We start from the raw sequence: 54,229 nt of genomic DNA, 5'->3' as shown, positions 1-54,229 counted from the left end.
TCACCAGCAGTTCCCACCACTCGATCATATTGAGCAGTTTCTTCGCTTCGTCGGGAAAATCCGCCAGGTTCTGGGTGGCCAGCCATAGCCAGATGCCGAGCTTGCGCCACATCTTCGAGCCCTTCGTGAGGAATCGCGCCAGCAGCGGATTGACGGTGATGATATGCGCCTCATCGGTGATGTTGACGATGGGGCGCGCCAGATGCTGGTCGCGCTCGCCGAGGTTGTTGATATGGTTAATCAGCGAGATATAGCTGATGGCAAGCTGCGCTTCATAGCCTTCGCGGGCGAAGGTGGCGAGGTCCACCAGAGTGATATCCGCCTCCGGCCACATCTGTCCCTCGCGGTTAAACAGCTCGCCTTCAAACCCGGCGCAGAACAGATTGATGGATTCCGCCATTTCATACGCCCGCTGGCGGCGGGCTTCCGGCAGGCTGCTGTCGCGGGAAAGGGCGAACAGTGCATCGCGGATATCCTGGGTCAGCGTCTGGTGTTTTTCCTCGTAGCAGGTATGCGCGGCTGCGATAATCGCCTGACGGATCATCGCCCGATCCGGCCGGGTGAGTCGCGCATCCTCTTTCGCTTCGCCGCCGGTGATCATCAGCCGGGCGGTGATCTCCATTTCGCCGAGCACGTCGCGCTGGTCATCGCCATCGTTCTCTTCATCTTCCGGCGGTTCGGCATCAGTGACGGCCTGTTCCACCAGTCGCCATGCATCTGCAAACAGGGGCAGCGTCACGCCAGAACCGGGACGCAGGCTGATTTTATTCACCGTCAGGCCGTGTGCGGCGGCGTAGTCGGCCATCAGGCCGAACGAGTTCCCGGCCTCAATGATAAACAGGCGCGGACGGTGCAGCGCCATCAGTTGCGCGATTTTCGCGTTGAGTGTGGCAGATTTTCCCGCTCCGGTCGGGCCGAGCAGCAGCAAGTGGCCGTTCTGCGCGCGGTCCAGCTTATTCAGCGGATCGAAGCACAGCGGCGTGCCGCCGCGATTGAAGTAACAAATCCCCGGATGCCCGGTGCCGGTTTCCCGTCCGTAGACCGGCAGCAGCCCGGCGATATGCTGGACGAAGTTGAGTCGGGTATAGAGCCCACGCGGATCGCGGAGGGGATCAAAGCACATCGGCAGCCAGCGTAGCCAGTGGCTGAGTGGGGCCACTTCGTGCTGCTCCTGCACTGGCACCAGTCCGGCATTCAGCAATAGGCTGTGCAACTGGCGCTGCTGGCGAAACAGGGTATCGGTATCGGAGGCGTGCAGATAAAACGCCAGCGTGCTGCGGTACAGTTTATGTCCGTCCTTCAGGTAGCTGCGTACCTCGTGGCAGTCGCGGCGGGTATATTCTGAATCGGTGTTGTCGCCAATCGCCCGCCCGGAAAGATGGCTGATATGCTGCTCCAGCTTATCCTGCGGATATACCACCACCGTCAGGTTCATGATGGTGCCTGCAGGCAGCAGGTCGAACAGGGCGTTAATGCCGTCGCCGCGCGGGGTTTCCCCGGTCAGCAGGCCGGGCGGTGGCGCTTTGCGCAGGCGGTCAACGACCACCACTTTATGCGGGCGGTTATCCAGCGACCAGACGCCGTTTTCCGCATCCGAGCGCGGTTCACTCGCCAGTAGACGTTCGGCGAAATCGGTAATGACGGGCAGGGATTCTGCTTCCGGTAAATCCAGTTGTCGCCAGAAGGCTTTTTTATCTTCAACGGGCGGCGCAGGGTTAAACCAGCGCACCAGCCAGCGGTGAATGTCCTGCTCATTCTGACGGACTGCGCTGATGCCCGCTGCTTTTAGCCCGGCGGTGAGACGCTCGCAGATATTATTCAGCGTCTCTTTCGGCGACGGTTCGTCCGGCAACGGCGCGGGAAGCCATCGGTACACCACCATCCGCGTGCGCCGCCACGTCGCCCGCCGCCGGGTACGGGTGACGGTGTTATCGAGAAACAGCCCCTCATCGCGGGTAAGATTCACCATATGGTTTGCCATCTGTGTGAGCCACTCGCGGGTAAAGACGGAATCGCGAATTTCCGGTGCGGCGTAAGCTGAAAGTGATGCCAGCCACGCCTCGCTGTCGTCTTCATCCTGACAGAAAAACTGTACCACCCACGGCGCACGTTCGTGCTCATCAAAGGCATCCTGCAATGCGTCAGTGACGGTATCGCGGACCTGTTCCAGAAATGCCATCGAGCGGCCTTCGGTGCCAACAGGCGTTAGTTCGAATACTGCTCCCACCGAACGGCCATCTTCCAGCAGCAGCGTCTGCGACTCCGGCAAAAACTCCACCCACGGCAGCCAGTCGACAAACGACGGGCCCTTGTGGTAGCTGGCGTCCAGCGCCTGTTCGGTCAGGCCGCGCCGTTCCATCATGGCGGCGTCAGGCGTTCGCCTGGCAGCGCATACTGCGGGCGGGTGTAGAAGGGAAAGACGGTGCTGTAGCCGGGCACTGGGGTGTTGCCGTTAAGGTGCGGGAAAACGTACAACACCATATCCGGGTTGGGCAGGCGCGGAAACTGGCTACGAATGGTGTTCGCCTCAGGTTGCGCCACCGGACCATCCGGCGGGCGGCGCAACTGCGCGCGCGCATCCAGCAGAGTCGCGCTGCCGCCGCTTTGCTGCTGCCACAGGGTGAGCATGCTGGCATCAGGATCGACCGGCATCAGTTCCTCCTGCGAGGTGCTGCATCCGGCCAGTAAAAACAGAAGTATGAACAGGGTGCGTATCACTCCAGACCTCCCGGCGTGCTCGCCTGCTGGTATTTCACTTTGCGACCCTCCAGCTCGTAGTCGATGGCCAGCGGTTCGGTGAGATGCACCGCTACCTTGTGGCCCGGTGGCACATATACCGCATCAAACATCTGGCCGTAGTGCTGTTTCATCCAGTCGGCGGTATCTTTTAATCCGCCGCCGATGGCCTGGCCGAGCACGTACTGACCGTTGTTGCCCGTCACTGCGCTGGTGATGCTGCCGTCCTCCACCACGGTGGTGCTTTCACCATTGGCGAAGGCCTGCGCCGCCGCGCCGGATCCCGCCAGCAGGAACTGCGAGGTCAGGTACTCCTTCGCATTGCTTTTGCGCTCGCCGGGAATACAGGGCAGCCCCTGGTTATCCGAGAGCCAGCCGATCTCCTGCTGCTTGTTGCCGGATTTGCCGCCCTGCGGGACGGTGCGGATGGTGCCGTCGTGAAACACAAAGGTCATCGAGGTGATTTGCCCGCGCACGCAGGAGAGCGTCCAGTCGCCGGAGGCGATACCGGAGACCACTGCACCCGCCACGTCCGGCAGTTCGATGCCATTGGCGGTGAGGTTGTCCTCGCCAATCAGCAGTTTAAACGGGTAGGGATCGCTGACGGTGCCGTTAAGCGGCACGCGACCAATCAGCGCCGTCATCGCCACCGATCCGGTCAGCGTGGCGTTCTGCGGCAGGGTGTAGACCTTCACGTCAGGTTTCGGCGGCGGTTTGTCGGCCGCTTTCAGAGGGACGCGCAGCAGCTTTTCATCCACAGGCGGGGGCGCATCCAGCGGCTCCAGCCAGCGGATATCGGGTTGAACGTCGGTAGGTAGTTCGCCGGGCGTCAGCCCCAGACCTGGCGGGATATCGTCCGGGCGTTTCGCCATCAGGCGGTCGAGCTTATCCAGCAGCCCCCGCTGGCTTTTCAGCAGTTCATCGCGCATCTGATCCTGCTGTCTGCGCATATCGCCGCGTAATTCCGATACCAGCGTCGCCTGTTGTGCTTTTAGCCGCTTTTCGCGGGCTTGCTGGCTTTCATTATCGCTCTGGATTGACTGAAGCTCCCGGCGGTACTGCTTCATCTGGCCGACCAGCGTGGCGACGGTATCGGCGGGCGTGTCGCCGTCGATACCCAGATCGCGCAGTTCCTGTGGTGTTAGTGCTGCCACGCTGCGGGACGGGGATTTCTCAGTGGTGTTTTTGTTGTCCGGGCGAAGCAGCAGCCATACCGTTACCAGCACAATCACGGGCAGCAGGATTTTCAGCAGGAGGCTCTGGCGCGGCATCATGGTTTCGTCTCCGGCAGCAGGGCGCGCGAAACCGGGCCTTCCGTCACCAGGTAAACCACGGTGGTATCTTCTGCCAGACCACGTGGGCCGAGCCAGTCATGCTGGAACGCGGCGGCGGTGAACTGCCCCTGAAGTTCGCGCGGATCGAGCGTGATGCGCTGTCCGCTCTGGCTTTGCAGGCGGATGGCGGTGACGGTGGTGGCGTTAACCTGCCATGATGCCAGCGGGATGGCAGTAACAGGCTGCTGTGGTAGTAAGGTGGTGATGCGCTTCGTCAGTCGAACGGGGGCTGGTGTGACGCCGGGCAGGGCTTCAACGGTGCGCAGCGGCGCATACAGGTTCTGCGCGGCATAGCGCACCAGCAGGATGGGCAGAGGCTCTGTTGATGCTGTTATTGGAACGGATGCTTTGGCTGTGGCAGGCGTCTGTGGTGTATAGCTAATTTGCACGGGCTCAAGTGGCGAAGTGCCCTGAATGGCATGAATATCCAGCAGGATCAGCTCACCGCTTCCTGTTTCCCGCAACTGGATGCGGATGGTCGGGAACGCCGTATTCGCCAGCAGGAAGACTTTGCCGCCCGCGCTTTGCAGACGCACTTTGCCTTCCAGCGTGGCGGGATAGCCGATGCGCACCGTTTTCCCCACGTCGACAATCCGCTCCTGCCCAACATGCAGCGTGACGGGCAGCGGGATGTTTTCCCACTGCACCACTTCCGTGGCGAAGGCCGGGAGGCTGAAGAACAAAGCCAGGAGGACGGTCTTCATGGTTTCTCCTCCGCCACCAGACGCTGCGGTGCGGCATCGGTACAGTCGATCGCCAGTCCCCACGGATTTTTCTCCGCATCAATGGCATAGCGCACCACCTGCAACGGGTAGCGCACCAGCGCCTTTTTCACCGGCTCGTTCTGGTAATACTCTTCAACCGCCACGTCCAGCGTTACTCGCCAGGTGTCCCGGCTTAAGGTCTCGACGCGCGGGACGGGACGTTTATCGCCGTCATGCACCAGGCTGCTGTAGCCGTGGCCGGGAAGCTCATACACGCCGCGCGTGCGCTCGCGCAGTTCACCGCCGTTGCGACGCACCTGAAAATCGTGCTCCAGCCGGGTATGGCAGGCGGGGGTCAGGTAGGCGCGCAGCGAACGGAGGTTGCGGGAATAGTCTTCCTCACCGTTATCCGGCCAGCGGTTAAGCTGCTGGAAGATATAAAAGGTAAAGGCGTAGATGCTGGCGGGCGGTACTTCCCACCACGGGCGGGTGCTGCCGCTGCGCAGGTCCGGCGGGAACCAGAGGGTGAGCTTTTGCGGCGCGCTGTACCAGCCGTAGCCAACGCCCGCCAGACACAGGCACAGCAGGACAATCACGGCCCGAAGCGTCAGGATATGGTTATCGCGCTCGGCCAGCGCATGGCGAAAGCGGCTCATCGCGGACTCCTGCGCACCACCCACACGGTGCTGTGCTGGACCAGGTGTGAACCCCGAAGATGATGGCGCTCCAGCCAGGAGAGGATCGCCTGTGGCAGCCAGCTATCGGGCTTGCCTCTTTTGGCGCGGGCCAGAATCCGCCCACCGCCCTGAATCAGTAATGCCGCACCCGCCAGCGCTGAACCGGGGATCAACGGCCAGTAGTGGGTTATCAGGGCCAGCAGAATGCCGAACGCACAGCCGCCGCCCAGGCCGAGAGCCAGCGCCAGAAACAGTTCGCTAGTGGTCAGGCCGCGCCAGACCACGGGCTCGCGGTTGAGGCGGTCGGGGAGAAAGGGGATGGTCGCCATATTACAGGACGTCCGAAGCCTGGTTGAGCAGCCATATAATGATCACCAGCAGTATGCTGCCGACACCTGCCATTGAGCCCAGATCTTTCCACTGCTTGCGCCCGCTCTGGATCTCCGAGTAGGTGGCAATGCAGTTGTTCGCCACCACCAGAAAACCGACGGCGCAGATGGCCAGCGCCAGCAACACCACGATGTCAAAACCGTAGTTTTGCAACGTCTCCATAATGCCTTTGCCCTGACCGCGCGACGGATCTTCCATCGTCGGCAGGTCAGCGAGGGCGTTAAACGCGGTGAGTAACAGCAGCAACAGCCAGCGCATGATTCCTCCTCAGCTCAGTACCAGCCAGAAGCTGACCAGCACCAGTAACAGTGAACGGGCCGCCACTGCGCCAAAACTCTGCCAGCTCAGGCGCTGGCGGCAGACGCCCTGCCAGGCGACCAGCAGCGTCCAGGCGCACCACAGCAGCAGGACGCTGGTAAACAGGCCGAGCATCAGCAGGCTGACAGTCTCCGGTTTGCTCAGGCTGGCGGCCTGAAAGGCGGCGAGTTGGGAGTCAGTCATCGGGGTTCTCCCGCTGGTAGCTGGCGCTCAGGGGCTGGACGGCGCGCGGCTGCGCCCTTGCCGGGGCAAGGTAGCGGCGGATGCCCTGTTCAACGGCGGAGATGTCCTGCTGCGCCTGTAAGTAGTCGAAGAAGTAGCGCGATTGTGGATCGGTGCTGGAGCTGCTCCGGGCGCGTTCCAGCGAGGTTTTCACGCCGTCGAGTTGTTTCAGCGCAAGGGCGAGCTGGGTAGATTCCGGGGAGGCAAAGGCCTGCGAGCCTGTAAGTAAAGTTAGCAACAGAAATAATGAGCAATGACGCATGGGAGCCTTCTCCGGAAGAGTGTTCAGGGCAGGGTAGATGAGAGGGGGCAGAAGGATCAGCGAAGAAATGGTTTTATGTGGTAAAGGTTTCAGTTAGGGGAGAAGCGTTTTTGTACTGTGATAGTTCTGCCGGATTGATTCGCTGTACCCTACTTCAGAACATGGTTAAAAGTTACTACCAATAGAAGAAAAATTCAGTAACAATATAAATATGTTGTATTTTTTTATGTGAGTTAGATTGAAATCAATTATCGTTAGATGGATTTAGTTGAATGTTACGCTCATCAATCGAATGTTGATGAGCGTTATTTTATAATTGGTATGGTTATTTGTTATTATTATTTCTTAAGTCTGTTTTGTATAATGCTAACTGATGAGCGCAATTATCTGCACCTTCTATTGCGACGGGGTATTTATAAGGTGTTGCCTCACAAAAGGCAGCATTAATAGTTTTATTTTTATGATTGCAATATAGAAACGCCGGGCATTTATATCTTTCAAAGTGATCAGTTTCGGTAATGCTTATTGTCTTTGAGTTTCGCATCGTGAGAAATATAGATATAATAAATGTTAACCATGCTTTCTGATTATGGTAAATTGAAGTATAGTCACCGATTACTATCTTCTCTACATCACATAAAGAGTTACCTGATTGATCGTTGGCATAAATTATACTCCCTCCTGAATTTTTAATAATTGATTCTATTTTTTCCTTATAATTATATTCGTCTATTGTCATTAGGAAATCCAGTTCTAAAAATGGATGTTCTATTCTTTTTTTAAGATTGTTTTTGATGGTTAGGTTAAAAAATTTTATTACGTCACCCAAGTAAGGATCATCAAAAGGAAAACCATTTTCAATTACATCGCCAGTTTTGTTGATCCATTCTTTATTTATTTTAATAAGTGTTTCTACATGGTCTTTACATTGTTCTCTTACAGTTTTCTCATCCAATTTTAAAACACCATAAGCATGTACTAAAAAAATAAATATTTGATGAGGGCTTGCATGTTGTAAAGCTGTTAACATTAAAACAATCAAACAGTAGTCACTGCATTCCGGATAGAATTTTTTAGCTATGCTCTCACCGATTTTATAAGGAATGGAATTTGATTCAAAGAAATTGTCATATAATTTAATTTTTCTGCAAAAAAAGCGTTCTAAAATTTCAGCACAACTTTCATAAAACTCACCAATGCCAAATGACAATTCGAAACTTGATTTGTTATATGAATAAGTTATTTTCAATTTTTTCTTTGTATATTTCTGTTTTAGAATGTCTTCTAAATTTTCAATTGAAATTATATCTAATAATCCTCGTTTTTGTGGTTCGTCTTTTTTATTACAAGGATAACCTTGTAATATTCTCTGCGATTCCTGCCGTAGAATAGCGCTTTCTTTATCGTTGGGGTCGTATGATATATTTCTTGTATTATGCCAAATTGAAACTATTGCATTAAATTGTTGAAAGCCAACGATCGATGATGTGTTTTGAAGTTGATGGGTAAATTCATGGAAAAGTGTTGCAAAATCTCTTTTGTTAAATGAGTCCAATCCAGAAGATTCTTCAATATTTTCGCTATATGTTTTATTTATCATAATTCTCAATGAAAAAGGATCGTAGGATCCTAAATTTTCATTTAAATAATCTAAGGGATTAATTTCATTATGCATAATTAGCCTTTATTATTTATATCAAATCAAGAGTTCAGTCAAGTTGTCACTTCTACCATAAATGATAATCTAAATTATTTATTTTGAATAGCTTAGTTTTAGAACGATTAATATAATAACTCCTTATCTTGTTTTTCTCTTTGTTCTTTCAGTACCTATAACTAAGTAAATTTTTAGCAATACTATCCCTTGCTGCAAGTCATGCTTGCCAGATTCTGTAAGATTATTGTCAACTCTATGTGGATGGTGGCTGTACGGTAACGCATCTTAGTGAAGATGATAATTATTCAAGTTAACGGGAAAAGTCTAATTTAGTGAGCCCTTATGACTGAATAACGAGGAGAACAAAATTGAGTAACCTATAACCAGCGTTTGAAGCTGCCCGCCGCCATCCATATCGTTATCCCAAACCATAAGGCCGAAGGCAGTAAAACCAGCATCGCAGGTACAAACAGCGGCTGTGCCAGATAAAACACCCACAGCGTGGTGGCGACTGAACTGCCGGACCTGATGACATAACGGTGGAGAAAAACCGACTCCAGCCCGGAGCCAAACCGCCTTAGATCTCGCCGCACCAGACCTTCTGTTAGCCCGGTTATTGCACACAGGCAAAGCAGGGGGAGCATGGCGGCAAGCCATACCAGGCGCTGCATAAAATTCACCAGCGTATAAGCCACGGCGGTGAACGGTTTTTGCAGGAGCCTGTTAGCCATAAGTACGCAATTTGCCCCTTTTTCCAGTTGCACCAGAATTTCATTCCCTAGCAGGTGCGACTGTAAAGCAATAACCAGTTCCACCCGCTCCCGCTTCATCACCTGAAAAACATGTTTGCTCCCCTCCTGCGGCCACCAGAAATACAGCCCCGCCAGTTCCAGCACTACCCGTAGCACCAGCGCGCCAATAACCAGCCCGATGAGCCGCCCGGTCAGCGACAGCAGCCAGCCAATTGGTCCCTGTGGTGGGCGTGATGGAGGCGTTCGCTGCTCACTCATTCCACCTGCCCCTGCTGGCGCGTCTGCATCCACGCCGCCAGTTGCGCGACAGACTCCGGCAGCGGGCAGTGTTTATCCGCGACGGGCAGCGGTAGGCGGATTTTCCACAACTGTCCACCTTCCAGCAGAGCAAAAGCTTGGCCTTTGGGGAGTTGGATCAAGGCGGCGGTATCGAGTAGCGGCACATTACTGGTGGTTACCTGCTCGCGGGTATTGCTGGTAAAGCTGTTGATGCCGCCCGGCGTGTCGGTGACGCCGGAACTGACCTGGCGGCTGCGCACTTCGACCTGTGGCAGTTGCTTTGTCAGCAGTTCAGCGGTGGCGGTTTCGCGCACCCGCAGCATAATCAGGTTGTTGAAGTTACCCACCACCTGGCCTGCCTTGGAGGCGCTGCCGATACGGGCCTGAATATCACTCAGCGTCTGGGTATAGGCGGTGACCTGAATGCCCGCGCCGCCGCCCTTGTTGATCAGCGGAATAAACTCCTCGCCCATCAGTTCGTTAAACTCATCGCAGTGCAGGTTGATGGGCGACGGTTTTTCGCTGTTGCCGGGCAGTCCATCATTCAGGCCAAACTTGTAGAGATGCCCGGCGACGCTCACCAGATCGGCAAACATCGAGTTACCGACAGCGGCAGCGACCACTGCATCGGAGAGTGCATCCAGCCCGACATAGACCACCGCCTTCTGGCGGATCGCCTGCTGCCAGTCGAGGATCGGATCGTAGAATTTCTCCGAGTTGAGGTACTGCTCCAGCGCCACCACGTGAGGATCGCGTCCCAGCATATGGCGCGGCGTGTTTTTGTCGTTAACGCGCTCCGCCAGTTGCGCCACCACTTCCCACGCCCGCGCGTTGTGACGCGGCAGCACGATGCGGGCATAGTCGATAAACAGGGCGTCGATATTGACGACATGGCGGGATATTAACTGATAGTCGGGACGCTGGCCGAGCGCCACCAGGGCGCGGGCGATGATGTTGACAAAGCGCCAGGCGAACTCGCGAAAGGCCGCCGAGTTGCCTTCGCCGGAAAGCTGTCCGGTGAGGCGCGACGCCACTTCCGAAATGCGGCCAAAGCGCCCGATGGCGTTATAGCGGGCGGAGATCTCCGGATACGCCAAGTGGAACAGGATAAAGCGGTCACCGCGTCCGGCGCGCTGCGCTTCTGTCCACAGACGCTTCAGCAGATCGGCGTCACCTTTTGGATCGAAAACGATCACCACCTCACCACGGCGGATGTCCTGAGTGGCAAGCAGTTCCGCCAGCCGGGTTTTGCCGACGCGGGTGGTGCCGAGCACCAGCGTGTGGCCGGGGCGTTCGCTGAGTGGCAGGGTGACGTCGCACTCTTTCAGTTCCACCCCGTGTAACCATGGATTGCCGCCGACGGGCGGCAGCGGGCGCACCGGATTCAGCCAGCGATCGGCGCTGAGCAGGCGGGTAAGGCCGGGCAGGGTGTGCTCGACATGTTTTTCTATGTGTCTTGCCAGACGGTAACACCATCCGGGGCGCAGCCAACGTGCGGCTTCCGGTTGCAGACAGTCGTACAGACGCTGGGTGTGGATGGGTAGCCAGCGAAAGCCTTTACCGAGAAACAGCCTCTGGTGGCTAACCGGGATTTTCCGGCTGGTGAGCGCATAGCGCGGCAGGCGCAGCAGGTTGCGGTGGTAGCGTACGATGTGCCAGCCCTGCCAGCCGCGCCGCAGGGCCAGCATCATCAGGGCGCAGGCCATCAGGCGGGCCTGCCACGGCGTCAGCATCAGCAGCGGGGCCTGCGTCAGGCAGATTAATGCGCCACAACTGGCGGTGACGGTGCTGTAAAACTCCACAGGTGGGCGCAGCAGCGCTTCCAGCGCGTAGCGGCTCATGGCGGTGTTGCCCGTTGCAGGTGGCGGCTGACCTGCTTGCGGTAGCGTGTGGCAGGCGCGCCGCCCGCAGGACGGTGATAGCGGGCGGCGGCGTTGAGCCAGCTTCCGCGACGTTCATCGTAGCGCTTACGCAGCAACTGCGCGGTGAGCGACAGGTTTTGCAGGGGATGCAGGGCGTCGCAGGGAGAGTCAAAATACGCCCGGTGCCAGCCGAGATTGATTTGCCCGAGCCCCACGTCAATTCGCTTCGGGCTGGTACGGCGGATGGCGGCAAGCAGCGCCTGACAGGCCTGCTCCCGGCTGGCGTAGCGGTAGCCGGTACCTTTGATATTGAGCGTCCACGGCCACGGGCGATGTTTGCCGCTCAGGTTCGCCCCGCTTTCGGTTTGTGTGACGGCCCACAGCAGTTCCGGCGGCACGCGGTAATTTTTTGCAGCGCGCATGTAAGCCTCTGGAAGAGGCTGCGCCAGCGCCAGACAGGGCAGCAGCAGAATCAGGGCAGAACCTCGCGCCATTGCTCCCCCTTACGTTCCAGCGCCACCGGGATTTTGCTCTGCCCCAAAAAGAGCCAGCGGCCCGCGTCGTGGTTAAGCGTGATGCTGTGTTCACTCACCAGTTTTGTGTCGATGCCATGCGCCATCGCCCAGCGGCGGACCCGGTTATCATCACCTTCGCTGTTGATTAGCCAGATATCCAGCGGACGCTGTTGCGCCAGCAGGGTACGCAGCAGGCTGTCACAGGGCGGGCAGTCATCTTTAACAAATAGCGAAACGCGGGCAGTGCTGGCGGAGGTGGTTTTCAGCGGCGTCAGACCCGGATACAGGCGCTGCCAGGCGGCATCATAGGCGCGCTGGAAGGCGAGTTCTTTCTCCAGCCGCTTGTATTCCTGCCTGACCAGAAGTTCGGCGAAGCGTTGACGTTCGTGGTCAGCGTCGGCTTCAACGCCGAGTGTGGTCAGTGGATCGAGCCCCGGCGACCAGACGCCGCGCGCCTGCTGTTTCAGCGTGAGATAGCGCTGCCACTCTTCCGGTGTGATGCCCCAGACGGTGGCCTGCTGTTGCGTGGTCAGCGGTCTGAGAGCAGAGCCCGCGTTCTGGCTGGTCTGCACCTGAAGCGGTTGCGCCCACGCGCTGGCAGTGAGCAGTAACAGGAGAACCAGACGTTTCATCGCTTACTCCGGTACTTTCAGCGTTAGCTGGCGTTTACCGTGGCGGAATACCGCCCGGTACTCATCAAACCGCTCCAGCCGCCAGCCATGCCACTGCTCTCCCCTGCGCAACCACACCACCTGATGGAGGTAAACGGCTTCGGGCGGCACAATTACGGCCAGGTGGATATCACCACGCTGTACGGTTCCGGCGAGAAAAAACGGGGCCGTTAACGGCCCCAAAGGGCGGAGGGACACGGGATGACGGTAAGCCACCGTCGGGGGGAGGGAATGGTCGCTGGCGAAACAGACTTCGCGGCGGTTTTCGTCGGTGATCACCCGCCATGCCGGGCCCGCCAGCAGTTGCAGGGCGCTCTTCAGGCGCAGCGGGCCGGTGTTGTACTGGCTCAGCGGTAACGGGAGCCCATAAAGCTGCGCCCGGCGCGCATCGGCGAGACACAAAGACCAGCCGCTGTCGCGCAGCAGGTATTGCAACGCTTCCCCGACCGTCGGGTGAAAACCGGGCGGAACGGCCAGGGCGGTAAGCTGTTCGAGTGGCGGCTGTTGCGGTGACGTGCTGACCAGCAGATAGCGGTCGTAGCGGACGACTTCTGACGTTGCAGGGGAGGCGGCGGCCACGCCGTTGAAAATAAACAGGAGCAGAGCTGTCAGCAGTCGTTTCATCGCATCCTCCACAGGGCTTTTACAGGAGCGTGCAGGATGAGAGGGGAAGGGACTACCGACAACTGTTTGCGGCGTCAAAAAATAGCGCCCGTTACTCCGGGCGCAAAATCAGATCAATAAGGGAATCTTTCCCCCATCAGCCCCAGCGTGGCGGCAATGGGGATGCCTTGCTCAGAAAAATGAACGCGTAACGTCAATCTGACGGTTTGCTGCTGCGTGCTGCCGTTGGTTTTTTGCGTCAGCACCGAGCGGTAATCGATACGAATAGTGCGCTGCGGCGGTTGGTGGGAGATAAAGGCCACTACCGCTGCCATTTCAACACCTTTCAGCAAGTCCCTGATGGCGTTGTCATTCCGGTCTTCAAGACAGTGCTTGTGGGCCGGAAGGGTAATGGCCAGATCCAGCGGTAAGCCAGCGTCCTGCGCCTCGTCATCAAGGTTAATCAGTTTGCCCCGGTTAAGGGCTTCTTCACGTGAGTTCAATACGGTATTCATCATGCGTCTCTCCGGTAAAAGTCCGGGGAAACGCCCCGACGGGGAATTTCCCCGGCAGGGTGAATGCTGTGCGTCAGAACTGCGGTACAGGCTCTGCTGGCGGTGTGGCTGGCGCTGGCTGAGGTTCAGCTTCGCGTTCTGCCCGGTAAACCTCTTCACCGTCAATTTTGATGAGCCCGATGTGCAGCAGATGGGCCTTCAGGCTGACGCCGGTTTCGCCTTTACGGTCGCCTTTGCTGTAGACAAAGGTGTCGGCATACAGATCGCCGAGGCGGAACTGGATCAGCACCTTGCGTTTCTGCTCGCAGGCGTCGATACAGCGGTGCACCAGTTTCTGCGCTTCCTTGCCGCTGACGCGGCAGTCGAACCAGGTGTGCTCCGCGTTGCTGGCTTCGCCCCGTAGTGCGGCAATGTCGCAACACAGGAACGGTTCGCCTTTTTTCGGGGTCACTTCCCGGATCCGGTTGAGGTAGCCCAGACCGCTGGTGTACAAGTTGAAGTAATGGGTATCGTTCATGGTGGTGTCTCCGTGTTGAAGGTGCGGAGCGCCCCATGCGCGGGAACGTCCCGCTTCGGGTTTGGCTCATTGGCTGTGAGACCGCTGAGTTACTGGCAGTACGGGCATTCCGCGCTGTGCGCCTCCGCGTTTCAGGAATGCATGGCGGGTTTTGCTGATAACAGCATTACAGCAACAGCTTTCGGGGTGAGAGGACAGCGAGATTTGTTACCGGTGGCTGAATAATTTCCGTGACAGGCCGGGCGGAGAATATGTGATTTTCATCACAAAATTGCGCTTCGGTGAGTTGAAAAGTAGCCCAGTAACCTTACATAGAAAGCGGGTAAGGAACACCTGCTCATAAGACATGAACTTTTTGAATATTCTTTTTTACTGTTCAGGAGGTACATGATGACTCTCAGAACTTTTCCTGTATTACACGATCTCTCCGATTCTCTGTTTGCGGACCGTTTTAACCGCATCGATCGCCTTTTTAGCCAGCTAACCGGCAGTACGCCGTTGCCCTCCACGCCTTCTTACAATATCCGGCGGCTGGGCGATAACCGCTATGAACTGACGCTCAGCGTGCCGGGCTGGAAAGAGAGCGAACTGGAAATTGAAACCGTCGGCGGTCAGCTGAACATTAGCGGTAAACGTGAAGAGGAGAAAACCGAAAACGGCGAAGAAGGATGGATCCATCGGGGTATCAGCCGCAGCGACTTCCGGGCCAGCTATAGTCTGCCGGAGCATGTGAAAGTGACCGGCGCTTCGCTGGAAAACGGCTTACTGATAATTGAATTACACCAGGATATCCCGGAAGAAGAGAAACCGCAGCGCATCGCCATCAACAACAACCCGGCGATTGAACATAAGCCGTAATCGTTGACTGACGTTGTTTTCACGCCCGGCAAACGCCGGGCGTTTTGCTAACCTGATGGGGCGATTTTCTGACCTCTGACTATTTGAGCCGTGAGCGCTGTAACGGCCTCTTGCTGCTGTACCAGGAACGCCTCCAGCCCCATTTTCCCCGTCGCGATGTCATCCAGCATCTGCTCCCATAGCGCAGTGGTGCCTGGATCTTTCAGCGTTTCCGGCAGGGCGTCAATCAGCACGCTGGCGGTATCCGTTGCCAGCAGAAAGCGTCGCTGCTTAATCAGATAACCGCGCTTAAAGAGCGTCTGGATAATCCCGGCGCGGGTAGCTTCGGTGCCAATACCCGCATTTTCTTTCAGCCGCTGCTTCAGGCGCTCATCGCTGACAAAACGGGCGGCGTTTTTCATCGCGGCAATCAGCGTCCCTTCGGTGTAGTGCTCCGGCGGTTGAGTCTGACGGGCGCGAACGTCTACCTGTTCCACCTGGCAGGTCTGTCCCTGTTGCAGGACGGGAAGTGACTGCGTTTCTTCCGGTGAGTGCGTTGCCATCTCGCGTAAAAACAGTTGTCGCCAGCCGCTGACAATCACGACTGAGCCACGGGCAACCAGCGTTTCCCCGGCGCAGTTCAGGCGCAGGTCGGTTTTATCCACCTCATGGTCCGACAGAAACTGCGCCAGAAAATGGCTGCGTACCAGGCCGTAAACCTTGCGCTCGCTGTCATTCATCTGCGTCAGATCTACCGTTTTACGGGTCGGGATGATGCCATGGTGGGCGGTGATTTTGCTGTCGTCCCATAGCCGGGAGCGTTGTTGCAAATTCAGTTGCGTGGCGAGGGGCTGCAGTGAGATGTCGCTGGCGACCAGCGCCGCCAGAACCTGCGGTGCTTCAGCGTGCATGGAGAGCGGCAGCCAGCCGCAGTCGGTGCGCGGATAGGTGGTGGCCTTATGGGTTTCATACAGGCGCTGGGCGATATCCAGTACCTCCTGCGCGCCCATGCCCCACTGTTTTGAGCAGACCTGCTGCAGGGCGCTGAGGGTGAAGGCCAGCGGTGGCGGCGTTTTCTCCCGCCGGGTGGTCACATCCAGTACCAGCGCGGTCCCGGCCTGTTGCAGGCGCGCAGTGGCCTCACGGGCGGCGGATTCACGGATACAGCGGCCTTCGTCGTCACAGTACACCCCATCGGGTTGCCACTGCGCCAGAAAGGTAGTGCCCTCAGCATGCAGCCGGGCGTCCACCCGCCACCAGGGGCGGGGCGTGAAACGGGTGATCTCCCGATCGCGTTCCACCACCAGACGCAGGGTCGGCGTCTGCACCCGGCCCACGGAGAGCACGCCTTTGTGCCGCCGGTTCATCAGCGTGCAGGCGCGGGTCATGTTGATGCCGACCAGCCAGTCGGCGCAGGCGCGCGCCAGTCCAGCCTGGTACAGCGGATACGTACTGTCACCGGGTCGCATCGCAGCAAGCGCCTTGTGGATACTGGCGTCATCCAGCGCCGACAGCCACAGCCGCTGGACCGGACCGCGCCAGCGGCATTGTTCCAGAATTTCGCGGGCGATGGTTTCGCCTTCGCGATCGGCGTCGGTGGCAATCACCACTGCATCCGCCTGTTTCAGCAGCTTTTCGATGATACCGAACTGCTTGCGCACCTCCGGGCGGATCACCAGCCGCCATGCCGGGGGAATAAACGGCAGGTGCTCTGCCCGCCAGTGTTTCAGCGCCGGATCGTAATCCTCCGGCGCGGCCATGCTCAGCAGATGGCCGAAGCACCAGGTGATGGTCACGGTGGCGTTATGCAGGTAGCCGTCGCTGCGGTTACGGGCGTCAAGAACGCGGGCGATATCACGCGCCTGAGAGGGTTTTTCGCACAGATAAAGTTGCATGGGCTGTCTCCGGTGAAAGGGAGTTCAGCATGGTGTGCCGGAGGGATGAGGCGACAGGGGAAACTGGAGGGCGAAGGTAAAAATTGCACCTTAAAACGTGCATTAAGCGGATAGTGCCTGTTTTTAGAGGCATGAGGTGAGTTTAAAATAATCGCTAAAGTGACACTCAGGGTTTAACTTTGCGCAAAATTTTAAACCAGCGTGGTTAATGGGCGTATCCGCCGCAGCATAAACACCACCACCGAAAGCTGCATATTCAGCACCTGCCGCCGCCATTCGAGGGCCATCAGCGCGTCGCGCAGTTCATCGCTCGTGTCCGGCTGTTGAATGGCCTCCTGCAACGCCACGTTCCCCGAGCGGTTGTTGTCCAGATTACGCCAGCGCAGATAGCTCACACCGGAGCGTGCTGGGTTGCTGCACAGAATCAGCGGTACGTTACGTCCCGGCAGTTCATACACAGCCTGTTTCAGTACAGGCTGACGTTGTTGCAGCTGCACGCGCAGCGCCTGTAATTCCTGCACCAGCGCTCGCAGCTCTCCCTTACCCTTAAAGGCCTTTAAAAGGCCCTTTAGCGAGCTTTTGCGGGCGGAGCGTTCATCATCATCGTCATTGAACATCGCGCTGTATCTCCGCAAGCATCTTTTTGGGCAAATTTCCGAGCTTATGTGCCATCGTCTGCGCCAGCGGACTGTTCGCCCTCACGTCGGCGCGGGTCACGCCAGTGGTGCGAAAGCGGTTCACGAAGCTGAAGACCTGGAGCATCAGGCGTGGGATAGTGGCCAGGAAATCGCGCTTCTCCGCCTGGGTGATAAGGCCGAGGTGCCAGGCAAGCAGAGTTCGGCGGACCAGCAGATCGTAATCAATCAACTGCTGCAGCAGGCGTGAACCGGGCGGTGAGAACAGCGCCAGCGGCAGGATGAATTCGGTCGGGGACGGGTTACTGACCTGCGTGGTGTGGATAGCGCACGGCAGGCTGGCGAAGGCTTGGTCCAGCCGACGGTTTTTTTGCTTCAGCAGGTGCGCGATCAGGTTAAGGCGAATGCGCAGTTGCCTCAGCCAGTGGGTGGCCCACGGATCGTCGGCCTCTTCGGCGCGCAGCAGACGCCTGAGTAACGCCAGACAGAGCAGCATGCCGGTGGGATGCGCCTGCCACAGCCGGGCGGCGACGCGGGTGTGCAGGGTGATGCGGATATCGCTGAACAGGGTTGTGCCAGGCATCGGAAATTCTCCATGGATTCAGATGCCCGCAGTGTCGGTCCGCGCAATGAGTCTGGCGACGGGAAACCCATCTGGTTCGCAGAAAGTTAATTTCGCCGATGAATGAGGCTTGATTGATAGCTGGTATACCGGCTTTATGCGGTGCGCATAAAATCAGGGCTATCTGCGCCTGCGCCGAAGCTGATTGAACTCGCCCCGTCTGGCTTTCTCCAGCGTTGCCAGCAGATAGGCAAGGGGGCGGTGGATATCGTGGGCGGCGATCCGCCACAGGCAGTCGTCCAGCACCTGTTGGCAGAGAGCGGGATCCAGATTGCGCATCGCGCGTTCGGCGGCGCGGCGCTCGCTGGCGTTGAAGGGATTATCCACAGGCCAGTGCAGCAGTTGCGTACGCTTTTGATGTTTATTGTTTAAATCTGTACCAGTATGTACGCAACGCGGCTCCGGTTGTTCGCCAACCCCCGCCACATCACTGAGTCTTAATTGAAGACCCGGGCATTTTTTACTGAGTCCTCGATTAAGACCAGGGGCGGTCTTCAATGGAGACTCAGTGCAGGTTCGTCCACTGTCCACAGGTTGTTGCAGGGTGAGCAGCAGCCCGATGGCGGTGGTGCGGATACGCCGGTTGCGGTGGCGGGAACAGGCCGTAAGCAGCGCCAGATATTCGCTGTCCATCCGGCAGGCATCGGCATGAGTCAGTGGCGCATCATGCAGGGCGTAGAGGTTGCCGGTGATCCTGCCGCTTTGCTCGTCGCGCAGCCGCTGGCACAGGCTCAGCCAGCGGGTGATTCGCAGCATCATCAGCGCGTTGCTGACGGTACTGCGCGAGGCCTTCTCTCCCTCAGGCTGGTCGGAGAGCCAGCCCTGCAGTTCGTTGTAGGAGGGAAAGACGCCGTTGCCGTCGTCGCGGGCGTACAGGCGCAGCAGTTGCCACGTGAACTTGTCGCGCGGGGAGAGGTTGCGCGCCAGCAGCAGGCGCTTCGGCACGCTCTGCTGCGGGTTACCAAGAAACAGTAGCCGATCGTCATTCTTCATGCAGCAGCTTCTCCTGAGTCCACTGGCGCAGCAGGTTCCAGATAATCGTCAGCGACAGGTCGTGTTCGCGGGCCATCGCCATCATGGCGGTCAGCGCTTCGGGTGAGTCGAGTTTGTTCACGCCCGTCTTCTGCCACTCGTTCCACACCAGCGTCTCCACCTGCTCATCCGGAGCATTGTTGCGCCCTTGCCGGACAAACAGGCCAATCAGCCGCCGCCGGGCACAAACTTCCGGCGTGGAAAGACCAAAGTAGTGGTTGATGAACTCGATGGACGCGCCCACCGATAGGGCTTCCTCCAGACGCTGCTGAAACAGCCGCTCCTGCTCCATCCTCGCCAGCATCCGACCCAGCATCTCGTGGTCAATGTGGGTGGTGATGAACTGTACCGCGCTATTGCTGAGAAACAGGATGTCATCGGCGGTAAGGCGCGTCAGCTCGCACAGCTCCTGCGGGCTGAAGCCCAGCGATTCGCAGTAGCGGATCTGTCCCTCCTTCAGCGCCTGGACGATGTGGGTGAGGACTGCCTGGTTAACTGAGGGCGTCATGGCGAACCTCCCGCAGCCGTCGCTGGCGGCACAGGCTGATAAGTTGCATCAGTTGCTGGATCTGAGCGTTGTCGTAGTCCGGCGACAACAACAATTCGAGGGCAGGCATCGGCGTGCTGGTGTCGCCATTCAGGGCCGCCAGCACCTGATAGCAGCGCTGTGCCGCCGGGTGGGGAAAATCGTGGCAGGGCGTGAGGGTGAAGCCGGCTGAAGCGCTTTCGTCCGGCTGGATACAGGCATCCAGTCCCCAGCAGGCACATAGCGACCTTGCCGTATGCACCAGCGGTGAGGGCTTTGGCTCGCCGGGCGCAGCGGGTTCAGTCGGTGGCTCAGGCTCTGGTAGTGGTGCTTTTTCCGCTTCCGGCGGTGGCGGCCAGAGGACCTTTTCGGCTGGTGGTCCCAGCAGCGCCTGCCGCTTGCTCTGTCCATCGGTCAGTTCCGCCAGTAACGTATTCCAGCTCATGCCGCTGCGACAGCTCATCTCGCCGAGCAGTTCGTCCTGCACCAGTTGCGGTACCACGGCTTCCGGCTCGCCATTGAAGGTGGCGAGGGCGGTGCTGAACAGGTCGGCAAATTCGGGCTGGCGTTCCAGTGGCATCAGCTTTGCCCAGACCTGTTCCGCTGCGCTGCGTAGCGCCAGCAGGCGATCAATAACCTTTCGGGTAAGGCCGCCGTACAGCGCGTTAGGGATGCAGGGCAGCAGCCAGTCGACGGTCTGTAGCATCCGGCTGATTTGCGACTGGCTGACGGGATAGCCGTCGCGGGTCAGTTGCTGCGCCAGCGCCAGCTGCGTCGGGCATTCAATACCTGCCTCGAGGTAAAGATCGCGCAGGTGCAGGACCCCTTCCGCGCGTTCGATAAACATCAATCCGTTATGCAGGTCACTTTCGGCCAGATGGCCGATCAGGCACTGGACTTCGCCTTGCTGCGGTGACAGCGTTTCCGGCCATGGTCTGAACGGCCAGCAGACGCGGTGGTAACGCTCATCCTGCGTCTCCTGCCACAGTTCATTGAGAATGGCGAGGCGCGTATTCCCGCCGCTGGCGAGCATATATTTTTCATCACTGGGGCGACGGGTCAACACCGGCGGGTTATCCAGTCCACGGGCGAGAATTGACGCTTTCAGTACATCATAGCCGGGGTTGCGGGTGACGCGGGGATTGAGAGAGAACGGCTGGATTTGCTCCAGACTGACCTGGACCATTTCCTGTTCTCCGGTAGTGCTGGCACCGTGAAGCCAGCGGTTGAGCAGGTGTGAAGCGCACATAATCTTCCTCCGGCATTCAGACATCGCGGGTAAGCCGGATGCGCTGGTGGATCCAGGCATCCACCTCGCTTTCCAGCCAGGCGACGTGGCGGCTGTTTAGTCGGATGGACGGCGGAAACTGTTGCAGCTGGATTTGTCGATAAATCCACGATTTACCGAAGCCGATTTTGTCTTCCACCTGGCGTAAGCGTAAAAATCTGTCGCTATTCATAACCATTCCTCCTGTGTCCAGATTCGTTCACATCAGCACGATGGGCGTGGTTATCAAAGCAGCAGCGTCCCTGCCAGGCAGTAAAAATCCTTATCCGGGGTAGTGAGAGTTGTTAGTTGAAAGGGTTAGTTGATCGCGTTAAGGCGGTGCGCCGCGCTGGAGGGCGGTTTTCAACGTCTCGGGGCTCAGCGGCAGGTGCATACCTTCCTCGCGCGCCCAGCATTCGAAAATGTTCAGCAGTTTGTAGGGATGCTCCAGCATTTCATCGTCCAGTTGCGGGTTGTGCTTGCAGGCCAGCCACAGCAAACGCGAAAGCGCGGAGGTGATCCGCTCCTTTGATTCTGGCTGATGACGGGTCAGGAAGGCTTCGAGATGCATGCGACGGATGACGAACAGTGCGTCAGGAGGCAATGTCTCCTGCAGATAGCAGACGGACAGATTGAGCCGGGATTTCAGGTCATTGCGGCCATTGCCATATAGCTGGCCAATCAGCAGATGCAGCTCTTCCTGGAGGTTGTTTTGCGTGGCGAGCAGTTCCAGTAAAAGCTCCCGCAACGATTTGCGGCAACAGAGTTGGTAGTAGCTGTCGTTTTCATCGCAGACCACGATGCCAATCTGGTTGCAGCAATGGGTATCATTGGGGCAAGGGCGATTCAACGTTTTCGCCAGTTGCTGGTGGAGCAGCAGGCGCTCAAGGCCAATTAACGGCAAATTCCACAGATGGCTGGTGGTCAATTGCAGACTCGGATCGCGTCTGCACGGCGGAGAGTTCGCCATTACCTTGCGGTTGCCGGGTTTGTTGCACTGCGAAGGCGGAAAGGGCGGCTTGCTGAATCGGCAGGCAAAGCGGCAAGGGGGATTGAGTGGTCTCAGAAGTACGGGCGAGGGGAAGTAGACCGAGAGTGGCAGATCTCCGTGCAGGGCATGGCGGATCAGGTCGGCGGGCAGCAACGTGATGTTGTGCTGCCGGATGACTTCTGCGGCCTCGTCCAGCGTCAGCCACTCCTAGCGGATTTTGTGTGGGGGCATGGGGCGTTCCTTTTTGTGTTGTTGGTTGCGTGTCGTGATTGTTGATGGTGAAAACCGGTGTGAGATGTTTTTGCTAAAACAACTAACCTGATCAGTTTAGTTAACGATCTTTTCAGACATAATCTGGTGATGAATTACACTGGAAAAACAGGATGTAACATTGAATAGCTCAGAAGACGATTTGCTTGAAGTGGCGTGGTATTTGTCGAAGTACGGTAAATCTCAACCACCTGTGGGACTGGGTGTTCAGAAATGGAAAGAGGCTTTTGCCTTGTTTTATCCTCGCTTTGGAGCGGGTAAAACCTCCAGCGAGTTTCACAATAGTCTGAAAAATAATCGTGACCGTTTTGATTCCTGGCTTAGTGATGTGCGTGTTGGCTGGCGTGACGAGCAGGGCGCTCCTGCTGCGCTTTCTCATTCAGCGCAGCGTGTGCATCAGCGATTGAGTTTGCTTTCTGAGAGTGTGATTGAGCAGCACGTTCTTTCGTTAATATCTTCTGATGGAGATGAACAGGCGCAACGTGACTGTCTTATTATTCAGCAGGATAAAAGTATTGAAGATACCGTACGCGAGCAGCTGATTGCGGCACGGCTGGGGCAGGGTACCTTTCGGAAAAATTGTCTCATGCTGTATCCGGCATGCCCTGTTACGGGAGCGACGTTTGCGCCGTTACTCCGCGCCAGCCATATAAAACCGTGGGCTGCCTGCGAGAATGGGAATGAGCGCCTTGATCCTTTTAATGGAATTATACTGGCCGCACATATTGATATTTTATTCGATCAGGGATGGATTTCGTTTGAGAACGATGGGCGTTTATTAATTAGTAATGAGCTGGATATTAGTGTTAAAGAGCAGTTTTTGTTGCCGGAGAAAATAAAGGCGTTTTCTGTTGAGTCGTATTGTTATCTGGAATGGCACCGGGAGTGTTTATTTCGATAAAACAAAATGGAGCTGAAGCTGGAGGTGGCGAAATTACCTCAATGTAAAAATATTTTGAGTGTCTTTTGCCATTCATCGCGTACAAAATATGTAACCGATTTGGATAATCATTTTTGTCTGCATGGCTTGCCCATAACATCCAGTATCAGTAATATGTGGTGGGAAGCTATGCCACCACTGAATTTGGATTAAATACAGCTCCTCCAATGGTAACTAATAATATTATAGAAAGTCATTCTTAAATGATATTATTACAAGTGGAAGCGCGGTTTCCGTTAGTTAATGGGCTGGGTGTTTCTGAGTGTTTTTTTTGGGAGGGGAGGGGTGTAAAGCATGTGGCAATTACTAGGTGGCTTCCTATAAAAATTGTAGAGTCATATATTTTTGCCATTAAGTGGAGAGTGGGTTTAATATTTTTTTTGAGGAGGTTATTTAACTTGCCATTGAGTGGTCTTGATTGCGGAGTTTTTTTTTTGAGAATCTTGATTATTAATTCTAAAAGCTAATGCAATTACATCTAATTATTCTTCTGTGCCGATGGCTACTAGGTTGTAAAATATAAAAACACATTGATTTTTTGATGCTGTTCTGCATATTCTATGTAATGCAGTCTTAGTATTGGTAGAAGGAATGATAATGCAGCAGTGTTTTTTAATAAACCTGCGATATCCCTAAAGATATTATCTTACTCTAGGGTGCACTATGTTAAGTTACCATTATTTCAAAATTGACCTGTCCAGTATGACATGCTGGCTATAGTGTATTTAATGATGAAATGCATGACTCGATCAATTTATTGAATTAATGGCATTATAGGTTTGTGTGTATTCTGACAATAGATCCCTTATGGTCTTGTTATAAACAAGATTAGTAGAAGTTTATTGCAAAATGCAGTACATTTGCACTACATCACTGACGAGACGATACCATGCAACGTTTGAAGGTAGAGACTATTTCCATACGTACTTCTTCCGAGATTAAGCAGCTTTTACGATTGGCTGCTGATCGTGAGCGTAGATCCGTGGCGTCGATGATCGAAATCTTAGTATTAGAGTACGCTCGGGTACATAACCTGCAACCAACTCCTCAAGATGGTTCAATTAAGGGAGAGGCTTAAAGATGGCGAACGTAAAGGAAGCGCAAGCTCGCATTAAAATCAACAAGCTGTTGGAGATAGCTGGTTGGCGATTTTTCGATGATGCTAGAGGTAAATCCAATGTTGCCTTGGAGCCCAACGTAAAATTAAATCATGACCATGTAAATGTTCTAGGTAATGACTTTGAGTCGACCAAGAACGGCTTTGTCGATTTCCTGTTACTAGACGAGCGTAGCTTCCCTTTAGTAGTTCTTGAGGCAAAGTCCGAAAATAAAAATCCACTCGTGGGTAAGGAGCAAGCTCGTAAGTACGCTAAATCGTTGAATTGCCGCTTTGTGTTACTTTCAAACGGAAACCTGCATTACTTCTGGGATCTGCAGCAGGGTAACCCGCACATAGTTACAGCCTTCCCTACACCTGACTCACTCAAAAGCTATCAAAAGTTTGCACCTGATCAGCGACGCTTGATCACCGAGACGATCGGGCGCGATTATATTGCTCAGACTCAATTGCCTAATTATGAGAAAGAGGCAGGGTGGCTCAATGCTGACGAGCGTTCGGCCTTCGTAGTTAAGAATAAACTTCGCTTCCTTAGACACTATCAGAAGAAGGCACTCAACGCGATTCAGGATGCGGTAGCTGGAGGCTCAACCCGTTTCCTATTCGAAATGGCTACCGGCACAGGTAAGACACTGACCTCTGCTGCTGTTATCAAACTATTTTTGCGCACCGGTAATGCCCGTCGCGTGCTATTCCTGGTGGATCGTCTGGAGCTCGAGGAGCAAGCCACGAAGGCGTTCAAGGATTATCTGAAGAATGATTATTCTACGGTGATCTACAAAGAGCGTCGCGATGATTGGTGTAAAGCCGAGATAGTAGTCACCACGGTACAGTCGCTGCTGTTCAACAACAAGTTTAAACGGTTATTTTCGCCTACAGATTTCGACTTGGTTATCTCAGACGAAGCGCATCGTTCTATCGGTGGTAATGCCCGTGCTGTCTTTGAATATTTTGTTGGCTACAAACTTGGCCTGACTGCGACACCACGTGATTACCTAAAGAACTTTGACACTAGTAAACCCACTACGCGCGATCCACGCGAACAAGAGCGTCGTTTGCTGTTAGACACCTATCGTACCTTTGGTTGTGAGTCTGGGCAACCAACCTTCCGTTATTCGCTATTGGAGGGAGTCAAAGATGGATTCCTAATCAACCCTATAGTTGTTGATGCTAGAACAGACATTACTACTAGGCTCTTGTCTGAACAAGGTTTTGCTGTGATGGCTCCGGCAGGTGAAGAGGGGGAGCATGAGCAAAGTTTCGTCTCTAAAGATTTTGAGAAGAAATTCTTTTCTCAAGCAACCAATGCCCTGTTCTGTCAGACTTTCCTCAAAAACGGTCTTCGTGACCCAGTTACTAACGAGTTCGGCAAAGGCATAGTATTCGCTGTTAGCCAAGAACATGCAGCAAAGTTGACTCAAATCCTTAATGAGCTAGCTGACGTACTTTGGCCCGGCAAGTATCAGTCTGACTTCGCGGTGCAAGTAACCTCCAGCGTGTCGGACGCACAGCAATACACTATCAATTTCACCAATAATAAACTGTTGGGGTCGGCTAACTTCAACTTGTTGTATAAGACCAGTAAGGCGCGTGTTTGTGTTACTGTGGGCATGATGACAACTGGCTACGACTGTCCTGATATCTTGAATTTAGCCTTAATGCGTCCAGTGTATTCTCCATCCGATTTCGTGCAAATCAAAGGGCGAGGCACGCGTAAGCACAACTTCCTTGAGCAGTTGTTCGACGATGATCTGAAGCCGCTGGTTCATGAGTCCGAAAAGGCTCACTTCAAGTTCTTTGATTTTTTTGCAAACTGTGAATACTTCGAGGAACAGTTCAATTATGACGAAGTGATCAAGTTGCCAGCGCGTAACAGTGGCGGGGATGGTCAGAAGGGAGAGCCTACACTGTCAATGAGTGGACTGTTTGTGCACACAGGTACTGATGTCATACACCACGTAGCTGAACAACAAATCGGCTATGACGGTATGAAGATCGACCGAATGTTCTTCGAGAAATTTGAGGATCAGGTCAAGGCTGACCCCATGTTGAAGCTACAGGTGGAAAATGAACAATGGGAGCAGGCCGTCGCCTATGTTATTAGTACCCTATTTGACAAGCCTAACGAGTACTTTAATCTTGACAAATTACGTCATTCAGCCAGCGTTGATAGGCGATTGAGTCTGAAGGAAATTCTCCAAAAAATCTTCGGTCTGATTCCGTATTTCAAGAGCAAGGATGAGCTGCTGGAAGATAAATTCCATGAATTCCTGCTTGTCAATCAGAGTAAGCTGAGTGATGAGCAAGGTGCTGCAGTCTTGGCCATGAAATACTTCTTCAAGGCATATGCGACAGATGCTGCTTTGCGTGCCGTCATTGACGATAAGCGCTTTGGAGAGCTTAACGTCAACCCAGCCTTCGGTGTGGCTGACCTGCGCGCAGTGCCACCCGAGTGGCGTGAAGGGATACCAGAGTATGTTAAAGATTACGTGCCGTTAAACCAATTTATGTAATACATTTTTAGGTTGCCTCAGGCAACAGAGTGAGAAAAATACCATGCTTGACACCGATACCAAACGTCGAATCGACACCTGCCGTGACATCCTCGTCGGCAAGGTACCTGACCCTAAGAGTCAGGTTGAGCAGATCACTATTGCACTCATCTATAAATTTATGGATGACATGGATGCGCAGTCTGAAGAGTTTGGTGGCAAACGCAGTTTCTTCGTCAATGGATTCGAGAAATACAGCTGGAGTAAGCTGCTTGCACCCGGTATGGGCGGTCAGGACACATTGAATCTTTACTCCGAGTCCATCGGTAAGATGACCGAGAATACGCACCTACCGACCTTGTTCCGCGACATCTTCAAAAATGCCTACTTACCGTATCGTGACCCCGAAACGCTCAAGGCGTTTCTAAAGGAAATTGATGGTTTCACATATGACCATTCAGAGCGACTGGGCGACGCTTTCGAATACCTACTATCTGTGCTTGGAAGTCAGGGAGATGCCGGCCAATTTCGTACGCCTCGCCACATTATTGATTTCGTTGTTCGGGCGGTTGGGCCGGGAAAAAATGATAGAGTTTTAGATCCTGCTTGTGGCACTGCTGGGTTTCTAATTTCCGCGTATAAACATATCCTTAGAGAAAATTCTCCAATAGATGAACGAAATAATGAGCAACGCCTAAAAGGTGCCTCGGTTGCAGAAACATCAATTGAAAGTCCTATGCACTATAGCGGGAGCCTCCTCACTCCCTTAGAGCGCCAGAGAATTCATGAAAATATCAAAGGGTTCGATATCTCACCGGATATGGTGAGGATTTCACTTGTAAATCTTTATTTACATAACTTTCGATCTCCATTAATTGAAGAATATGATTCGTTGACTCAAGAGGACTACTGGCATGAAAGTTATGACACAATACTGGCCAATCCTCCGTTTATGACCCCAAAGGGGGGAATCAAACCCCATAAAAAATTTAGTCTGCAGTCAAAACGAGCTGAATTACTTTTCCTTGACTACATTGTTGAGCACTTATCACCTACGGGCAAGGCCGGAGTAATTGTGCCTGAAGGAATAGTTTTTGTTGGTCAATCAGCTTATACCGGGATGCGAAAACGATTGATTCAAGAAAAATCTCTAATCGCCGTTGTTGAATTGCCTCATGGCGTGTTCAAGCCATACGCTAGTGTAAAAACACACATCTTAATTATTGATAAGCAGATAGCTAAAAACACAGACGACATCTTGTTTGTCAATATTAGGGCGGATGGGTATACACAGACTGATACCAGACAAGCAGTGGATGAAAACGAACTGCCAAGAGCGTTGGAAATAATTGATAAATTTAAACGTAATCAGTTAGCAGGCATTCGTGAGTATGCTCACCTGGAGTTTATCACGGTCAAAAGAGAGCATATTCTGTCATCAACTAAATGTCATTTAGTTGGTCGGTGGTATATGTTGGAAAGAAAATTCCAAGAGCTTCGGGAGCGTATGCCGGGTGCGAAAAGCCTAGGCGATATTTGCTACGTCCACAAAGGTCAGCATTCTAACATGAGCTCTCAGCCTGGTGATTACCCTCTTGTGGTTCCTGCCGTGGATAGAAAATCATCAGCGGATTACTCGTTTGACTTTAAGGCAAGCTGTATTCCTCTTGTTTCTTCATCAGGGCATGGTAAGGCTGACATCAAGCGCCTTCACTATCAAGAGGGCAAGTTTGCACTTGCGGACACTATGTGTTGCCTGGAAGTGAAGAATTCTGAAGATATTGAAATGAGGTATGTTCATGAATATCTATCAAAGTTCAAAGATGAACTTCTTGTTCCGATGATGTGTGGAGCAACAAACGTAACACTTGATCAGAATGACCTTAAGAAAATTCTCATCCCTCTTCCTGGGATTGAAGAGCAGCGAACTATTGTACGTGGGATTCTTGCAAAAGAAGCAGCAGAGAAGCTTCAGGCTATCAGAGATGAGATTAATTTTGGTATTACTTCCTCAGAAAATATTGCACAAGAAATTAGCAAACAAATATCCAGACTGAATGAGATTCGGGATACCTCACCATCACTGGAAATTTCATAATCACTTGGTCTTTTGTTTCAGCTGTGAGGCAGCCATACAATCAATTTGATTGAGTGTAAGAACAAGTTCAGGCTCGCTTGGCGAGCACCAAGTACGAGGGTAAGGCGGGTAAGCCACCTGACGATTTCCGGCAGGTGTGCTTCTTTCGCCGAGTGAAATTTTCCTTACTGTGCAGATGATATTTGTTGTAATGACTCAACGCTTCCACTTGATTTTTTACAAGTCGTTTGATTGTCTGGTTTCGGCATCATGCTGATGTAATTGCGCTTTATCGTATTTATAAAGCTTTCTGCTTCCGTGTCCCACACTGCTGTGTATGGCCCAAGAATTTATTCGTTTCATACGTTCTAAACTCCTGGCCAGTATCTGTCAATCATTCCAGCGGCCCTGATGACCGATGAAGGACACCGGAGTTGGACCAGCATGGGAGATTTAGCATCTCGATTGGCGCAGTGCCGGGAGAAGCCTTATTCTGGAATGCGTTTCGGTCCTGGAAAATAATCACGCAGCTTTGTGATCTTCCACGCAGTATTCAATTTCATGTCCCATTTTGGGGGCAAATCCCCAAAACAAATTCTCACAAGCCATTAATTTTCAATTACTTAAAAGAAAAGGCGAGTCCGGCCTTCGCCACATATAAGCGGCTTGTCCCAAAACTTTTACGACCAGGCAATCACTGAGACGAAGGCATTAACTCCCGATTCCCGCGAAGAGATCTCTCACGATCTCCCCATCAGCCCCAACATACCGCTCAGGCCATATCTCACTCGGGTGAACCTCAAGCGCCTTAGCAATCAAAAACTCACCTTTCGGCCAAGGTCGCATAAGTGCATTTGCCAGCGCTGAAGAAACCAAGCCTGATTCTCGTGAAAGTGCTGCCAGGGATGTTCCTTTCTTGCGTAAACCGGCGATGATATCCGCCGGATGCCAACCTTTAGTCATGATTCCCTCCAACTATTAATTTAACGGTTATTTCTTAGTTCGGTAGCTAACTTAAAAGAAAAAGAAATCGCTGGATATTACGCAAACGTAGTTTTATCCTCATGAGAAGTAGAACGAGATAACGCTATCTTTCGATATTGATTTAATAATTCATATACATGACTTTTTAATTGGTAAAGATATTTGATGGGTATTGTTTAAATAATAAATTACGTTCTATGAAAAATTATTTCAAAACTTGCTTTCCTTCATTAACGAACGCTGACTTGTGATCATTATCTGAATTTTTACTATTTAAGAATAATCTTCCGACTGGGTGTTATCTTTTGTTATCACGGTGTAGTACGGTGGATAATTAATGATGACACGAAAAAGGGATTTTTAATGATAGTTGGTGAAAGGACAAAACCTACATCGGGAACACCTATAACTCCCGGGGGAGTCAGGCAGTTAACATTAAGTGAGATTGCATTAGCTAAGACACTTTATGGTAACAGTATCAATTACAGCAGGGTTTGGGTTCATAGGAAAAGTTATCTTCCCTTCAATCTACAGCCAGTTGGTGTTGCCATGAGCCCAAATGGAGAGATGTGGTACAGGGAAGGTACATATTCACCGGATTTTTCGTTAGAGAAAGAGATACAAAAAAAGCACTTATTCATGCATGAGATGATGCATGTATGGCAATCCCAAAAAGGGATGTTTGTAAGAACAAGAGGAATGTTCTCCCGGTTCGCCGATTATAGCTATAGCCTGGATAAAGCTGATTTACTTCTCTACGGATTAGAACAGCAAGCGTCAATAGTCAGTGATTATTGGCTATTGTTAAATTATGGCTTACAGGGTCATAGCGACTTGCATGAATATCGTAATTACAATGTTAATGAACCTGTTCATTCATTGATCTCAAGATACAAATCGATTTTAAAGGGGTTCCCCGGGTGAGGAAAATAGCGTCTATATTTACGGTTGTCATTATGCTTACAGGTTGCCCAGGGGGTAAACCTGCGCCACAGGCAAGATATACCTACATCAATGAAGAAAAGCTCTGTTTCAGCGTTGATAAAAATGATGTATTGAATTATTACCGAATAGAAAAAACTCAGGAAAAAGGATACACCGTAATAAAAAATGATGAAGGGCTACATCTAACATATCCCGATAATTGTATCAATGTGAAATGGAAGTACGGCTATAGCTATGCCATTTCTTATGGCCTGAATGATAAACGCTATATACACCGATTTTTTATTGACAACAATGGGCAGATCACCAATACGGACTATTAATAATGTCTTTGCCTGCTTATTTATTTTTAGCGGAAATGGAGTGCAAATTGTTGGCGATTGTATACTGCCTGCCGGGGGGCTACAGGGTTATAAGCAGGAACTCAAGAGTCAGTGAATTTTTCTTGGGAATGATCCACACGATCGGTGCCGGATTAAACAGGGAATAGATTATGCCAAACAACACGATTATTTAGATCTGCACTGTGCGTTAACCGTTGTACTGTTATTGCTGGTTGCTGGTTGCTGGTTGCTGGTTGCTGGTTGCTGGATATGCGGTATATCAGTATTACTTCAATGGCTCGCCGAATGATGTGTTTTTCGCCCGCCAAAAGTCACCGATACTACGTTCTTATATATCACCGGCTACAAAGGCGGAGGCGCTACGTTTTCGGATGTCTATCGCTATTATCTGGACGCAATCTATCTGGCGATCCAATGGAGCATCTGAAGAATCGCGTCCCATTTTTGATATCAGCAGCAAGCAATGCGCAGGTTACGGGCTATGGCAGCCACGTTAACGTCACGCTCACCGGTCGTGTGTATTCGTTTACCAACTCTGACTTGTTCTATTCCGATGGCGTCGCGATTATGCCGGTTATCAGCTTTACGGCTAACGGCAGTCGTTATAATTCCCGCACCAATCGCGCCGGACTACCGACATAAACCCCGGCCACCAGAATATCTTTCGTCACCACGCTGCCTGCGCCAATCACCGCGCCGCTGCAAATATGCTCCGTCAGGATAGTGCTGCCGCTGCCTATGGTAACGTTATCGCCGAGGGTAATGGCTATCCAGTTCTCCGGGTTGGGGTCTGGCCTGCCGCTGCGAAACAGGTCGTTGGCGAAGGTGACGCCGTGGCCGATAAAGCAGTTTTTGCCGGTGGTGACATTTTCGCACAGGAACGAGTGGGACTGGACGCGGGTACCAGAGCCGATCATGCAGTGGCGCTGGATCTCAACAAAAGGCCCGACGAATACGCCGCTCTGCAGCGTGCATTCGTAGAGGTTGACCGGCTCCACAACGGTGACGTCGTCGCTGGCAATTACGTCGCGGATACCGCTTTTTAGTATTTTCATAGTGGTCTGCCCCGGTGAATAGAATGAATTTTATTGAGCATAACTCATGGGCTTTTATGATCCCAATTTATCGTAGAGCCATTGGTGGCGATATAAATCAACATTTCTGATATGAACAAAATCGCAATTAAGAAATCTGAATTCAGACTCTTAATAATGTACAACATTTACACAGTGGCAAGCGACTGTTTATCATGCCTGGCTACCGGGATGGAAGAGACAACAATATACAAGGACGTGATTTATGTCGGCCTTACAATTTCCCTGCAAGATATTTGAAACCCAGAAAAAGATGGATGATAAAAACGCCAAAGATATGAAGTCCGGCGATCTGTCCGAAATCGATCTGAAGGCAAAATTCCACCTGACAGATATTTCTACAAGTGTAAATCCTTACACGTTGACGGAGATCCCTTCATATGAGCATCCGATGGTGCAGTTCTTTCGCCCTAAGAAGGAGGTAAAAAAACTGACAAAATGGGAGTGTGCTCGCATCCTCTTTGATGAGTTCCGGTATTTATCACGTCCTTTTTCGAGGGACGGTCCTTACACATCTTTGATCGAACTAATGATCACGCACATGCAAAAGTGTGACGGGAAGTCTTTCTGTCATCCATTACTGAACAGTGCGCTGAAGGAGCAAATATTGAGCGATCGCTCGGAGGAAAACAGTACGCGGCTCCGCCTAAAGGAAGTTTTTGATACTAATATTGACTGGGATAGAAAATGCTATCCAGCAGAACAAAAAAAGGATCTGAGTGATGCTATTATGAACGGCAGGCTGCCGAAATTCGATCGTCTTCGAGATCGGGTGAATGGCATGGGGATTACCGTGCATGATACCTGGGCAACGCATATCACAATTAAGTCCCTAGCGATTGATAACGAACAATATCACGCTGAAATTCACTATAAAGTTCAGGATCATTTTGGATTGGATGATGATGATATTTTAAAAATAAAATTCAAAAACATTCGATTATTTCGTATATGGTTTGTCCTGCAACGCTACAGCGAGTTTGCCTTCAAACCCTTTATTACCAATATGGAAGCCACTATTCATATTATTGGGAAGCGCAATGGAATTAAAAATAAAATAATAATTAGCCTGTTATTATCTGGTGGTGTTTTTTTAGAGGGTTATTTATGGTTGTTTTTTCGTCCGGTAGAAATTATTGCCGTACACCAGAGAAATAGCTATAGCGATGTCTTGGTAAGTAACTTTCCTTTTACTAACAAAGGTAAAATAGACTGGTGGTTGAAAAATAAAGAAATGCTAAAGACGAAGTATGATATTCCTATGCCTTCATCCTACGGTAGTTCTAGTGTTGTTTTTTGGCTGTTTAATGATGGTTATAAAGAAGAGGGGAAATATGATCGGCTTTGTTTCAATGATATGGCAACAAAAGTAAACTGCATTGATAAAAACACAGTGCTTACTGTCGGTAATAGCAAGAGGTATGGAACCAGATTTACTCTCTCCGATGGGATTTATCGAATTGATGAAAATTGCAGGGTTATAAAAATCAATAAATAATGGTTGGTTGTACGGCAGAGATATTGATAAGAAATTTTAATTATAAAGGTTGAATAAGCATGACAGTACCCGAATTGTTGAGACGTAGTATAAAGGGACTAAAATTTCTAGCTGGCGGTCTATTGGCTGGATACTGCTTATGGTTAGCATTTCGACCGGTAGAAATTGTTGCTGTTCATCAGAGAAATAGTTACAGCGATGTATTAGTGGAAGGTTTTCCTTTTACAAAAAATGGGAAAGTACACTGGTGGTTGAAAAACAAAGCCATGCTCAAAGAAAAATATGGTGCTCCAGGGCCAGAGAAGGATGGTTTTTATGTAATTACATTTTGGTATTTTGGGGACGGTTATGTAGAAACGGATGGTTACGATCGGCTATGTTTTGACGATCTGGATCCACCGTTAAATTGCATCGATAAAGATAAAGCTTTTACGGTGTGGCAGGATAGATATAAAAATACAGTAGTTATTTTTCGTGATGGTCAATATCGATTAAGCGAAAAAGGGGATCTGATAAAATATCAGTGAACGCCCGTTCCCCTGAAGACAACTCCGTCAGCACAAAGCCCCGGCCTTTCAGACAGGACTTTGCATGCCGCTACTTCGTATAAAACTTATAAGTCGCCGTATAAGGCACTTTCAGCGTCGCGCCAAAGGTCGCCGGGTCGCAAACCGTGGGGCCGGTTACGCCGCCACGAGTTTCCACGCGCTGGATGTTGCTCACGTTGGCAAACAGGCCTGGCTGCGTTTCGGAAGCGCCGGTCAGCAGCAGCCATGGAATCGAGCCTTTATCTTTCGACGGGCGAGTGGCGCTTAGCGCTCCGGCCACCACGCTGCCGTCCGTCCCCTGTCAGTGTGGGCCGTCGAAGTGTTTGCCGACGAGGTGCTTCAGGCCTTTGTCGCTGAACATAACCGGCTCAACCACGGTAACGTCTTCGCTGGCAATCACGTCGCGGATGCCGCTTTTCAGGATTTTCATCTTGGTTGGTCCTGGCGAATAAAGTGGTCTCCATTAGGCAGAGGTCACTGTCCAACGGCCACAACTTTTTGGAACCATCGGCTACATAACATTTTTTTTATCCCATAAATTTCTAAGCGCCAAATTCTGACTATCGAAAAATAAGAAATCGGGACATAGATTATATTGAGCGTTGGTTTTATGCTGTGGAAAAGCAAACCTTAAGGAAAAGGAATGAGCGCACAGGCGGAAGAGGGCAGCCTCAGAAGAATGACATTGGGCGAAATTGCAATGGCTCGCCGGGTTTTCGGCGATTCAATTTCTTACAGCCGAGTATGGATTCATTGCGACAGCTATCTCCCGTTCGGCCTGCAGAAACAAAACTACGCGATGACGCCAAACGGAGAATTGTGGTACCGCAAGACGATGTATAAAGATGATTTCTCATCTGGCAGCGTCTTTCTTGAAGATAAATATGTTTTTATCCATGAGCTGGGCCATGTGTGGCAACATCAACACGGGCAATGGGTAAGGCTAAGGGGGGCTTTTAGCTGGGCGGCTGAATATACCTATAAATTAGATAAAGAGGCGCTAACAGATTATTCCCTGGAGCAGCAGGCCTCCATTTTAGCGGATTACTGGCTGTTATTGGTTTATGGTATAGACGCGTGGTCCTACTACCAAAGGCCCGGGCGGATGGGGAAATACAGAGGTACAGACAGTAGCCGTGAAGTTCCGGTGCTGTATCGCAAAATAGTCACAGGGAAGGTGAGAACAACGCTATGAGAAAATGTTTGTTAGCCGCTGCCGTGCTCTTGCTGGCCGGGTGTCCTGGTCCGGGCGACAGAATGGTGCCGCGTCAGCCTGCAGAAGTCGTGGCCAAAGGTAATATTGTTTGCGTGGTGTCTCCGCTTGGCAGCGGCGAGCGCATAACGGCCGTACAAATTAACGAAGGGCATGGGAACGTGCAGTACAAGACTTTCGATGATGCTCCAGTTTATGTCGCGAAGGGAGACTGTCTGCCCGCCTTTGGTTTTACCTTCTCTCCCGGCAAAAAATACTCAGTCGCTTACGATGTAAAATCTGATAATTCTTCCTCTCATCTGGTCACAGCAGAGTTTTCTATCACGGAGAACGCTTCCGGCGGAATAAGTATTCAGCACCCGAATTAGTGCTTACTCTCTGAATTGATCCCAGCAACATAAAGCCCTGGCAGTAAGGCCAGGGCTTTATGTTGCTACTTCGTATAGAACTTATAAGTCGCCGTATAAGGCACTTTCAGCGTCGCGCCGAAGGTCGCCGGGTCGCAAACCGTGGGGCCGGTTACGCCGCCGTAGATGTCCACGCGCTGGATGCTGCTCACGTTGGCGAACAGGCCCGGCTGTTCGTCTGAAGTGCCGGTCAGCATCAGCCACGGAATCGAGCCTTTATCTTTCGACGGGCGAGTGGCGCTTAGCGCGCCGGCCACCATTTTGCCGTCCTGCATGCCTGGCCCGCAGTTCGGATTAGTGTACACGTGGAAGCCGTGAATGCCCGGCGGCAGGCCTTTCAGGGTACCGGCTCCGATCTAGCAGTGGCGCTGGGGAGCGACGTAAATCAACATCTCTGATATGAATAAAATCCCAATTAAGAAATCTGAATTCAGACTCTTAATAATGTACAACACTTACACAGCGGCTAAAGACTGCTTATCATGCCTGGCTACCGGGATGGAAGAGACAACAATATACAAGGACGTGATTTATGTCGGCCTTACAATTTCCCTGCAAGATATTTGAAACCCAGAAAAAGATGGATGATAAAAACGCCAAAGATAGGAAGTCCGGCGATCTGTCCGAAATCGATCTGAAGGCAAAATTCCACCTGACAGATATTTCTACAAGTGTAAATCCTTACACGTTGACGGAGATCCCTTCATATGAGCATCCGATGGTGCAGTTCTTTCGCCCTAAGAAGGAGGTAAAAAAACTGACAGAATGGGAGTGCGCTCGCATCCTCTTTGATGAGTTCCGGTATTTATCACGTCCTTTTTCGAGGGACGGTCCTTACACATCTTTGATCGAACTAATGATCACGCACATGCAAAAGTGTGGCGGGAAGCCCTTCAGTCATCCATTACTGAACAGTGCGCTGGAGGAGCAAATATTGAGCGATCGCTCGAAGGAAAACAGTACGCGGCTTCGTCTACAGGAGGTTTTTAGGGACTACATTGATTGGGATAAGAAGTGTTATCCAGTAGAGAAAAAACAGGAGCTCATTGATGCAATTATGGAAGGAAGGTTGCCAAAATTTGATCGCCTCCAGGATCGGGTGAATGGTATGGGAATTACCGTGCATGATACCTGGGCAACGCATATCACAATTAAGTCCCTAACGATTGATAACGAACAATATCACGCTGAGGTTCACTATAAAGTTCAGGATCATTTTGGATTGGATGATGATGATATTTTAAAAATAAAATTTAAAAGTATTCGATTATTTCGTATATGGTTTGTCCTGCAACGCTACAGCGAGTTTGCCTTCAAACCCTTTATTACCAATATGGAAGCCACTATTCATATTATTGGGCGGCGAAATGCAGTTAAAAAATAAAATGATGGTGGGTTTTTTCTGTCTGGCTGGATGTATAGTGGCGGTATACTGCTTATGGCTGTTCTTTCGATCTGTTGAAATCGTCGCTGTTCATCAGAGAAATAACTACAGCAGTATTTTGGTCAAGAACTTCCCGTTCACAGACAAAGGTAAGATTGACTGGTGGTTAGAAAATAAGGATGCACTTAAAGCAAAGTATGATATTCCAAAGCCTGCATCTTATGGGGGTTTTACTATCACTATTTGGCTTTTTAAGGATGGCTATAAAGAAGAGGGTAAGTATGACAGGCTTTGTTTTGATGATATGAATACCAAAATAAACTGCATTGATAAAAACTCTGTTTTTACTATAAGGAAGAGTAAAAACAGAGGAATTACATTTACTGTGGATGATGCTATTTATCGAGAGGAAGAGAACGGTAAGATTGTCAGGCTTGAATATTAGAATATAATGTCTGCAGTTTTGAATAAACAGAAAATGCTTTATATTTTAGTCAGTTTTTTGGAGTGATTAAATTGAAAGGTAACATAATAAGGGGACTGAAATTTCTAGCTGGCGGTCTATTGGCAGGATATTGCTTATGGTTAGCATTTCGACCGGTAGAAATTGTTGCAGTTCATAAGAGAAATAGTTATAGCCACATTTTAGTGAAAAACTTCCCCTTAACAAATAAAGGTAAAGTACACTGGTGGTTGAAAAATAAAGATATGCTCAAAGAAAAATATGATGTTCCAGGTACAGGGAAAGATGCTTTTTTTGAAATTATATTTTGGTATTTTGGGGCCGGTTATGTAGAAACGGATGGTTACGATCGGCTATGTTTTGACGATCTGGAGCCACCGTTAAATTGTATCGATAAAGATAAAGCTTTTACGGTGTGGCAGGATAGATATAAAAATACAGTAGTTATTTTTCGTGATGGTCAATATCGATTAGGCGAAAAAGGGGAGCTGATAAAATATCTGTAAACGCCCGTTCCCCTGAAGACAACTCCATCAGCACAAAGCCCCGGCCTTCCGGCCAGGACTTCACAGGCTGCTACTTCGTATAGAACTTATAAGTCGCCGTGTAAGGCACTTTCAGCGTTGCGCCAAATGTTGACGGATCACATACCGTTGGGCCGGTTACGCCGCCACGAGTGTCCACGCGCTGGATGCTGCTCACGTTGGCAAACAGGCCTGGCTGCGCTTCGGAAACACCGGTCAGCAGCAGCCACGGAATCGAGCCTTTATCTTTCGACGGGCGAGTGGCGCTTAGCGTGCCGGCCACCACGCTGCCGTCCGTGGCCTGCCAGTGTGGGCCGTCGAAGTGCTTGCCGACGAGGTGCTTCAGGCCTTTGTCGCTGAACAGGTCAGCCTCCGGGGCCTGGAATACCCAGCTCCCGGTTTTGGCTTCGGCGTCCGCCGCCGCGCAGCGGTAGATCTGCACGCCTCGGGCATAAAGCTCGGTTTGCAGGTGCTCACCTTTGGGCGCGTCGATGGAGGTATCAGCCGCGTTCGCCAGGGTCGGAAGTCCGCCCATCATCAGCGTGAAGCACGCCGTCGTTAAGAAGCGCTTGCTCATGACGTCACTCCGCAAACCATACGCGCACCGCCGCCGCCGAGCATTGCCGGGTGGTCAGAGTGGTTGTCGCCGCCGGCGTGGATCATCAGCGAGTGGCCTTTTAAGTCTGACATGCGCAGGCGAGGAGCCAGCACCGGATAGGTCGCGGTACCGTCGCTGTCGACGTACAGCGCAGGCAGATCGCCGAGGTGGCCGTTGCCCCACGGGCCTTCATGTTTGCCGGTGTGGGCCGGATCTAAGTGGCCGCCAGCCGCCAGGCCAGCCACCATTTTGCCGTCCTGCATGCCGGGGCCGCAGTTCGGATTAGTGTGCACGTGGAAGCCGTGAATTCCGGGCGGCAGGCCTTTCAGGTTAGGGGTAAAGACCACGCCGTACTGGGTGGCGTGGTATTCAATGGTGCCTGCCGGGGTGGAAGTGCCGCTGGCATCGACGGTGTTCATGGCGACAGTGGCGGCCTGTGCCAGTCCGGTGTAGGCGAGGGCGGCAATACAAAGCGTCAGTTTTAGCGTTTTTAACTTATTCATCGTTTAACCCCGTACTTTTATTAGAAGGTGCAAAAAACAGATGTCGCAAAATTTTGTGCTGCGGGCTTATGCGCGGCAGTCAGCTGGTTATAACAAACTGTTTTGCGAGTTGTTTGATTGCTCTGATAGGTAAAATTGTGGGTTGAAATTCAGCGTGAAGATTTTTAAAAACAATATTTTCATAAAGTTATCCTGTGGTCTTGAGCGATTAAAGGGAGCGGCCTGAATGAAAATAAAAACGGATAAGGCAGTAAAAAGAGAGAGTGAAAAAGACCTGCTAACGATCGTTAAAAATTATCTCGCTGCTGTGCCTGAAATAAAGTGTAGATGAATACGCTGAGGGAGTTGAAAGCGGTCGCTGAAAATCGCGAGATTTTTAAAAAGCTTTTTATTTTCATCCGGCTTGATAAATGAGATATATCTGAACGGGAAAAAGGGCCGCTAAGCGGCCCTTGATGTGAATAAAACGATTCAAGCCAGCGGCCGGGAGCCAATCATTCTGGCGCTCTTGATCCACGCCATAGAGCCCATTACCGCAATGGCCGTCAGCAGGATGTATTCCAGCGACATGGCATACACGCCCTGAATGGCGTAAATCACCACGCTAATCACGTCGATAACCACCCAAAGCAGCCAGTTTTCGACGTATTTACGCGTCATCAGCACCATCGCGGCAATCGACAGGATCAGCATCGCGGAATCCCATAGCGGGAAGGCATCCGGCTGGAGGGTTGGCATCTCAACCGCAACGCCGACACTCTGCATAATGCCCACCGCAATATGGGTCAGCACGGCGAAGACCGGGTCGATAAAGAAGGTCATCAGCGCGATGGCAACCAGGCAAACCGCCGCCAGCGTGAACGCCTTGCTGCGCGGCAGCCAGCGGATCTTCAGCGCGGCCTCGTTGGCCTCGTTCTGGCGGCTCCACGCGTACCAGCCGTAAAGGTTGGCGGCGAAGAAGAACACCTGCAGCAGCAGGCTGGCGTAAAGCTGGATCTGGAAGAAGATCGCCGCAAACAGCGTGACGTTAATCAGGCCGAACAGGTAGTTGATGATCTTCTCTTTGCTGGCGAACCAGATGCAGAGCAGGCCGAAGACGGTGCCGATGGCCTCGATCCACGAGAGCGCGTAGCCGCCCTCGCCGAGCGGAATGGTGACCATCACATTCTTAATGCTGAAGAAATCCATGATTACTGCTCCTGACTGTCAAGGTAGAGCGCTTCGAGGGCGAGTAAAATCTCGCGGGATTCACCCTGCAGGCAGGAGTGTTCCTGCTGCTGGTAGTTGTTAATGCCTTCTTCCAGATTGCCGCTGTGCTCAACCACCACGTTAAGCACGGAGGCGATGCGCAAACCGCGCAATGCGCCAACTACCATCAACGGTGCTGTTTCCATATCCGCAGCGAGAATGCCCTTGCCGGACCAGAACTGGTTAATCTCGTCTTCGCGTTCGGTGTAGAAGCTGTCGTGGCTGCGCACATAGCCGCAGTGGCTGGCGTAGCCCAGGCGTTTGGCCTGCTGAGTCAGGTGGTGCACCAGGCCGATGTCCGCGCAGGCCGGGTAGCCTTTGTCGATGTACATCTGGCTGGTGCCTTCGTCCCGCACGGCGGCGGTGGCGATCACCAGGTCGCCGAGACGGATGTGGTTTTGCATCGCTCCGCAGCTGCCGATGCGGATGAGATTGGTGACGCCAATCTGGCGCAGCTCTTCCACGGCGATGGCGGTAGAAGGCCCGCCCATGCCGGTGGACATCACCAGCACTTCCACGCCGCGGAACCAGCCGCGCAGGGCGCGATATTCCCGGTTGCTGCCGAAGTCTTCCACGTTGTCCAGAAACTGCGCGACGTGTTCCACGCGTTTCGGATCGCCCGGCAGGAGCGCATAACGGGCGTGCGTCATCTCTCGGCTGAGCCGGATATGGGGCTGGAGTTGGGTCATGATAGTTACCTGGCGTTAAACGAGCCATTTGGGATGGCTCAGGATTGGCTGCTGTTATTTAATGTTCGGCGTGCTGGCGCAGGCGCTGAGGGTCGAGAACCTGAATCTGCTCGCCGTGAATCGCAATGATATTGTCTTCCCGCAGTTCGGATAAAATGCGGTTAATGCTGCGCGGAGCCACCGCAAACTGCTCGCTTAATTGCTGCTTATTAAGCGGGATGCTGCCCTGTATTTGCTGGTATTTCTGCCACAGCACCAGGCAAAGACGCTGATGTAACGAATAAAGAATGTCTTCCCCGGCCTTTTTGGAGAGCTGATAATATTGATCGCTCACGGCCTGTAATATTTTTTGATTAAAGTAATTGTCTAACCCCAGCCAGCGAATAAACTCTTCCCGCGTCAGCACTAAAAGCGCCGCGTCGCTAACCGCTTCTACCGAGCAGATGTATTGCCGCCGCTCGAAGATTTCCAGCTCCCCCAGAATGTCGCCTTTTTTATAGCGCGCCTGGGAATATTTTCGCCCGTCGTCGGCGGTGGTGAAAACGTCGATTTCCCCTTTAACAATCAGGTGGAATTCATCGCAAATTTCCCCCTGGCGAAAAATCAGCGAGCCGCGTGGGTAATGTTTTAGCTGCCAGCTGCGCAGAATATACAGCGGGCAATACTTCAGCAGCTCATACAGCACCGGGTCGCCGGTCACGCGTTCAATGACGTTCAGCCAGTCGCCGGGTCTGTTCTCGTTTTTCATGCTGTTCACTATAAAATTTCCCGTCAAATAAGGACAGGACGCCCGTCCCGCGTTGCCCACAGATTAGCGTGAAAACTGCCAGCGGGATCTTAAATCCGCATCGTGGCCGGGACATTTGTCCCGCCAGGGCGCAGGTGGGGTGGGCGATTTGTTTGTTTTTCGTACATACTGTTTTTGACGTTCACCCAATCTATTAACTGTTTATGATTTTAATCAAGGAGTTAACATGTCTGGTTGGTTCGAATTAAGCAAAAGCAGCGACGGGCAGTTTAAGTTCGTGCTCAAGGCGGGCAATGGCGAAGTGGTCCTCACCAGCGAGCTGTATAAAACCCGCGCCTCGGCGGACAACGGTATCGCCTCCGTGCGCACCAACAGCCCGCTGGAGGAGCGCTACGACAAGAAGGTTGCCAGCAACGGGAAGTTCTACTTCAACCTCAAGGCCGGCAATCATCAGGTGATTGGTACCAGCCAGATGTACGCCACGGAGCAATCCCGGGATAAAGGCATTGCCTCGGTGAAAAATAACGGTGGAACCGAAACGGTGAAAGACAAGACTTAACCGGAACCAGGGCGGCGGGGCAATCCGCGAGCATTCACCTGGGTGATGTTTTCGCGTGATGCTGCCCCGGCCGTCTTTTCCTGGCCGCAGCCTCCATAGCTTGTTGTTTATCGCCGGGAGCCAGGCCGTAAAAATGAAAGTTGAATCCCCCCCTGCGGCGTATCGCCCTTTAGAACTTCACCTGTCCACAGCGAGTCAAACGCCCGGCACGGATCTCCCGCAGCTTGTCTCACACATCAAAGGCAAAACCGGCATCGTGCCAGCGCACCTTATCCCGCTTCAGAGAGTCGCCTCGGAGCAAAACTGCATCATCGGGGTCAGGCCGGTAGACAAGCTGGCGACGGCGCTGATTGAGGCCGGGTATCCGACCAAAGGATTTCACATCAAGGGGAAAAGCGCCTCGTGGGGGCCGCAGGCGGGGTTTATCTGCGTGGAGCAGCGGTTCAGCAAGCTGGAGAACGCCTCGCCCGAGCGAATCGTGAAGTTTAACCTGCAAACGCAGGCCTGCATTGTTGACGGGCATGCTGCCGCCGTGCCGCTGGAAGTTTCCCAGAGCCGCCTGCACGACCTGTTTGAGCAGGGGCTTATCGACAAGCTGTCACCTGAGAGCGCCGGCGGCGTGAGTCATCTCAGGGCCAGCGGGCCAGGTGGGGAGCCTTATGCGTTTGAGGCCCGGCGCCTGCCGGGCAGCGGAGAAGCGCGGTATCAAATTTCCCATCACGGTGCACCCCTGCAGGTGCTTGCCCCACACGCTGAAGCCCGGCCCTTCACCGCGGATTATGATCTGCTGGTCATCGCCCCGCACGTCAGCGAGTTAGGGCCTGAGGATAATTTGCAGGTGCCGGATGTGTCCCATCAGGTATTTCGCCAGCGGCTGGAAAATTACCGCACGCTGCCTGAGCACCAGGCGCTGCGCGGGGACTATGACAGCCCGGCGAGTTTCTACCGCAAGAGCGATGAGGAAACAGGCAACACGAGCGAGCGCGCCCGCAGGATGATTGGCGTGCTAAACCAGGCGCTGGTGGGGGACGGGGAAAAAGTGGTGCATCACGCAACGGACAGCGCCAACCCGGTTACCGATCCTGAGAGCAACTACCCGGCCACGTTCGCGCTGCCCCATAAAATCGGGCGCTTTGCACCTTTGTGCATTATTGAAAACAAAGACGATCTTGCGGAGCTGGTGCTTCAGGCCAAGAACGCGGGCTACCACGTGCCGCTGAATCCGCTGTGGGAAAAGGAGGTCCTTGGCGTGCGCAGCGACAGGTTTACTGCCGCAAAGTTAACGCTGGAGGCGGCGCAGTTCACAAGGCCGATTCGGCAGCGCTGAAGTCGCGTTTCGATATATCGCAGGGAGAAATCCCAAAAGCGCATTCATTGTTCAAAAAACAATCGTCAGCGGGTCGATACTGAAACCAGAAGCATATGACTTACCCAAAAGTTAACTCACAGAGGGATATGCTGATGAACAGAGAGCTACAGGCAGTAAAGAATTTTGATTTTCTGGCGCGTAGCTTCGCGCATATGCAGGCTTCGGGGCAGCAGGTGAATCTCCAGGCCGTGACAGGCAACATGAGCCGTGAGCAGAAAACGTGGTTCTGCGAACGCTTCAACCAGTATTGCGAAGAAGAATTCCGGGCCGCCGAGCTCGAACATTGAAATAACGGGCCATGCGGCCCGTTAAAGTTGCAGACAAAGAAGGAAAAAGCGTGGTTTTTCCTTCTTTGTGGCGAGCAGCCGAAAATCAATGGATTGATTCTCCAGTTTATTTTCAGGTAACAGATTGCAGAACTTTATCCGCATGAGCTTTGTCATCAGTCTCGACGGGCCAGATGGCCCGTTATCTGTTTTAGCCCTTCAAAACGCCTGTTTCATCCAGACTCTCGTCAATTACCTGTTATCCGGCTGGGCGCGAACGTTGTTCAGCCCGCTGGTGTTGATCCGGTATGGCTGCCCGTTGCTGGATTTAATCAGCTTCTTGGTTCTGAGCTTTTTGAACACGGCCAGCGTGCAGTCGCTGAGCAGCAACCCTTCGCGGGAGTAACATTCAACGGCGGTGACGCGGCCTGACGAGTCGCGAGTGTGAACGATGCGTCCCCCTTTCGCTAAAACGTGAAGGGTACGCTGTTCCTGACGGGATAAATTCATGCTGAAAAACCTTTTATCATCATGTGCAAAACGTGCCAACACAATGCGTGTGTTCGCATAAGAGTTAAGCGCAGTGATAATCAGTCCGGCCTGTGACAGGCGGGGCACTGATTATCAGATGATGACATTCTCCAGCATCAAGCCTCTGAGTAAGTTCGGTAGAAATAACGGGCGGATAATAACACAGAAAAACTAAAGGGAAATAATTAAGGGATCCAGTTGTCCCACGCTGGCTGCGGCGAAAGCTCCCCCACGAGGAAATCAATAAACGACCTGACCTTAGGATTGCTGTATTTGCTCGGGAAATAGAGGGCGTACAGCGCATGGGTTTCGTAAGTGATGATGCCGTCCAGCAGCAGCGGGGTTAGTTCATCCTTTTGAATATGGTCGCCAATCAGATAGGTGGGCAGGTAGGCGACGCCCTGATTTTCCAGTACGGATTTAAGCAGTACCAGGCTGCTGTTGGCCTGGATTGGCGTACGCATTTTTACCAGGTGCTGCCGTTCGTGCTCGTCTGTAGTTTTAATCTGCGGTGTCAGCCCTGGGTAAACCAGGCAGTCGTGCGTGACCAGATCCGTGCGTTTGCCCGGCATCCCTTTCTTGCTGAGGTAGTCTGCGGTGGCACAGTAAGCCCAGCGAACTGGAGCCAGTTTGCGCATGGCGTAATTTTGCGGCGGAGAGGTGGATATTCGCAGGGCGATATCGAAGTCGGATTCATTAAGATTAATAAAGTTATCGTTGAGATCAATATAAAGATTCACATCGGGGAAGTTCGCCCGGTATTTATCAACAAGGTTGACCAGCCTGGCGTAGCCAAACGCAATAGAACAGGTGATGCGCAATTCACCCTGCGGATTGTTGTAATAGCTTGATGTGGTATTTAGCGTGTCGTCGAATTCTTTAATTAACTTATTAGCGCGGTTAAACAAATATTGCCCCGCATCGGTTAGCGTGATGCTGCGGGTCGTTCTTTTGATAAGCGTTGTGCCCAGTAAATCCTCCAGCGCCGCCAGGCTCTTGCTCACCGCCGAAGGCGACACGCTGAGCTGTGCCGCCGCTTCAGACAGCCCGCCGCAATCGATAATTTTGACGAATACCTCGAGATGCTTGAGTGAAATTGGCGCGCTCATTTTTTCCTTTTATTCACAAGTGATTTGAGGAAACGGTATTAATTCCCCATACCAATCCAATTTCAAAAGTGTAACTATTGCGCTGTAGTAAATAAAGAAGTTAGAAAATGAATTTTATACATTATTAGTGATTTTCATCACAAAAGTCCGGGGATTTAATTACAGCAGTTAGTAATTGTGATTTTCGTCCCAGTTATTATTACTTTTATTGAGAAGGTATCCTTTATGTGGACACGCCTCGAACCCTACAAATCATCTTTTGTTCTTTTATTTGCTCTCATTGTCGGCGGCTTGCTGGGTATTTATGCCCCAACTTATGCCATTAAATTACAACCTGTCGGGCAAATATTCCTCAACCTGTTGTTTATGATTATTGTGCCGCTGGTTGGCGTCAGCGTGATGTCATCTATTGCCGGCATGACCGACCTTAAACGGTTAGGCCGCATCATGGTGGTTATTTTTATTGTTTCCATCGCCATGGCGCTTATTCCCGCCGCAGGCATTGTGCTGCTGGCGCTTTGGTACAACCCGGCACAGGGCGTGACTATCGATCTTTCCCATTCGGTGAAAGGCGGCTCGGGGGAGATGGATTTTGTCAGCATGGTGACCACCAGCGACTTTGTCGGGTTGTTCTCCAAGTCGAACATCCTGGCGCTGATCGTGATCGCTATTATCGCCGGTGTAGCGATTGGTCAGTCGGCGGATGCGGGTAAACGCATCGCCGCTCTGCTGCAGGACGCCAACACCGTTATCATGAAAATTGTCTCTATTATCATGAAGGTGGCACCTGTCGGCCTGGGCTGCTACTTCGCTGCAACCATGGCGAGCCAGGATGCTTCTCTGCTGATGACCTTCGCTCGCGCCATCGGGTTATTTATGGCGGCAACGCTTATCTATTACGTGCTTGGCTCCATTTTCTATTCGTGGATTGGCGGCGGGCTTCCGGCAGTAAAAGCGTTCTGGAAACACGCGATTGAGCCTTCCGCGACCGCGCTGGGCACCTGCTCTTCGCTCGGTACTCTGCCGGTTACGCTGCGTGCGGGCAAGGCAATGGGCATCAACCCTGAAATCGTCGATGTCTCGATTCCGCTGCTGGTGAACCTCAATAAAGGCGGCGTGGCGATGATTGCCGCGTTGAAAATCGTCTTTATCTATTCGGTTCTTGGCCTGCCATTTACCAGCGAAACCTTCTTCCTCGCGATGCTGATTGCTGTGCTGTCGGCCATTATCGTTGGCGGCGTGCCGGGCGGCGCGTTCCTCGGGGAGATCTTTATTGTCACGACGCTGGGGCTGCCGATGGAAGCCATCCCGCTGCTGGTGGTGCTTGGCACCATTACCGATGCACCGGCCACGCTTATCAACGTGATCCACGATCTTAATGCGGCACAAATCGTTGAACGCTTCGCCGGAAAGAAACGTGGTGAACCGGAAACCAGCGCTCCGCTGGCCGCAAACAGCCTCGCTGGCTAAGCCCTCTGAATGGAATGAATCAGGAAATAACGGGAGAATTTTATGAAACAGAAAAGTCATCTTGAAACTCAGCTGATCGTCGCCGGGCGTGAAAAACGCTACACCCAGGGGGCGGTAAATGCGGTCATCCAGCGCGCGTCCTCGCTGGTATTTGACAGCGTGAAAGCCAAAAAATTTGCCACTGCCAACCGGGCAAACGGCGAACTGTTCTATGGCCGCAGAGGCACGCTGACGCATTTTTCCTTCCAGAAGGCGATGACGGAGTTAGAAGGCGGCGCCGGGTGCTCGCTTTATCCGTGCGGCGCGGCGGCGGTCACCAATGCGATTCTGGCTTTTGTCAGCGGCGGAGATCATATCCTGATGACCGGCGCGGCCTATGAGCCAACTCAGGATTTCTGCAACAAGATCCTGAGCAAATTCAACGTCTCAACAACGTACTACGATCCGCTGATTGGTGCCGGGATCGCTGAGCTTATCCAGCCCAATACCCGCGTTGTTTTCCTCGAGTCTCCGAGCTCAATTACCATGGAGGTTCAGGACGTGCCCGGCATGATTAAGGCGATTCGCGCCGTTAACCCGGAAATTGTTGTTATGCTGGACAACACCTGGGCCGCCGGGGTGCTATTCCGGGCGCTGGATTATGGTGTAGATATCTCGATTCAGGCCGGGACCAAATACACCATCGGCCATTCGGACGGCATGTTGGGGACGGCGGTTGCCAACGCGCGCTGCTGGGATCGCCTGCGTGAAAACTCGTACCTGATGGGCCAGACGCTGGATGCCGATACGGCGTATATGGCTGCCCGTGGCCTGCGCACGCTGGGAGTCAGGCTGAAGCAGCATGAGGAAAGCAGCCTCGCGATTGCCCGCTGGCTGTCAGCTCATCCGCTGGTGGAACGGGTTAACCATCCCGCGCTGGCTGAATGTCCGGGATATGCGTTCTTCGAACGCGACTTTTCCGGCAGCTCCGGCCTGTTCTCCTTTGTGCTAAAACAGCGCCTGACGGACGAGCAGCTTGCGGATTACCTGGATAATTTTACGCTGTTCCATATGGCGTATTCCTGGGGCGGGTTTGAGTCACTGATCCTGGCCAACCAGCCGGAAGAGCTGAACGACATTCGTCCGGCAGGCAAAGTTGACTTCAGCGGCACGCTGGTGCGAGTCCATATTGGCCTGGAAAACGTTGAAGAACTGATTGCTGACCTGGAAGCCGGTTTTACCCGCATCGCCTGATTCCCTCTTTTGCCGCCCGCAAGGGCGGCTTTCTCGCCCGAGTTATTCTGCTATTCCCTTTGTCGTGGAATAAAATATTCGTGATTGTGTTCACGCACATGGAATAAAATATTCCATACTATGCACAACAGAACACACATAACGGATGCCCCGATGAAAATTAACTTAACCAAACTGGTCACCGAAGGCCGCAATCCGGCCAGCGCGGAAATCGACACTCTGCCCACCTTAGAGATGCTTAAAGTTATCAATAACGAAGACAAGCAGGTGCCGCTGGCGGTGGAAGCCACGCTACCGCAGGTCGCTCAGGTTGTCGATAAAGTGGTGGCGGCTTTCGCCCAGGGCGGCAGGCTGATTTACAGCGGCGCAGGAACGTCCGGCCGTCTGGGGATCCTGGATGCAAGTGAGTGCCCGCCAACCTTTGGCACGCCGCGTGAGCAGGTCGTCGGGCTGATTGCCGGTGGGCACCCGGCCATTTTGCAGGCGGTAGAAAACGCCGAAGACAACCGTGAAATGGGTGAGCAGGATCTGCGTAACCTGAACTTCAGCGCGCGTGACGTGCTGGTAGGGATTGCCGCCAGCGGGCGCACGCCTTACGTACTGGGCGCTATGGCCTATGCAAAAAGCGTGGGTGCCACCGTCGCCGCCATCTCCTGTAATCCGGGCAGCGAAATGAGCCTGGCGGCGGATATCGCCATTGAACCGGTCGTCGGCCCGGAAATCGTCACCGGCTCTTCACGCATGAAGGCCGGGACGGCGCAAAAGCTGATCCTGAATATGATCACTACCGGGTCGATGATTCGCAGCGGCAAAGTCTACGGCAACCTGATGGTGGATGTGGAAGCCACCAACGCCAAACTGATCCAGCGGCAGGTCAATATTGTGGTGGCGGCGACCGAATGCAGCCCGGAGCAGGCCGAAGCGGCGCTTAGCGCCTGCCGTCGCCACTGCAAAACGGCGATCTTCATGCTGCTGAGCGGCCTGTCAGCCGAAGAGGCAAGCGATCTGCTGGCGAAAAAACAAGGCTTTATACGTGAAGCATTGCGGGGGTTAAACGGGTAATTATGGCGAAAATCACCGGCTCGATGATGGCAGACATCCTGCGCCTGACGGGCGGCAGCGGCAATATCCTTGTCTGCGGCAACTGCATGACGCGCCTCAGGCTGACGCTCAAAAACAGAGATCTCGTTCAGCACGACGACCTGAAGAAAATCCCCGGCGTGATGGGTGTGGTCAACGGTGACGACCAGCTGCAAATTATTCTCGGCCCCGGCAAAGCGCAAACCGCCAGCGAGCTGATGAATGGCCTGTTAAAGCAGGAGGGCTTAAGCGAGCCGGAGCGTGGCGAAAGCGCGGACCTGGCCGCGCTCGCCAGCCAGAACAAACAGCAGATGAAGGCGAAGCAGAACAGCGCGGTGCATAACTTCCTCACTAAGTTTGCCACCATCTTCACGCCGCTGATCCCGGGCTTTATCGCCGCCGGGCTGCTGCTGGGTATTGCCACGCTGCTGCAGCAAACGCTGATCGTTGAAGGCACAGCGCCTGCGGCCTGGCTGACCCAGCTTATTGCCTACATGAAGGTGTTCAGCATCGGGCTGTTTACCTTCCTGAGCATTCTGATTGGCTTCAACACCCAAAAAGCTTTCGGCGGCACCGGCGTGAACGGGGCGATCATCGCCTCGCTGTTTATTCTGCGCTACGTGCCGGAAGGCAAAGTGGGCTACTACGCCGGGATGGATACCTTCTTCGGGCTGGCTATCGACCCGCGCGGCAACATTATTGGCGTGCTGCTGGCCTGTATGCTCGGGGCGTGGATCGAACGCCAGGTTCGACGGATGATCCCGGACAACCTGGATATGATCCTCACCTCGACGATCACCTTATTGATCACCGGGGCGATCACTTTTGTGGCGATCATGCCCATCGGCGGCGAGCTGTTCAAAGGCATGTCCTGGCTGTTTATGCACCTGAACGGCAACCCGTTCGGCACGGCGATTCTGGCCGGGCTGTTCCTGATTGCCGTGGTGTTTGGTATTCACCAGGGATTTGTCCCGGTCTACTTCGCGCTGATGGATGCCCAGGGCTTTAACTCGCTGTTCCCGATTCTGGCGATGGCCGGTGCGGGGCAGGTGGGCGCGGCGCTGGCTCTGTTTGCCCGCTCGCCGAAAGGCTCGGTCCTGCGTACGCAAATCAAAGGGGCGATTATTCCCGGCCTGCTGGGCATTGGTGAGCCGCTGATTTACGGCGTGACGCTGCCGCGCCTGAAGCCGTTTATTACCGCCTGTATCGGCGGCGGCATCGGCGGGTTCTTTATCGGGCTGGTGGCCTGGCTGGGGCTGCCAGTCGGACTGAATACGGTGTTTGGGCCGTCAGGTTTGGTGTCGATTCCGCTGATGACTTCCCATCAGGGGATCTTCGCCGGGATGGCGGTTTACGTTGCCGGGATTGTTATCGCCTATGTGGCCGGGTTTATCATGACCTGGTGTTTTGGCAGTAAGAACGTTGATTTGACTTAAGTTAATATGACTCTTGCCCGCCCGCCTTCTGCGGGCGGCGTTATTCCCGCTCAGCAGCTAACCTTGCCCACTTTTTTTCTAAGGACGGAAAGGCATTAGCGATAATTTTTTATTCTTTTATGGAATCGTTGCCGTTGGAAATACTGCTCTCTCCCCCGAGACAGGAGCAGAATCATGGCAGCAAAACGACACTCACTCTGGCTGGTTGCACTGGCCCTAATTGCGGCTCAGGCCCACGCGGTGGACGTCACCGTGGCGTACCAAACCTCCGCCGAACCCGCCAAAGTTGCGCAAGCCGACGACGCTTTTGCCAAAGACAGCGGGGCGAAAGTGGAATGGCGTAAGTTCGACAGCGGCGCGAGCGTGGTGCGTGCGCTCGCCTCGGGCGATGTGCAAATCGGCAATATCGGCTCCAGCCCGCTGGCCGTTGCCGCCAGCCAAAACGTACCGATTGAAGTCTTCCTCTTGGCCTCCCAGCTCGGTAACTCTGAAGCGCTGGTGGTCAAAAAAGGCATCAAAACGCCGCAGGACCTGATCGGCAAACGCATCGCCGTGCCGTTTATTTCCACTACCCATTACAGCCTGCTGGCTTCCCTCAAGCATTGGGGCATCAAGCCGGATCAGGTTCAAATTCTAAATCTTCAGCCTCCGGCAATAATTGCCGCGTGGCAGCGCGGGGATATCGACGCCGCTTACGTCTGGGCTCCGGCGGTGAACGAGCTGGAAAAAGACGGCAACGTGCTGACGGACTCGGCGCAGGTGGGCAAATGGGGCTCCCCGACGCTCGACGTCTGGGTCGTGCGTAAAGACTTTGCTGAAAAACATCCTGATGTGGTCACCGCTTTTGCCCGCAGCGCCGTTGCGGCTCAGAAAGGCTACCTCGACAACCCTGACGGCTGGCTTCAGCAGCCGGACAACCTGAGCAAGCTTTCGCGCCTGAGCGGCGTACCGGAAAACGACGTCCCGGGGCTGGTGAAGGGCAATACCTACCTGACGGCGAAGCAGCAGGTTGAGCAGCTTAGCGGCCCAGTGAATAAAGCCATCGTGGACACCGCGCACTTCCTGAAAGAGCAGGGCAAAGTGCCGGCGGTCGCCACCGATTATAGCCAGTTTGTGACCGACCGCTTCGTGAAGCCGCTGGCGCAGTAAACAGGAGACACGGCGATGCTACAGGTTTCGCATCTCAGCGCGGAGTACGGCGGTAAGCCGGTACTCGACGACATTAATCTGACGGTGGACGAGGGCGAGCTGCTGGTGGTGCTCGGCCCTTCCGGCTGCGGTAAGACCACGCTGCTTAACCTGATCGCCGGTTTCGTTCCCTATCATTCCGGCAGCATTACGCTTCAGGGCAAAACGGTTGCAGGCCCTGGCGCCGAGCGCGGGGTTGTTTTTCAGAACGAAGGGCTGCTGCCCTGGCGATCGGTACTGCATAACGTGGCCTTCGGGCTGCAGCTTGCCGGGCAGGCTAAGCCCGAGCGGGAAGAGATTGCGCTCGACATGCTGCGCAAGGTTGGGCTGGAAGATAAGGCGAAAAACGCCATCTGGCAGCTTTCGGGCGGGCAGCGGCAGCGGGTGGGCATTGCCCGGGCGCTGGCGACGAAGCCCCAGCTTTTGTTGCTGGACGAGCCGTTTGGCGCGCTGGATGCCTTTACCCGCGAGCAGATGCAAACTCTACTGCTGAAGCTGTGGCACGAAAGCCGTCGGCAGGTGCTGCTGATCACCCACGACATTGAAGAGGCGGTCTTTCTGGCGACGGAACTGGTCTTGTTCTCGCCAGGCCCTGGCCGCGTGCTGGAGCGGCTTCAGCTTGATTTTGGCCGTCGCTTTGCCGCCGGAGAGCCGTGCCGAAGCATCAAATCCGATCCAGAATTTATCGCCAAACGTGAATACGTGCTGAGCCGCGTGTTCGATCAGCGGGAGGGCTTCTTATGAGCATAGTGATTCCGGACAAACCCGTGCGCCGCAGGCTTGCCTTGCGCTGGCCGTTTTCGCGTCAGCTTACCCTGAGCGCAACCACGCTGGTGGCGTTGGTGCTGCTGTGGTGGTGGGTGGCGGCTCAGCACTGGATAAGCCCGCTGTTTCTGCCGCCGCCGGGGCAAGTGCTGGCGAAACTTATCACTATCGCCGGGCCGCAGGGTTTTATGGACGCCACGCTTTGGCAGCATCTGGCCGCGAGCCTGGGGCGCATTCTTACCGCGCTTGCCGCTGCGGTGTTGATAGGCATCCCGGTGGGCATTGCAATGGGGCTGAGTCCCACCGTGCGCGGCATTCTTGATCCGCTGATCGAGCTTTACCGCCCGGTGCCGCCGCTGGCCTATTTACCGCTGATGGTGATTTGGTTTGGCATCGGCGAGACATCCAAAATCCTGCTGATTTACCTGGCGATTTTTGCGCCGGTAGCCATGTCCACCATGGCGGGCGTGCGCAGCGCGAAGCAGGTACGCATTCGTGCGGCTCAGGCGCTCGGGGCATCTCGCTGGCAGGTTATCTGGCATGTGATTTTGCCGGGCGCGCTGCCGGAAATTCTGACCGGATTTCGCATTGGGCTGGGCGTGGGCTGGTCCACGCTGGTGGCCGCAGAGCTTATCGCCGCCACGCGCGGGCTGGGCTTTATGGTGCAGTCCGCCGGTGAGTTTCTGGCGACCGACGTGGTGCTGGCCGGGATCGGCGTCATTGCCGTCATCGCATTTTGTTTAGAACTGGGGCTACGGGCGCTACAGCGCCGCCTGACCCCGTGGCATGGAGAAGGGCAATGAGTGAAAAAGTGAACATTAAGCCGTTGGGGCCGTATATCGGGGCGCAGGTTGACGGCGTGGATTTAACGCGCGGCCTGAGCGACAACCAGTTCGAGCAGATTTACCACGCGCTGATCCGCCATCAGGTGCTGTTCTTCCGCGAGCAGGAAATTACGCCCGAGCAGCAGCGCGCGCTGGCTCTGCGTTTCGGCGATCTGCATATTCACCCGGTTTACCCGCATGCCGAAGGCGTGGAAGAAATTATCGTGCTGGATACCCACAACGATAATCCGCCGGATAACGACAACTGGCACACCGACGTGACCTTTATTGAAACGCCGCCTGCCGGAGCGATTCTGGCGGCGAAGCAGCTGCCGGAAACCGGCGGCGATACGCTGTGGACCAGCGGGATTGCCGCTTATGAGGCGCTGTCCGAGCCGTTTAAAAAGCTGTTGTCCGGGCTCGAGGCCGAGCACGATTTCCGTAAATCGTTCCAGGAGTATAAGTACGCCCACAGCGAAGTCGAACACCAGCGC

The 54,229-nt window shown here is 53.2% G+C and carries 61 protein-coding genes and 2 pseudogenes (2 of these 63 only partly in view); 25 read left to right on the top strand and 38 right to left on the bottom strand.

Annotated features, from left to right (window positions below):
• From AAIE02_RS20915 to AAIE02_RS20835, 17 genes are all read right to left on the bottom strand, one after another.
• Positions 1 to 2,362, bottom strand: partial view of a conjugative transfer ATPase gene (locus tag AAIE02_RS20915; protein WP_498533188.1) — the 5' portion only. The gene continues 278 nt to the left of window position 1, outside the view; the window shows 2,362 of its 2,640 coding nt (coding positions 1-2,362); its start codon is at positions 2,360 to 2,362; its stop codon lies beyond the left edge, outside the window.
• Positions 2,359 to 2,718, bottom strand: a complete 360-nt coding sequence (locus AAIE02_RS20910; RefSeq protein ID WP_116361507.1) for a TIGR03751 family conjugal transfer lipoprotein — start codon at positions 2,716 to 2,718, stop codon at positions 2,359 to 2,361. The genes AAIE02_RS20915 and AAIE02_RS20910 overlap by 4 nt, the downstream gene beginning before the upstream one ends.
• A complete protein-coding gene (locus AAIE02_RS20905; protein WP_280974602.1) occupies positions 2,715 to 4,010 on the bottom strand; it encodes a TIGR03752 family integrating conjugative element protein in 1,296 nt (431 codons plus the stop codon). The genes AAIE02_RS20910 and AAIE02_RS20905 overlap by 4 nt, the downstream gene beginning before the upstream one ends.
• Positions 4,007 to 4,774 (bottom strand): TIGR03749 family integrating conjugative element protein, encoded by a 768-nt coding sequence (locus AAIE02_RS20900; RefSeq protein WP_498533187.1) that lies wholly within the window; start codon positions 4,772 to 4,774, stop codon positions 4,007 to 4,009. Before AAIE02_RS20900 ends, AAIE02_RS20905 begins: the two co-directional genes overlap by 4 nt.
• A complete protein-coding gene (locus AAIE02_RS20895; RefSeq protein ID WP_498533186.1) occupies positions 4,771 to 5,430 on the bottom strand; it encodes a PFL_4703 family integrating conjugative element protein in 660 nt (219 codons plus the stop codon). Before AAIE02_RS20895 ends, AAIE02_RS20900 begins: the two co-directional genes overlap by 4 nt.
• The gene (locus tag AAIE02_RS20890) at positions 5,427 to 5,780 is read right to left on the bottom strand and encodes a TIGR03750 family conjugal transfer protein (protein WP_047050472.1); all 354 of its coding nucleotides are present in this window, start codon (positions 5,778 to 5,780) and stop codon (positions 5,427 to 5,429) included. Before AAIE02_RS20890 ends, AAIE02_RS20895 begins: the two co-directional genes overlap by 4 nt.
• A gap of 1 nt (position 5,781) precedes the next feature.
• Positions 5,782 to 6,099 carry a TIGR03745 family integrating conjugative element membrane protein gene (locus AAIE02_RS20885; RefSeq protein ID WP_498533185.1) on the bottom strand — a complete coding sequence of 106 codons (318 nt, stop codon included), beginning with the start codon at positions 6,097 to 6,099 and terminating at the stop codon, positions 5,782 to 5,784.
• Between the two features lie 9 nt (positions 6,100 to 6,108).
• Positions 6,109 to 6,342, bottom strand: coding sequence for a TIGR03758 family integrating conjugative element protein (locus tag AAIE02_RS20880; protein WP_265780902.1), 234 nt, complete (start codon positions 6,340 to 6,342; stop codon positions 6,109 to 6,111).
• The gene (locus AAIE02_RS20875; RefSeq protein WP_498533184.1) at positions 6,335 to 6,643 is read right to left on the bottom strand and encodes an integrative conjugative element protein, RAQPRD family; all 309 of its coding nucleotides are present in this window, start codon (positions 6,641 to 6,643) and stop codon (positions 6,335 to 6,337) included. Before AAIE02_RS20875 ends, AAIE02_RS20880 begins: the two co-directional genes overlap by 8 nt.
• A 325-nt stretch (positions 6,644 to 6,968) precedes the next feature.
• Positions 6,969 to 8,318: a hypothetical protein gene (locus AAIE02_RS20870; RefSeq protein WP_498533183.1), complete on the bottom strand. Its 1,350-nt coding sequence runs from the start codon at positions 8,316 to 8,318 to the stop codon at positions 6,969 to 6,971.
• A gap of 359 nt (positions 8,319 to 8,677) precedes the next feature.
• Positions 8,678 to 9,310 carry an IncC plasmid conjugative DNA transfer DtrJ family protein gene (locus AAIE02_RS20865; RefSeq protein ID WP_498533182.1) on the bottom strand — a complete coding sequence of 211 codons (633 nt, stop codon included), beginning with the start codon at positions 9,308 to 9,310 and terminating at the stop codon, positions 8,678 to 8,680.
• Positions 9,307 to 11,172, bottom strand: coding sequence for a conjugative transfer system coupling protein TraD (gene traD / locus AAIE02_RS20860; protein ID WP_498533181.1), 1,866 nt, complete (start codon positions 11,170 to 11,172; stop codon positions 9,307 to 9,309). The genes AAIE02_RS20865 and traD overlap by 4 nt, the downstream gene beginning before the upstream one ends.
• Positions 11,169 to 11,687 carry a transglycosylase SLT domain-containing protein gene (locus tag AAIE02_RS20855; RefSeq protein ID WP_498533180.1) on the bottom strand — a complete coding sequence of 173 codons (519 nt, stop codon included), beginning with the start codon at positions 11,685 to 11,687 and terminating at the stop codon, positions 11,169 to 11,171. Before AAIE02_RS20855 ends, traD begins: the two co-directional genes overlap by 4 nt.
• Positions 11,666 to 12,340, bottom strand: coding sequence for a TIGR03759 family integrating conjugative element protein (locus AAIE02_RS20850; protein WP_498533179.1), 675 nt, complete (start codon positions 12,338 to 12,340; stop codon positions 11,666 to 11,668). The genes AAIE02_RS20855 and AAIE02_RS20850 overlap by 22 nt, the downstream gene beginning before the upstream one ends.
• Before the next feature lie 3 nt (positions 12,341 to 12,343).
• Complete coding sequence (pilL2, locus tag AAIE02_RS20845; protein ID WP_498533178.1) at positions 12,344 to 13,003, bottom strand: PFGI-1 class ICE element type IV pilus protein PilL2; 660 nt, start codon at positions 13,001 to 13,003, stop codon at positions 12,344 to 12,346.
• A 113-nt stretch (positions 13,004 to 13,116) separates the two neighbouring features.
• Positions 13,117 to 13,500, bottom strand: coding sequence for a hypothetical protein (locus AAIE02_RS20840; RefSeq protein ID WP_498533177.1), 384 nt, complete (start codon positions 13,498 to 13,500; stop codon positions 13,117 to 13,119).
• 70 nt (positions 13,501 to 13,570) lie between these two features.
• The gene (locus AAIE02_RS20835) at positions 13,571 to 14,014 is read right to left on the bottom strand and encodes an STY4534 family ICE replication protein (protein WP_498533176.1); all 444 of its coding nucleotides are present in this window, start codon (positions 14,012 to 14,014) and stop codon (positions 13,571 to 13,573) included.
• 387 nt (positions 14,015 to 14,401) lie between these two features.
• Between AAIE02_RS20835 and AAIE02_RS20830 the strand changes: the two genes are divergently transcribed.
• Positions 14,402 to 14,872, top strand: coding sequence for an Hsp20 family protein (locus AAIE02_RS20830; protein ID WP_498533175.1), 471 nt, complete (start codon positions 14,402 to 14,404; stop codon positions 14,870 to 14,872).
• A gap of 47 nt (positions 14,873 to 14,919) precedes the next feature.
• On the opposite strand, the gene AAIE02_RS20825 is transcribed toward AAIE02_RS20830, so the two are convergent.
• From AAIE02_RS20825 to AAIE02_RS20790, 8 genes are all read right to left on the bottom strand, one after another.
• Positions 14,920 to 16,746, bottom strand: a complete 1,827-nt coding sequence (locus AAIE02_RS20825; protein WP_498533174.1) for a DNA topoisomerase III — start codon at positions 16,744 to 16,746, stop codon at positions 14,920 to 14,922.
• A 191-nt stretch (positions 16,747 to 16,937) separates the two neighbouring features.
• Positions 16,938 to 17,363 carry a DUF3158 family protein gene (locus tag AAIE02_RS20820; protein ID WP_427065247.1) on the bottom strand — a complete coding sequence of 142 codons (426 nt, stop codon included), beginning with the start codon at positions 17,361 to 17,363 and terminating at the stop codon, positions 16,938 to 16,940.
• Entirely contained in the window at positions 17,353 to 17,964 is a 612-nt protein-coding gene (locus tag AAIE02_RS20815; RefSeq protein WP_498533173.1) for a PFL_4669 family integrating conjugative element protein, read from the bottom strand. The genes AAIE02_RS20820 and AAIE02_RS20815 overlap by 11 nt, the downstream gene beginning before the upstream one ends.
• 159 nt (positions 17,965 to 18,123) lie before the next feature.
• Positions 18,124 to 18,996: an STY4528 family pathogenicity island replication protein gene (locus tag AAIE02_RS20810; RefSeq protein WP_498533172.1), complete on the bottom strand. Its 873-nt coding sequence runs from the start codon at positions 18,994 to 18,996 to the stop codon at positions 18,124 to 18,126.
• Positions 18,986 to 19,543 carry a DUF2857 domain-containing protein gene (locus AAIE02_RS20805; protein WP_498533171.1) on the bottom strand — a complete coding sequence of 186 codons (558 nt, stop codon included), beginning with the start codon at positions 19,541 to 19,543 and terminating at the stop codon, positions 18,986 to 18,988. Before AAIE02_RS20805 ends, AAIE02_RS20810 begins: the two co-directional genes overlap by 11 nt.
• Entirely contained in the window at positions 19,527 to 20,810 is a 1,284-nt protein-coding gene (locus AAIE02_RS20800) for a ParB family protein (protein ID WP_498533170.1), read from the bottom strand. Before AAIE02_RS20800 ends, AAIE02_RS20805 begins: the two co-directional genes overlap by 17 nt.
• Before the next feature lie 16 nt (positions 20,811 to 20,826).
• Positions 20,827 to 21,021 carry a helix-turn-helix transcriptional regulator gene (locus AAIE02_RS20795; RefSeq protein WP_001561320.1) on the bottom strand — a complete coding sequence of 65 codons (195 nt, stop codon included), beginning with the start codon at positions 21,019 to 21,021 and terminating at the stop codon, positions 20,827 to 20,829.
• A gap of 138 nt (positions 21,022 to 21,159) precedes the next feature.
• Positions 21,160 to 21,798 (bottom strand): hypothetical protein, encoded by a 639-nt coding sequence (locus AAIE02_RS20790; protein WP_498533169.1) that lies wholly within the window; start codon positions 21,796 to 21,798, stop codon positions 21,160 to 21,162.
• A gap of 412 nt (positions 21,799 to 22,210) precedes the next feature.
• Here AAIE02_RS20790 and AAIE02_RS20785 point away from each other — a divergent pair, with 412 nt between their 5' ends.
• From AAIE02_RS20785 to AAIE02_RS20770, 4 genes and pseudogenes are all read left to right on the top strand, one after another.
• The gene (locus AAIE02_RS20785; RefSeq protein ID WP_498533168.1) at positions 22,211 to 22,990 is read left to right on the top strand and encodes an HNH endonuclease; all 780 of its coding nucleotides are present in this window, start codon (positions 22,211 to 22,213) and stop codon (positions 22,988 to 22,990) included.
• Positions 22,991 to 24,109: 1,119 nt separating this feature from the next.
• Positions 24,110 to 24,463, top strand: a pseudogene (locus AAIE02_RS20780) (type I restriction endonuclease); the annotation flags it as partial.
• A gap of 87 nt (positions 24,464 to 24,550) precedes the next feature.
• Entirely contained in the window at positions 24,551 to 26,659 is a 2,109-nt protein-coding gene (locus tag AAIE02_RS20775; RefSeq protein ID WP_498533206.1) for a DEAD/DEAH box helicase family protein, read from the top strand.
• Between the two features lie 43 nt (positions 26,660 to 26,702).
• A complete protein-coding gene (locus AAIE02_RS20770) occupies positions 26,703 to 28,736 on the top strand; it encodes an N-6 DNA methylase (RefSeq protein WP_498533167.1) in 2,034 nt (677 codons plus the stop codon).
• A gap of 166 nt (positions 28,737 to 28,902) precedes the next feature.
• Here the strand turns inward: AAIE02_RS20770 and AAIE02_RS20765 are convergent.
• A pseudogene (locus AAIE02_RS20765) lies at positions 28,903 to 29,029 on the bottom strand (IS3 family transposase); the annotation flags it as partial.
• Between the two features lie 397 nt (positions 29,030 to 29,426).
• A complete protein-coding gene (locus tag AAIE02_RS20760; RefSeq protein ID WP_336708613.1) occupies positions 29,427 to 29,678 on the bottom strand; it encodes a helix-turn-helix domain-containing protein in 252 nt (83 codons plus the stop codon).
• Positions 29,679 to 30,062: 384 nt separating this feature from the next.
• Here AAIE02_RS20760 and AAIE02_RS20755 point away from each other — a divergent pair, with 384 nt between their 5' ends.
• Both AAIE02_RS20755 and AAIE02_RS20750 read left to right on the top strand, forming a co-directional pair.
• Positions 30,063 to 30,623 carry a type IV secretion protein Rhs gene (locus AAIE02_RS20755; protein ID WP_336982947.1) on the top strand — a complete coding sequence of 187 codons (561 nt, stop codon included), beginning with the start codon at positions 30,063 to 30,065 and terminating at the stop codon, positions 30,621 to 30,623.
• Positions 30,620 to 30,967: a putative T6SS immunity periplasmic lipoprotein gene (locus tag AAIE02_RS20750; RefSeq protein WP_498533166.1), complete on the top strand. Its 348-nt coding sequence runs from the start codon at positions 30,620 to 30,622 to the stop codon at positions 30,965 to 30,967. The genes AAIE02_RS20755 and AAIE02_RS20750 overlap by 4 nt, the downstream gene beginning before the upstream one ends.
• Before the next feature lie 623 nt (positions 30,968 to 31,590).
• Here AAIE02_RS20750 and AAIE02_RS20745 read toward each other — a convergent pair.
• Positions 31,591 to 32,043 carry an acyltransferase gene (locus tag AAIE02_RS20745; RefSeq protein ID WP_336982949.1) on the bottom strand — a complete coding sequence of 151 codons (453 nt, stop codon included), beginning with the start codon at positions 32,041 to 32,043 and terminating at the stop codon, positions 31,591 to 31,593.
• A gap of 244 nt (positions 32,044 to 32,287) precedes the next feature.
• Here AAIE02_RS20745 and AAIE02_RS20740 point away from each other — a divergent pair, with 244 nt between their 5' ends.
• Together AAIE02_RS20740 and AAIE02_RS20735 are read left to right on the top strand one after the other, a co-directional pair.
• On the top strand, positions 32,288 to 33,580 hold the full coding sequence (locus AAIE02_RS20740; RefSeq protein ID WP_498533165.1) for a YPO3983 family protein: 1,293 nt from the start codon (positions 32,288 to 32,290) through the stop codon (positions 33,578 to 33,580).
• Positions 33,581 to 33,639: 59 nt separating this feature from the next.
• A complete protein-coding gene (locus tag AAIE02_RS20735; protein ID WP_498533164.1) occupies positions 33,640 to 34,107 on the top strand; it encodes a DUF943 family protein in 468 nt (155 codons plus the stop codon).
• A gap of 70 nt (positions 34,108 to 34,177) precedes the next feature.
• Here the strand turns inward: AAIE02_RS20735 and AAIE02_RS20730 are convergent, their stop codons facing one another.
• Together AAIE02_RS20730 and AAIE02_RS20725 are read right to left on the bottom strand one after the other, a co-directional pair.
• Positions 34,178 to 34,411: a DUF3455 domain-containing protein gene (locus tag AAIE02_RS20730; RefSeq protein WP_336710368.1), complete on the bottom strand. Its 234-nt coding sequence runs from the start codon at positions 34,409 to 34,411 to the stop codon at positions 34,178 to 34,180.
• 18 nt (positions 34,412 to 34,429) lie between these two features.
• Positions 34,430 to 34,558, bottom strand: coding sequence for a hypothetical protein (locus AAIE02_RS20725; protein WP_336982953.1), 129 nt, complete (start codon positions 34,556 to 34,558; stop codon positions 34,430 to 34,432).
• Positions 34,559 to 34,771: 213 nt separating this feature from the next.
• Between AAIE02_RS20725 and AAIE02_RS20720 the strand changes: the two genes are divergently transcribed.
• Together AAIE02_RS20720 and AAIE02_RS20715 are read left to right on the top strand one after the other, a co-directional pair.
• A complete protein-coding gene (locus AAIE02_RS20720) occupies positions 34,772 to 35,323 on the top strand; it encodes a type IV secretion protein Rhs (RefSeq protein ID WP_213715504.1) in 552 nt (183 codons plus the stop codon).
• Entirely contained in the window at positions 35,320 to 35,709 is a 390-nt protein-coding gene (locus AAIE02_RS20715; RefSeq protein WP_166877930.1) for a putative T6SS immunity periplasmic lipoprotein, read from the top strand. Before AAIE02_RS20720 ends, AAIE02_RS20715 begins: the two co-directional genes overlap by 4 nt.
• A 65-nt stretch (positions 35,710 to 35,774) precedes the next feature.
• Here the strand turns inward: AAIE02_RS20715 and AAIE02_RS20710 are convergent, their stop codons facing one another.
• The gene (locus AAIE02_RS20710; RefSeq protein ID WP_498533163.1) at positions 35,775 to 36,053 is read right to left on the bottom strand and encodes a DUF3455 domain-containing protein; all 279 of its coding nucleotides are present in this window, start codon (positions 36,051 to 36,053) and stop codon (positions 35,775 to 35,777) included.
• Between the two features lie 227 nt (positions 36,054 to 36,280).
• On the opposite strand from AAIE02_RS20710, the gene AAIE02_RS20705 reads away from it, so the two are divergent.
• The 3 genes from AAIE02_RS20705 to AAIE02_RS20695 all read left to right on the top strand — a co-directional run bounded on the left by AAIE02_RS20705 (position 36,281) and on the right by AAIE02_RS20695 (position 38,101).
• Positions 36,281 to 37,132 (top strand): YPO3983 family protein, encoded by an 852-nt coding sequence (locus AAIE02_RS20705; protein WP_498533162.1) that lies wholly within the window; start codon positions 36,281 to 36,283, stop codon positions 37,130 to 37,132.
• Complete coding sequence (locus AAIE02_RS20700) at positions 37,116 to 37,577, top strand: DUF943 family protein (protein WP_498533161.1); 462 nt, start codon at positions 37,116 to 37,118, stop codon at positions 37,575 to 37,577. The genes AAIE02_RS20705 and AAIE02_RS20700 overlap by 17 nt, the downstream gene beginning before the upstream one ends.
• Before the next feature lie 65 nt (positions 37,578 to 37,642).
• A complete protein-coding gene (locus AAIE02_RS20695) occupies positions 37,643 to 38,101 on the top strand; it encodes a DUF943 family protein (RefSeq protein WP_498533205.1) in 459 nt (152 codons plus the stop codon).
• 70 nt (positions 38,102 to 38,171) lie between these two features.
• Here the strand turns inward: AAIE02_RS20695 and AAIE02_RS20690 are convergent, their stop codons facing one another.
• The 5 genes from AAIE02_RS20690 to AAIE02_RS20670 form a co-directional block, all read right to left on the bottom strand.
• Positions 38,172 to 38,696: a DUF3455 domain-containing protein gene (locus AAIE02_RS20690; RefSeq protein ID WP_498533160.1), complete on the bottom strand. Its 525-nt coding sequence runs from the start codon at positions 38,694 to 38,696 to the stop codon at positions 38,172 to 38,174.
• Positions 38,693 to 39,220, bottom strand: coding sequence for a superoxide dismutase [Cu-Zn] SodC (gene sodC / locus AAIE02_RS20685; protein ID WP_336982960.1), 528 nt, complete (start codon positions 39,218 to 39,220; stop codon positions 38,693 to 38,695). Before sodC ends, AAIE02_RS20690 begins: the two co-directional genes overlap by 4 nt.
• A gap of 471 nt (positions 39,221 to 39,691) precedes the next feature.
• Positions 39,692 to 40,408, bottom strand: coding sequence for a nicotinamide riboside transporter PnuC (gene pnuC / locus AAIE02_RS20680; RefSeq protein ID WP_498533159.1), 717 nt, complete (start codon positions 40,406 to 40,408; stop codon positions 39,692 to 39,694).
• A 2-nt stretch (positions 40,409 to 40,410) separates the two neighbouring features.
• Positions 40,411 to 41,157, bottom strand: a complete 747-nt coding sequence (locus tag AAIE02_RS20675) for a nucleoside phosphorylase (RefSeq protein WP_039287910.1) — start codon at positions 41,155 to 41,157, stop codon at positions 40,411 to 40,413.
• A 58-nt stretch (positions 41,158 to 41,215) separates the two neighbouring features.
• A complete protein-coding gene (locus AAIE02_RS20670) occupies positions 41,216 to 41,914 on the bottom strand; it encodes a Crp/Fnr family transcriptional regulator (RefSeq protein WP_498533158.1) in 699 nt (232 codons plus the stop codon).
• Between the two features lie 217 nt (positions 41,915 to 42,131).
• On the opposite strand from AAIE02_RS20670, the gene AAIE02_RS20665 reads away from it, so the two are divergent.
• The 3 genes from AAIE02_RS20665 (at position 42,132) to AAIE02_RS20655 (ending at position 44,120) form a co-directional block, all read left to right on the top strand.
• Entirely contained in the window at positions 42,132 to 42,464 is a 333-nt protein-coding gene (locus tag AAIE02_RS20665; protein WP_008460852.1) for a YegP family protein, read from the top strand.
• 133 nt (positions 42,465 to 42,597) lie between these two features.
• Positions 42,598 to 43,791 (top strand): anthrax toxin-like adenylyl cyclase domain-containing protein, encoded by a 1,194-nt coding sequence (locus AAIE02_RS20660; protein ID WP_498533157.1) that lies wholly within the window; start codon positions 42,598 to 42,600, stop codon positions 43,789 to 43,791.
• A 128-nt stretch (positions 43,792 to 43,919) separates the two neighbouring features.
• Positions 43,920 to 44,120, top strand: coding sequence for a glycogen synthesis protein GlgS (locus tag AAIE02_RS20655; protein WP_498533156.1), 201 nt, complete (start codon positions 43,920 to 43,922; stop codon positions 44,118 to 44,120).
• 231 nt (positions 44,121 to 44,351) lie between these two features.
• Here the strand turns inward: AAIE02_RS20655 and AAIE02_RS20650 are convergent, their stop codons facing one another.
• Together AAIE02_RS20650 and AAIE02_RS20645 are read right to left on the bottom strand one after the other, a co-directional pair.
• Positions 44,352 to 44,609: a YjhX family toxin gene (locus AAIE02_RS20650; RefSeq protein WP_008460858.1), complete on the bottom strand. Its 258-nt coding sequence runs from the start codon at positions 44,607 to 44,609 to the stop codon at positions 44,352 to 44,354.
• A gap of 206 nt (positions 44,610 to 44,815) precedes the next feature.
• The gene (locus AAIE02_RS20645) at positions 44,816 to 45,739 is read right to left on the bottom strand and encodes a LysR family transcriptional regulator (protein WP_336708640.1); all 924 of its coding nucleotides are present in this window, start codon (positions 45,737 to 45,739) and stop codon (positions 44,816 to 44,818) included.
• A 225-nt stretch (positions 45,740 to 45,964) separates the two neighbouring features.
• Here AAIE02_RS20645 and AAIE02_RS20640 point away from each other — a divergent pair, with 225 nt between their 5' ends.
• The 8 genes from AAIE02_RS20640 to tauD form a co-directional block, all read left to right on the top strand.
• Complete coding sequence (locus tag AAIE02_RS20640) at positions 45,965 to 47,209, top strand: dicarboxylate/amino acid:cation symporter (RefSeq protein WP_008460862.1); 1,245 nt, start codon at positions 45,965 to 45,967, stop codon at positions 47,207 to 47,209.
• Between the two features lie 42 nt (positions 47,210 to 47,251).
• Entirely contained in the window at positions 47,252 to 48,442 is a 1,191-nt protein-coding gene (gene metC / locus AAIE02_RS20635) for a cystathionine beta-lyase (protein ID WP_498533155.1), read from the top strand.
• 153 nt (positions 48,443 to 48,595) lie between these two features.
• Complete coding sequence (gene murQ / locus AAIE02_RS20630; RefSeq protein ID WP_039287892.1) at positions 48,596 to 49,504, top strand: N-acetylmuramic acid 6-phosphate etherase; 909 nt, start codon at positions 48,596 to 48,598, stop codon at positions 49,502 to 49,504.
• 2 nt (positions 49,505 to 49,506) lie between these two features.
• Complete coding sequence (murP, locus tag AAIE02_RS20625; protein ID WP_336708646.1) at positions 49,507 to 50,958, top strand: PTS N-acetylmuramic acid transporter subunit IIBC; 1,452 nt, start codon at positions 49,507 to 49,509, stop codon at positions 50,956 to 50,958.
• A 174-nt stretch (positions 50,959 to 51,132) separates the two neighbouring features.
• Positions 51,133 to 52,107: a taurine ABC transporter substrate-binding protein gene (gene tauA, locus AAIE02_RS20620; protein ID WP_336708648.1), complete on the top strand. Its 975-nt coding sequence runs from the start codon at positions 51,133 to 51,135 to the stop codon at positions 52,105 to 52,107.
• 15 nt (positions 52,108 to 52,122) lie between these two features.
• Complete coding sequence (tauB, locus tag AAIE02_RS20615) at positions 52,123 to 52,890, top strand: taurine ABC transporter ATP-binding subunit (RefSeq protein ID WP_498533154.1); 768 nt, start codon at positions 52,123 to 52,125, stop codon at positions 52,888 to 52,890.
• Positions 52,887 to 53,714 carry a taurine ABC transporter permease TauC gene (gene tauC, locus AAIE02_RS20610; protein ID WP_166995162.1) on the top strand — a complete coding sequence of 276 codons (828 nt, stop codon included), beginning with the start codon at positions 52,887 to 52,889 and terminating at the stop codon, positions 53,712 to 53,714. Before tauB ends, tauC begins: the two co-directional genes overlap by 4 nt.
• Positions 53,711 to 54,229, top strand: the 5' portion of a protein-coding gene (gene tauD, locus AAIE02_RS20605; RefSeq protein ID WP_166995164.1) for a taurine dioxygenase. Its footprint extends 330 nt past the window's final position; the window shows 519 of its 849 coding nt (coding positions 1-519); the start codon lies at positions 53,711 to 53,713; its stop codon lies beyond the right edge, outside the window. The genes tauC and tauD overlap by 4 nt, the downstream gene beginning before the upstream one ends.

Source organism: Cedecea sp. Ae19-4 (assembly GCF_059801165.1).
Note: the sequence above shows the minus strand (reverse complement) of the source record. Positions and strands in the feature narration are given on the sequence as shown.

Bases quoted from the DNA above. Each gene is read 5' to 3' on its own strand.
- AAIE02_RS20905 (WP_280974602.1), bottom strand. From the start codon at position 4,010: ATGATGCCGCGCCAGAGCCTCCTGCTGAAAATCCTGCTGCCCGTGATT.
- AAIE02_RS20900 (WP_498533187.1), bottom strand. From the start codon at position 4,774: ATGAAGACCGTCCTCCTGGCTTTGTTCTTCAGCCTCCCGGCCTTCGCC.
- AAIE02_RS20895 (WP_498533186.1), bottom strand. From the start codon at position 5,430: ATGAGCCGCTTTCGCCATGCGCTGGCCGAGCGCGATAACCATATCCTG.
- AAIE02_RS20890 (WP_047050472.1), bottom strand. From the start codon at position 5,780: ATGGCGACCATCCCCTTTCTCCCCGACCGCCTCAACCGCGAGCCCGTG.
- AAIE02_RS20885 (WP_498533185.1), bottom strand. From the start codon at position 6,099: ATGCGCTGGCTGTTGCTGCTGTTACTCACCGCGTTTAACGCCCTCGCT.
- AAIE02_RS20880 (WP_265780902.1), bottom strand. From the start codon at position 6,342: ATGACTGACTCCCAACTCGCCGCCTTTCAGGCCGCCAGCCTGAGCAAA.
- AAIE02_RS20875 (WP_498533184.1), bottom strand. From the start codon at position 6,643: ATGCGTCATTGCTCATTATTTCTGTTGCTAACTTTACTTACAGGCTCG.
- AAIE02_RS20870 (WP_498533183.1), bottom strand. From the start codon at position 8,318: ATGCATAATGAAATTAATCCCTTAGATTATTTAAATGAAAATTTAGGA.
- AAIE02_RS20865 (WP_498533182.1), bottom strand. From the start codon at position 9,310: ATGAGTGAGCAGCGAACGCCTCCATCACGCCCACCACAGGGACCAATT.
- traD (WP_498533181.1), bottom strand. From the start codon at position 11,172: ATGAGCCGCTACGCGCTGGAAGCGCTGCTGCGCCCACCTGTGGAGTTT.
- AAIE02_RS20855 (WP_498533180.1), bottom strand. From the start codon at position 11,687: ATGGCGCGAGGTTCTGCCCTGATTCTGCTGCTGCCCTGTCTGGCGCTG.
- AAIE02_RS20850 (WP_498533179.1), bottom strand. From the start codon at position 12,340: ATGAAACGTCTGGTTCTCCTGTTACTGCTCACTGCCAGCGCGTGGGCG.
- pilL2 (WP_498533178.1), bottom strand. From the start codon at position 13,003: ATGAAACGACTGCTGACAGCTCTGCTCCTGTTTATTTTCAACGGCGTG.
- AAIE02_RS20840 (WP_498533177.1), bottom strand. From the start codon at position 13,500: ATGATGAATACCGTATTGAACTCACGTGAAGAAGCCCTTAACCGGGGC.
- AAIE02_RS20835 (WP_498533176.1), bottom strand. From the start codon at position 14,014: ATGAACGATACCCATTACTTCAACTTGTACACCAGCGGTCTGGGCTAC.
- AAIE02_RS20830 (WP_498533175.1), top strand. From the start codon at position 14,402: ATGATGACTCTCAGAACTTTTCCTGTATTACACGATCTCTCCGATTCT.
- AAIE02_RS20825 (WP_498533174.1), bottom strand. From the start codon at position 16,746: ATGCAACTTTATCTGTGCGAAAAACCCTCTCAGGCGCGTGATATCGCC.
- AAIE02_RS20820 (WP_427065247.1), bottom strand. From the start codon at position 17,363: ATGTTCAATGACGATGATGATGAACGCTCCGCCCGCAAAAGCTCGCTA.
- AAIE02_RS20815 (WP_498533173.1), bottom strand. From the start codon at position 17,964: ATGCCTGGCACAACCCTGTTCAGCGATATCCGCATCACCCTGCACACC.
- AAIE02_RS20810 (WP_498533172.1), bottom strand. From the start codon at position 18,996: ATGAAGAATGACGATCGGCTACTGTTTCTTGGTAACCCGCAGCAGAGC.
- AAIE02_RS20805 (WP_498533171.1), bottom strand. From the start codon at position 19,543: ATGACGCCCTCAGTTAACCAGGCAGTCCTCACCCACATCGTCCAGGCG.
- AAIE02_RS20800 (WP_498533170.1), bottom strand. From the start codon at position 20,810: ATGTGCGCTTCACACCTGCTCAACCGCTGGCTTCACGGTGCCAGCACT.
- AAIE02_RS20795 (WP_001561320.1), bottom strand. From the start codon at position 21,021: ATGAATAGCGACAGATTTTTACGCTTACGCCAGGTGGAAGACAAAATC.
- AAIE02_RS20790 (WP_498533169.1), bottom strand. From the start codon at position 21,798: ATGGCGAACTCTCCGCCGTGCAGACGCGATCCGAGTCTGCAATTGACC.
- AAIE02_RS20770 (WP_498533167.1), top strand. From the start codon at position 26,703: ATGCTTGACACCGATACCAAACGTCGAATCGACACCTGCCGTGACATC.
- AAIE02_RS20760 (WP_336708613.1), bottom strand. From the start codon at position 29,678: ATGACTAAAGGTTGGCATCCGGCGGATATCATCGCCGGTTTACGCAAG.
- AAIE02_RS20755 (WP_336982947.1), top strand. From the start codon at position 30,063: ATGATAGTTGGTGAAAGGACAAAACCTACATCGGGAACACCTATAACT.
- AAIE02_RS20745 (WP_336982949.1), bottom strand. From the start codon at position 32,043: ATGAAAATACTAAAAAGCGGTATCCGCGACGTAATTGCCAGCGACGAC.
- AAIE02_RS20740 (WP_498533165.1), top strand. From the start codon at position 32,288: ATGTCGGCCTTACAATTTCCCTGCAAGATATTTGAAACCCAGAAAAAG.
- AAIE02_RS20735 (WP_498533164.1), top strand. From the start codon at position 33,640: ATGACAGTACCCGAATTGTTGAGACGTAGTATAAAGGGACTAAAATTT.
- AAIE02_RS20725 (WP_336982953.1), bottom strand. From the start codon at position 34,558: ATGAAAATCCTGAAAAGCGGCATCCGCGACGTGATTGCCAGCGAAGAC.
- AAIE02_RS20720 (WP_213715504.1), top strand. From the start codon at position 34,772: ATGAGCGCACAGGCGGAAGAGGGCAGCCTCAGAAGAATGACATTGGGC.
- AAIE02_RS20715 (WP_166877930.1), top strand. From the start codon at position 35,320: ATGAGAAAATGTTTGTTAGCCGCTGCCGTGCTCTTGCTGGCCGGGTGT.
- AAIE02_RS20705 (WP_498533162.1), top strand. From the start codon at position 36,281: ATGTCGGCCTTACAATTTCCCTGCAAGATATTTGAAACCCAGAAAAAG.
- AAIE02_RS20700 (WP_498533161.1), top strand. From the start codon at position 37,116: ATGCAGTTAAAAAATAAAATGATGGTGGGTTTTTTCTGTCTGGCTGGA.
- AAIE02_RS20690 (WP_498533160.1), bottom strand. From the start codon at position 38,696: ATGAGCAAGCGCTTCTTAACGACGGCGTGCTTCACGCTGATGATGGGC.
- sodC (WP_336982960.1), bottom strand. From the start codon at position 39,220: ATGAATAAGTTAAAAACGCTAAAACTGACGCTTTGTATTGCCGCCCTC.
- pnuC (WP_498533159.1), bottom strand. From the start codon at position 40,408: ATGGATTTCTTCAGCATTAAGAATGTGATGGTCACCATTCCGCTCGGC.
- AAIE02_RS20675 (WP_039287910.1), bottom strand. From the start codon at position 41,157: ATGACCCAACTCCAGCCCCATATCCGGCTCAGCCGAGAGATGACGCAC.
- AAIE02_RS20665 (WP_008460852.1), top strand. From the start codon at position 42,132: ATGTCTGGTTGGTTCGAATTAAGCAAAAGCAGCGACGGGCAGTTTAAG.
- AAIE02_RS20660 (WP_498533157.1), top strand. From the start codon at position 42,598: ATGAAAGTTGAATCCCCCCCTGCGGCGTATCGCCCTTTAGAACTTCAC.
- AAIE02_RS20655 (WP_498533156.1), top strand. From the start codon at position 43,920: ATGCTGATGAACAGAGAGCTACAGGCAGTAAAGAATTTTGATTTTCTG.
- AAIE02_RS20650 (WP_008460858.1), bottom strand. From the start codon at position 44,609: ATGAATTTATCCCGTCAGGAACAGCGTACCCTTCACGTTTTAGCGAAA.
- AAIE02_RS20645 (WP_336708640.1), bottom strand. From the start codon at position 45,739: ATGAGCGCGCCAATTTCACTCAAGCATCTCGAGGTATTCGTCAAAATT.
- AAIE02_RS20640 (WP_008460862.1), top strand. From the start codon at position 45,965: ATGTGGACACGCCTCGAACCCTACAAATCATCTTTTGTTCTTTTATTT.
- metC (WP_498533155.1), top strand. From the start codon at position 47,252: ATGAAACAGAAAAGTCATCTTGAAACTCAGCTGATCGTCGCCGGGCGT.
- murQ (WP_039287892.1), top strand. From the start codon at position 48,596: ATGAAAATTAACTTAACCAAACTGGTCACCGAAGGCCGCAATCCGGCC.
- murP (WP_336708646.1), top strand. From the start codon at position 49,507: ATGGCGAAAATCACCGGCTCGATGATGGCAGACATCCTGCGCCTGACG.
- tauA (WP_336708648.1), top strand. From the start codon at position 51,133: ATGGCAGCAAAACGACACTCACTCTGGCTGGTTGCACTGGCCCTAATT.
- tauB (WP_498533154.1), top strand. From the start codon at position 52,123: ATGCTACAGGTTTCGCATCTCAGCGCGGAGTACGGCGGTAAGCCGGTA.
- tauC (WP_166995162.1), top strand. From the start codon at position 52,887: ATGAGCATAGTGATTCCGGACAAACCCGTGCGCCGCAGGCTTGCCTTG.